Genomic DNA, 56,832 nt, shown 5'->3' on the forward strand with positions numbered 1-56,832 from the left:
CTGGTTCACTATCGGTCACTAGGGAGTATTTAGCCTTGGGAGATGGTCCTCCCGGATTCCGACGGAATTTCACGTGTTCCGCCGTACTCAGGATCCACTCAGGAGAGAACGAAGTTTTGACTACAGGGCTGTTACCTCCTATGGCGGGCCTTTCCAGGCCTCTTCATCTACCTCGTTCTTTTGTAACTCCGTACAGAGTGTCCTACAACCCCAAGAGGCAAGCCTCTTGGTTTGGGCTGTTCCCGTTTCGCTCGCCGCTACTCAGGGAATCGCATTTGCTTTCTCTTCCTCCGGGTACTTAGATGTTTCAGTTCCCCGGGTCTGCCTTCTCATATCCTATGAATTCAGATATGGATACTGCTCCATTACGAGCAGTGGGTTTCCCCATTCGGAAATCTCCGGATCAAAGCTTGCTTACAGCTCCCCGAAGCATATCGGTGTTCGTCCCGTCCTTCATCGGCTCCTAGTGCCAAGGCATCCACCGTGCGCCCTTTCTAACTTAACCGTTAAAAAGAATCACTACGTGATATCTTGCATTACGAATTGAATGTGATGTCTACTGTTATCTAGTTTTCAAAGAACACGCTTTGAAGGAATGATCCTTCAAAACTAAACAAGATCTAAACGCACCTGTCTATAAGACCGCAAGGTCTTATATTCCGTATAATATCCTTAGAAAGGAGGTGATCCAGCCGCACCTTCCGATACGGCTACCTTGTTACGACTTCACCCCAATCATCTGTCCCACCTTCGGCGGCTGGCTCCAAAAGGTTACCTCACCGACTTCGGGTGTTACAAACTCTCGTGGTGTGACGGGCGGTGTGTACAAGGCCCGGGAACGTATTCACCGCGGCATGCTGATCCGCGATTACTAGCGATTCCAGCTTCACGCAGTCGAGTTGCAGACTGCGATCTGAACTGAGAACAGATTTGTGGGATTGGCTTAGCCTCGCGGCTTCGCTGCCCTTTGTTCTGCCCATTGTAGCACGTGTGTAGCCCAGGTCATAAGGGGCATGATGATTTGACGTCATCCCCACCTTCCTCCGGTTTGTCACCGGCAGTCACCTTAGAGTGCCCAACTGAATGCTGGCAACTAAGATCAAGGGTTGCGCTCGTTGCGGGACTTAACCCAACATCTCACGACACGAGCTGACGACAACCATGCACCACCTGTCACTCTGCCCCCGAAGGGGAAGCCCTATCTCTAGGGTTGTCAGAGGATGTCAAGACCTGGTAAGGTTCTTCGCGTTGCTTCGAATTAAACCACATGCTCCACCGCTTGTGCGGGCCCCCGTCAATTCCTTTGAGTTTCAGTCTTGCGACCGTACTCCCCAGGCGGAGTGCTTAATGCGTTTGCTGCAGCACTAAAGGGCGGAAACCCTCTAACACTTAGCACTCATCGTTTACGGCGTGGACTACCAGGGTATCTAATCCTGTTCGCTCCCCACGCTTTCGCGCCTCAGCGTCAGTTACAGACCAGAGAGTCGCCTTCGCCACTGGTGTTCCTCCACATCTCTACGCATTTCACCGCTACACGTGGAATTCCACTCTCCTCTTCTGCACTCAAGTTCCCCAGTTTCCAATGACCCTCCCCGGTTGAGCCGGGGGCTTTCACATCAGACTTAAGAAACCGCCTGCGCGCGCTTTACGCCCAATAATTCCGGACAACGCTTGCCACCTACGTATTACCGCGGCTGCTGGCACGTAGTTAGCCGTGGCTTTCTGGTTAGGTACCGTCAAGGTACCGCCCTATTCGAACGGTACTTGTTCTTCCCTAACAACAGAGTTTTACGATCCGAAAACCTTCATCACTCACGCGGCGTTGCTCCGTCAGACTTTCGTCCATTGCGGAAGATTCCCTACTGCTGCCTCCCGTAGGAGTCTGGGCCGTGTCTCAGTCCCAGTGTGGCCGATCACCCTCTCAGGTCGGCTACGCATCGTCGCCTTGGTGAGCCGTTACCTCACCAACTAGCTAATGCGCCGCGGGTCCATCTGTAAGTGGTAGCTAAAAGCCACCTTTTATAATTGAACCATGCGGTTCAATTAAGCATCCGGTATTAGCCCCGGTTTCCCGGAGTTATCCCAGTCTTACAGGCAGGTTACCCACGTGTTACTCACCCGTCCGCCGCTAACATCAGGGAGCAAGCTCCCATCTGTCCGCTCGACTTGCATGTATTAGGCACGCCGCCAGCGTTCGTCCTGAGCCAGGATCAAACTCTCCATGAAGTTTGATAATGACTACGCACAAAATGTGCGATTTATTTAATGAATTAACAGGTACGTTTTGTCTTGTTTAGTTTTCAAAGATCATTTCCGCTCCTGTCCGAAGCGACTTTATTAGTATAACATTTTCAACAAGGAGTGTCAAATGTTTTTTTGTTTTTTCGTCGCTGCTGCTTTCAGTTCAAAAACCGTTCCGCTAACAGCGACGCTTAATAATATATCACCGTTATAAATTAGTGTCAACACTTTTTTTGATAAAATATCCTCGGTGAAAAATCTTTTGGCCCTTTGTCTCAATCGGCTTGACTCCGACTAAGTCCTTTTCAGCCAAGAACTCCAGTATGACTCCCAGGTCTGCCGTGAAATACTTGAGATCCGGATGCTTGAGAAGATCGGCAAATTGCCAAACCTCTTTTTCATCCATGACATTGAGAATATGTGCGGCCCCGATTTCGGCTTTTGAATGAATGAGAAAATCGCTTGCGAGGAATAATAACTCCAGCCGTTTTTGCAAGCTTTCATTGCTCTCAATTAATTCCTTATACAATTTATAAACCTGAGGCTCCATGTGGCGGACTTGGTTCCATACCGTAACTTCTGGGTGAAAACCTTTATCGATCACTTCGATTCTGGCCAAATGATGGAGGGCGTGTACGATGGAATTGTAGGCGTCCAAAAATTGACCGTCCTCAAAAAACGATTTCCCTTCTATATATCTTCTGATTAATTTCCCGTATTCAAGTCCGATTTTTAGTTTTCTTTCTGAAAACGGAAATGTATTAAGCTGCTCAATCAGCTTGGCGATAAATTCGTTTCGGTCGAAAAGCACCTTTCCATTGAGGACCCAGTCTATGATTCTTCTATTTGTTCCGAGCAAAATCCATTCCTGAAGCTGTTCAACAGAAATAATATGAAGAGAAGCCGTTTTTCCGTCGAACTCATAATGCTTCACGAATACAGGGTCTTCAGCCTTATTAACGATAATCAACAATGCCGCATCAAAATTATCTGTCGCAGATGAGGTTTGATTTCTCCTCTCAATCAGCATGACAGCGAGTGTGTCAGGGCGGCTTGCTCTTTCTTGGTAAATCGGACGGAGAAGATTTTCCATCACCATTCCTCCAATACGATGTAAATGCGTTGCTCTAAAAGCTTCTCTCTTGTTTCTACCTATTTCTACGAGCCAATAAAAACTCCTTTATTTTGAAAACACATTGAATTATTATAATCAATTTCCCCAAAACTCTCTATAGAAATTTTCCAATTGATTCGTTTTAATTAAAGAATAACACATCTTTTCTATGCTATATTAGAGACAGGGGGATGGATATGGCAAAATACTCTAGCAAAATCAACAAAATCAGAACGTTTGCGTTAAGCCTTGTATTTATAGGCTTCATTATTATGTATGTCGGGATCTTTTTTAGGTCCTCGATCCTCTTGATGTCGGTGTTTATGATCTTGGGGGTATTGTCTATCTTGTTGAGCACAGCGGTTTATTTTTGGATCGGCATGCTTTCAACGAAAGCGGTTCAAGTCGTCTGTCCAAACTGTGAAAAACCGACCAAGATTTTAGGCCGGGTCGATATGTGCATGCATTGCAGGGAGCCTCTGACACTGGATAAAAACCTCGAAGGAAAAGAGTTTAACGAATCGTATAATCGAAAGTCTCAGTAGATACTGCAATAAAAATAAGCTGACCGTTAAAAAAGCGGCCAGCTCTTTTTAATGGCTTTCTTTTTTGTCGCATTCCTGACATAAACCGTATATCTCCAGTCTATGGTGACTGACTTTGAATCCTGTCACATGTGAAGCCAGCTGCTCCACTTCGTCGAGGCCGGGATAATGAAAGTCGACGATTTTCCCGCAGCGTTCGCAAATTGCGTGATAATGCTCGGATGTCACGAAGTCAAACCGGCTGGAGGAATCTCCGTACGTTAATTCCTTAACGAGCCCTGATTCCTTAAAAACCCGCAAATTGTTGTAAACCGTTGCTACGCTCATGTTTGGAAATTTCCCTTCCAGAGCTTTATATATATCATCTGCAGTTGGATGAGACATAGAATTCACGAGAAATTCCAGAATGGCATGACGTTGAGGAGTAATTCGAACCCCGGTTTCCTTCAACGCTTCCAACGCTTCTTTCAGGTTATGTTCAGCCATCGTCATGCACCTCTCTTCTAAAAAAAATTCTTACATTATAACGTTTATAATTAGTGTAACTCCTGATCAGAATCTTTGTCAATTCCAATCCCTGTGAAAAAGCTATTTTTAAGGCGAAAAAGGCCGATATGATCAGCATGTCCGGTCAGACAGACGAATATGAGCGTAAAAAGAGACCAAACTAAAATACAGTCCGGCCTCCCGCAAGAGCTTTACGCTTCCGCGATTTCTTTTACTGCTTGAAGCGCTTCTGCGACATGGTCTTTTACCTTTACTTTCCGCCACTCTTTCACAAGGCGGCCTTCTTTATCAATCAGGAATGTCGACCGTTCAACACCCATGTATTCCTTGCCGAAATTCTTCTTCAGCTTCCATACGTCAAAGCTTTCAGCGAGCTTGTGTTCATCATCGACGAGCAGCAGAAACGGCAGATCGTGTTTCTGCTTGAATTTTTCATGTCTTGTCTGGTCGTCAGGGCTGACTCCGATGATGACGGCATCAAGTTCAGCAAAGCTTTCATGTCGGTCTCTGAAATCGCACGCTTCCGTTGTGCATCCCGGCGTCATATCTTTCGGGTAAAAATAGAGCACGACATACTTTCCTTCAAAATCCGACAGCTTTACTTTTTCTCCGTGATCGCCCAGCAGTTCAATATCAGGCACCTTTTGTCCAATTTCAACAGTCATTGTTTTGCCTCCTGTTATGTTTAATCGCTTGCTTTCCCCCATTATAAAAAACAGCGCCGTCTTGTTCAAATGTTCGGCGGCTTCTTTTTGCGCTCTGTCCGCCTCGTGTTACAATATAGAAATAGATAAAAGGTGCAGAAATGAGGAGGATATTATGCAGCATACTCAATCTGAAAAGCTTCATGAAGAAGCTCTTCAACATATAGTCGGAGGCGTCAACAGCCCCTCTAGGTCTTATAAAGCGGTCGGCGGAGGTTCTCCCGTCGCAATGGAGAGGGGAAGCGGCGCTTATTTTTGGGATGTGGACGGCAACAAATACATAGACTACCTTGCCGCCTACGGACCGATTATTACGGGTCACGCTCACCCGCATATCACAAAAGCGATTCAAACAGCTGCTGAGAACGGGGTGCTTTACGGCACGCCGACAAAGCATGAAGTGACATTTGCCAAGATGCTTAAAGAAGCGATTCCTGCCTTGGATAAAGTGAGATTCGTCAATTCAGGAACGGAAGCCGTGATGACGACGATTCGCGTCGCCCGGGCCTATACAGGCAGAACGAAAATCATCAAGTTCGCCGGCTGCTACCACGGCCATTCCGATCTTGTGCTGGTGGCGGCCGGTTCAGGTCCGTCAACGCTCGGCACGCCTGATTCCGCCGGGGTTCCAAAAAGCATCGCAAACGAGGTGATTACCGTTCCTTTCAATGATATCGACAGCTATAAGGAAGCGCTCGATAAATGGGGGGACGATATTGCGGCAGTTCTCGTTGAACCGATTGTCGGAAACTTCGGGATCGTTGAACCGAAGAGTGGATTCCTCGAACAGGTCAATGAACTGACGCATAATGCAGGAGCGCTTGTCATCTATGATGAAGTTATCACCGCCTTCCGCTTTATGTACGGCGGCGCCCAGGATCTTCTTGGCGTCAAACCTGATTTGACGGCGCTCGGCAAAATCATCGGCGGCGGCCTGCCGATCGGCGCATACGGAGGCAAAAAAGAGATTATGGAACAAGTCGCACCGCTCGGACCTGCTTATCAAGCGGGCACGATGGCGGGGAATCCGGCTTCGATCCTCTCAGGTATCGCCTGTCTTGAAGTGCTGAAAGAAAAAGGCACATACGAAAAACTTGACCGCCTCGGCGCTATGCTTGAAGAAGGTATCCTGGGACACGCCGAAACCCACGGCATCAACATCACTGTCAACCGTCTTAAAGGCGCGCTCACCGTATACTTTACGAACGAAAAAGTCGAAAACTATGAGCAAGCCGAAAATACGGACGGAGAAATGTTCGCTGCCTTTTTCAAACTGATGCTTGAGCGCGGTGTTAATCTTGCGCCTTCAAAATATGAAGCATGGTTTATCACCACCGCGCACACGGAAGAGGACATTAAAGCGACGCTTAAAGCCGTGGATGACTCATTTAAACAATTGAAACAACGCATATAAAAAGAGAGCGGGTCCGCTCTCTTTTTATCAAATGCGGAGCACTTTGTAAACGCGGTGAACAGGCACTTTTCACCGGCTTGTTTTTCTTTTTTGTCAATGATTTGTTTTTTCTTAAAAATGGGTTGAATATTTCGGAAGATCGCTGTATATTACTTTATTGTTTGGCAAATTAACAGAGAGGGAATGTTCAATACAATTCATTTTCTGTAAAGAACGAATTTTATTATAGAAAGGGATGCAAGTACAGCCTAATGAAACTTGGTGCCCGTATTTTCAAAACAGGCATTGCCATTACGCTTGCGCTTTACCTCGCGTCTTGGCTCGGCCTTCCGACTCCTGTCTTCGCGGGAATCGCGGCTATCTTCGCGATACAGCCTTCGATCTATCGTTCATTTTTGACGATTGTCGATCAAGTGCAGGCGAACATAATCGGAGCTGCCACAGCCATTATTTTTGGACTTATTTTTGAACCCAGTCCGATCATCATCGGATTGACGGCGGTAATCGTCATTACGATCAACCTGAAGCTGAAGATCGAGAATACAATTTCGATCGCTCTCGTCACCGTTATTGCCATATTGGAGAGCTCCGGCGACAACTTTTTATGGTTTGCCTTGGTGAGAACCGGAACGGTTATTTTGGGCGTATTGTCTGCGTTCCTGGTCAACCTGATTTTTCTGCCGCCTAAATATGAAACGAAGCTCGTCAGCCATGTTGTTGAAAATACAGATGAAGTCATTAAATGGATCAGATTGTTGACGCGGAAGACAACGGAACACTCCATGCTGAAAGAAGACATTGAAAAGCTGAAAGAAAAAATGATGAAGGTCGATCACCTTTACTTGCTTTACAAAGAAGAAAGAAGCTATTTAAAACGTTCCACATATGTAAAACAGCGAAAGCTCGTGCTGTTCAGACAGGCGATCATTGCATCAAACCGCGCGCTTGATGCTTTGAAAAAACTGCACCGGCTTGAAAACGAGTTTTGTCATATGCCTGAAGAATTTCAAGAAACGCTGGTCGAAGAGCTTGATTATCTTCTCCATTGGCACGAGCGAATTTTAATGAGATTCGTCGGCAGGATTAAAACGCAGGATCACGTCGACCTTCACGAAGAAGGAGACGTGTACAAACAGCACTTGACCGAATCATTCCTGAAAAACCAGGACAAATTGAAAGAAGAACTGTTGGACTACAATATGCTGACCATTATGGCGAGCACCGTAGAATACCGAGAACAGCTTGAACATTTGGAAACCTTGCTCACAAGCTTTCAGACGTACCACAAAAAAGACAGTGAGCTTGAAGTTGAGGAAGAGTAAACCGGTTAACGAATACGTTAACCGGTTTTTTTATTTTCCTTCCTTCATTTTCGGATCAAGGGTGTCGCGCAGGCCGTCTCCCATCAGATTAAAGCCGAGCACGGTCAGCATGATCGCAAATCCCGGAAAAAATAATGTCCACGGGGCCTGCGCCAAATAAGGCCGGGCATCTGCAAGCATTTTTCCCCACTCCGGGTTCGGCGCCTGCGCCCCCAACCCTAAAAATCCGAGCGCGGCCGCTTCTATAATCGCCGTTCCAATATTCAGTGTCGCTTGAACGATAACCGGGGCCATGCTGTTGGGAAGAATGTGTTTAAACATCATCCTCATATTGGACATCCCGACAGCACGCGCAGATAAGACATATTCCTCCTGCCTGATGCTGAGCACTTTTGAACGAACGAGCCTGCCAAACGTCGGAACGTTGATGATGGCGATGGCAATCAGGGCATTTTCAAGGGAAGGCCCGAGAATCGCCACAATGGCGATCGCCAGCAGAATGCTGGGAAACGCGAGCATGATATCAAACAGCCGCGAAATCAACGCATCAGCCCATCTGCCGTAAAAACCGGCGATCAGCCCTAACAGCGTCCCCGCCAAGGCCGATGCCAGACAGGAGAAAAAGCCGACCCATAAAGACAGCCTCGCGCCGTACAGCACCCTTGAAAAAATATCCCTGCCAAAATCGTCCGTTCCAAAAAGGTGTTCAGCAGACGGAGCGGCAAGCCTGTCTGACAGTGACTGGTCGTTTATTCCATAGGGTGCGATGAGCGGCGCGAAGATGGCCAGCAGGATAAACAGCGCGACTAAAATCGTGCCGGCGGCAGCCAGTTTATGCTCAAAGAACCGCCGAATATGTTCCGCCAAAGGCGAACGCACCTTCACGTCCTCCCTCTGCTGTTCATTTTGAAGCACAACCACATTTCCCGCCTCCTAATATTTAATTCTCGGATCGATGACAGCGTACAGCAGATCAACAATGAAGTTAATCATGACGAAGATGAAGGCGATCACGAGAATGCCCGATTGGATAACCGGGTAGTCGCGGTAGCTGATCGCATCATAAATGTACCGGCCGATGCCGGGCCAGGCAAAAATCGTCTCCGTTAAAATCGCGCCGCCCAGTAAAAGTCCGGTTTGCAGGCCGATGACGGTCAACACCGGAATGAACGCATTTTTTAAACCGTGCTTATAGATAACGAAAAACATATGCACGCCTTTTGCTTTTGCCGTGCGGATATAATCGGACTGCAGCACCTCTATCATGCTGGCCCTTGTAATTCTCGCAATGATCGCGGCGGGAATGGTGGCAAGAGCGGTTCCCGGCAGAATTAAATGGCGGATGGTTTCTGCAAACTGATCAAATCTTCCGTGCAAAAGGGTGTCCAGTGTATGAATGTAAGTAAAGGCTTCGACCGGATTTCTGACATTCTCCCTTCCCGTTGTCGGCAGCCAGCCAAGCTCGATCGAAAAGAACCACTGGCCCATCAGACCAAGCCAAAAAATCGGCATCGACACGCCAATTAAAGCAACCAGCATCGCGATATAGTCGAATACCGAATTCTTAAACCACGCGCTGATGATTCCGGCATTCACGCCGACAAACACTGCGATCAGCATCGCGAAAAAAGCAAGCTCGAGAGTGGCGAACAAATACGGCTTTATTTCTTGCGTAATCGCCGCTCCCGTGCGGATTGATGTCCCGAGATCCCCTTTCAGCAAATCCCCGATATATCTGGCGTATTGCACATACCACGGCTGATCAAGGCCGAGCTGGATGGTCAGCTGCTGCACCGCTTCCTTTGTCGCCCTCTGACCGAGAATAACCTGGGCGGGGTTGCCGGGAATAAAGCGGATGATCGAAAAAACGACCAGTGTCATGCCAATGAGAACGGGGATCAGCATCCCCGTCCGTTTTAAACAGTACGCAAGCAATGGCTGTCACCACCTATTTAAACTCTACGCCGGACAATACTTCACTCCCTGTCGGATGCGGAGCATATCCTTCGATATCTTTTGAACCGGCCAAAATCGGCGTGGAATGGACAAGCGGAATCCAAGGCGATTCTTCATGGAGGAGCTCCTGCGCATCTTGATACAGTTTATTTCTCTTCTTTTGGTCAGGGTCTGACTGTGCTTCGATTAAGATGTCATGAAGCTCGTCATTGCTGAAGTACGTATAGTTGTTACCGCCGATATTATCTTTATCAAGCAGGGTATAAATGAAGTTGTCCGGATCTCCATTGTCTCCGGTCCAGCCCATCAAAAACGCGTCAGCTTCCCCTTTGCTCACCTTATCCAAATACGTCGCCCAGTCGTAAGTGACGATTTCCGCTTTGACGCCGATTTTTTCGAAGCTTGATTGAATCACTTCGGCTATTTTCATACCGTCCGGCATATATGGCCGCGGGACAGGCATTGCCCAAAGCTTCATTTTAAACCCGTCCGGGAATCCGGCTTCTTTTAAGAGTTCTTTTGCCTTTTTTAAATCATACGGATATTCCTTTATCTGATCGTTGTATCCTTCAAGTGAAGGAGGGAGCGGGTTTTTGGCAGATTCGGCGAGGCCTCCGTAGAAGGAATCGATAATCGCCTGTTTATCAACAGCATGGTTCAGCGCCTGGCGGACCAGCTTATTGTCAAATGGCTTTCTTGTCGTCGTCATTCCGAGATACCCGACGTTCATTGAAGGCCTTTCAAATGTTTTCAGATTGGCGTCTGCTTTGATGCTTTCGATATCAGACGGATTGACGCCGTCCATTAGGTCGATTTCGCCCGTCTTCAACGCATTTAAGCGGGCTGAGTTTTCAGGAATGGCTCTGAAAATGATCTTCTGCAATTTCGGTTTACCTTGATCCCAATAGTCTTCATTTTTTTCAAGAACGATCCGGTCGTTCGGCTTCCATTCGACAAATTTGTAAGGGCCCGTGCCGACGGGGTGCTCCCTGAATTTTTCGCCGTATTTTTCGATGGCGGCAGGACTCGCAATCCCGAATGAAGTCATGGCAAGGTTCTTTAAAAACGGCGCTTGCGGGCGTTTTAAAATGAACTGAATCTTATGGTCGTCGAGCACTTTTATATCTTTGATGACATGCCCCTCATCTTTCTTATAGCCTCCGAACATGCCGTAGTAAGGAAATTTTTCTTCATCCCCGTTCATCCACCGCTCAAAATTGTATTTGACGGCTTCTGCATTAAAATCCGTTCCGTCATGGAATTTCACGCCTTGCCTCAGCTCCAGTGTGTAGGTCAAACCGTCATCTGAAGCGTCCCATTTGACCGCGAGGCCTTCCTTCAGCGTAGTGTCTTGTTCTCCGTAATTCAGCAAGGTCTCAAACATATTGATCGTCACTTTAAACGCTTCGCCTTCTGTCGTTGTGATCGGATCAAGCGATGTTGAATCACCGCCTCTGCCGATGATCAGCGTATCTTTTCCCCCGTTCGTCTCTCCGTCGTTTTTTCCGCTTTCGTTACCGGAGCATCCCATTAAAAAAGCGGAAACAGACAGAATCATTCCCAAACAGATCAGCCAGCTTTTCTTTTTCATCGTACTGCCTCCTTATTGGTAAAATGGCATGCGACATAATGCCCGTCCGCAGTCTCTTCAAGAGGCGGCTCCACTTCCAGACAAACCGCTGCCCGCTTCATGCATCTGCTGTAAAAAGGACAGCCCTTTTCACTCATGCGGGGCTCGGCAATATCCGGTGCCGTATGAACCGCTTCGCCTTTGCCGATGACCGGTACTGCCGCTAACAGCGTTTCTGTATACGGGTGTTTCGGCTCTCTAAATAACGATTCGGCGTCCGCCATCTCGACGATCTTTCCGAAATACATCACGGCCACCCTGTCGCTGATATAGCGAACGACTGCGAGATCATGAGAAATAAACAGAAACGTTAAATCGAATGCCTCCTGCAAATCATTCAGCAGATTTAAGATCTGCGCCTGAACGGATACATCAAGCGCGGAGACAGGTTCATCGGCAATGATTAGTTTTGGCTTAGTGATCAGCGCTTTTGCAATGCCGATCCTTTGCCTCTGACCGCCGCTGAATTGGTGTGCGTACCGGTCGCCGTATGAAGCATCAAGGCCGACAATTTCAAGCATCGAGCGCACGACCTCTCTCCTTTCCGCCTTCTTTCCGAGTTGATGAACGATCAGCGGTTCTTCCAAAATATCCTTTATTTTCATGCGCGGATTTAACGAAGCGTACGGGTCTTGAAAAATCATTTGTATATGCCTTCTCATGTTGCGAAGATCTTTTGCATTAAGGTCTGTCATCTCCTGCCCGAGAAAAGTCACCTTTCCCGAAGTCGGTTCGGTCAGCCGCAATATCGATTTTCCCAAGGTCGATTTTCCGCAGCCGGATTCCCCGACAACCCCTAAGATTTCGCCTTTTTCAACTGACAGTGTAACATCATCGACCGCTTTCACGATTTTCTTACGGGACACGCGGTAATACGTTTTCAGCTCTTGAACGCTCAGCAGTTCGCGATTCATTTGAAAACACCTTCCTCTTCATAGAGAAAGCAGCTTACAGCATGATCATCCTTCAGCTTGTTCAATCCGGGCGCTTCTTCAATGCAGCGTTCATGTTTATGGGGGCATCGCGGCGCAAACATACAGCCTTTTTTAATCGATCCCGGCTTCGGCACCTGCCCCTCAATCGAAGACAGCCGCTCGGATTTGTCTGTGAATGCCGGAATAGAGGCGAACAAGCCTTTTGTATAAGGGTGTTTCGGACTGTCAAAAACAGCGGTGACACCGCCCTCTTCAACGATCCGGCCGGCATACATGATCATCACGCGTTCACATGTATTGTGAACGACGCCAAGATCGTGGGTAATGAGGAGAATGGCTGTGTTAAATTCGGCATTGAGCTTTTTCAGCAGGGACAGAATCTGGGCCTGGATGGTGACGTCGAGAGCTGTTGTCGGTTCATCGGCGATCAGCAGCTTCGGTTCGCAAATTAATGCCATTGCGATCATGACCCGCTGCCTCATGCCTCCCGACAGTTCGTGGGGATACTGCTTCATCAGCTGGTCCGCCCTCGGCAGGCCGACGGTTTCCAGCATTTGAACGGCTTTTCTTCTTGCTTCTTTTTTATGAATATTGGTATGGCTGGAGAGTGCTTCTGTTAATTGATCGCCAATTGTGAAAAGGGGGTTGAGGGAGGTCATCGGCTCTTGAAAAACCATTGCGATGTCATTGCCGCGCATCTGTCTCCATTCTTTTTCAGACTGCATGAGAAGATCTTTGTTTTGAAACTTGATCCGGCCCGTCGTTCGGGTGTTTGCGTTCAGCCCCATTAAAGCCAAAGAGGTGACGCTCTTGCCGCAGCCGGACTCTCCGACGACTCCCATGATTTCTCCGGGATGGAGATCGAAAGAAATGCCTTGCACAATCGGGGTTTCAGACTTTTTCTGGTGAAACGAAATCGACAAATCCGATACTTCAAGCAATTTTTCTTTTGTCACTTATACACCTCCGGAGCTTGTATTTTTTAAATTGTATTTAGACGGGATAGGAAATATGTACGAAATTTGCATGGAAAGAAAAAGCCTGACAATCGTTCGGCTTCAAACGAAAGTCAGGCTTTTGGCGGTTTTAGTTTAATTTTTGAATGGTAAATAAATGCTTATAGTGGCCGTCGCGGCTCATTAATTCGTCATGTGTGCCGACTTCCGCGACACGTCCGTTTTCGATGACGACGATTTTGTCAGCGTGGGTAATCGTCGACAATCTGTGGGCAACGATAAAGGTCGTCCGGTCTTTCGCGAGCTTTTCCATCGCTTCCTGAATATAGTGCTCGCTTTCAAGGTCAAGCGCTGATGTCGCTTCATCCAAAATTAAGAGAGGCGGATTCTTCAGGAACACCCTGGCGATTGATATCCGCTGTTTTTGGCCTCCGGACAGCTTGACGCCCCTTTCTCCGACCTTTGTATCATAGCCTTGCGGCAGTTCCATAATAAAATCATGGGCATTCGCGGCTTTTGCCGCTTCAATGATGTCTTCCATCGAAGCTTCGGGATTTCCGATCGATATGTTTTCACGTACCGATTCGCTAAATAAAAATGTATCCTGAAGCACCATGCCGATTTGGTTTCTAAGGCTCTGCGCCTGGTAATCGCGCACATCGATGCCGTCGATCTCCAGGCTTCCGGCTGAGACATCGTAGAATCTCGGAATGAGGCTGACGAGCGTTGATTTTCCGCCTCCGCTCATCCCGACGAGTGCGACCGTTTCGCCCCGTTCCGCTTTCAAAGAAAGATTCTGCAGAATCATTTCTTCCGACTTTTCGTATTGGAAGGAAACATTTTTGAATTCAACAATTCCTTTTAACCGCTCTGCTTTTACAGCATTGGGTTTATCTTTTAATTCATACGGTTCATCAATAAATTCAAACAGCCTGTCCATCGATGCGATCGACTGCGTCAATGTTGTCGATGAATTGATCAGGCGGCGCAGCGGGTTGTAGAGGCGTTCAATATATCCGAAAAACGCCACCATCGTTCCTACAGTAAGGGACCCGTGAATCACATGGTAACCCGCAACCGTAATGATGATCAGCGGAGCGAGGTCTGTAACCGTATTGACGACGGCAAACGTTTTGGCATTCCAGGCCGTATGGCGGATTGCTTTGCCGAGAAAATTCGCGTTCTCGTGATCAAATTGCTTCTGTTCATAATCCTCGATCGCAAAACTCCTGATGACAGGCATCCCCTGAACCCTTTCATGAAGGTGGCCCTGCACCTCGGCCAGCGCCTGGGAACGTTCTCTCGTCAGCTTTCTGAGCCTGCCGTAGAAGAATTTAACAGACAGTCCGTAAAGCGGAAACAGCACGATCGAAATAAGCGTCAGCTTCACATCCATCGTCAGCATGATGGCGATGGCGATAAAAATCGTCATCACGTCAAGCCATACGTTCATCAACCCGATGATGACAAATTCCTTTGTCTGCTCGACATCGTTGATGACCCTTGAAATGATTTCTCCTGCGCGGGTGTTTGCATAATACCTGAGGCTCAGCTTTTGAATGTGTGCAAACAGCTTGTCCCTGATATCATAAAGCACCTTGCTTGCCGTCCACTGTGCGAAATATTGCCGATAGTATTCGACAGGCGGCCGAAGCACCAAAAAAATGGCGAACATAACCGCCATTACCATGAATAATGTGGATGTTTTTTCTTCAGTGGTTCCGCTCCCCTGGATGATGTCGTCAACGACGTATTTCAGCAGAAGCGGGATGACCAGCGGAATAGAAAATTTAATAATACCGATTAAAACCGTCAAAACGATTTTCCATTTATACGGCTTCACAAATTCCATGTACCTTCTGATTACCCCCACACGTCTTCCCCCCTCTATATCTTGATGTGTGAGTACACCGCAAAAAACCTGTTGGTCTCAACAGGTTTTTCAGGTTTATTTTGTATAATGCAAATACCGTTCATACCAAATATCAATAAATTCAGATGCAAACGGGCCTTTTCTTTGGTGTATCCAATGCAGCAACGTATTTAAGTGGTACCTTAAAATGCCGTCGATTTCCTTCGGATAATTCATCGCCTTTTTATGATCCGCGTACTCATCTTCATCAAGAATATGATACGTCATATCCGGAAAGACTTTCACGTCTAAATCATAGTCGATGTATTTGATGGCTTCATCGTCCAAAGCAAACGGCGAGCTGATGTTGCAATAGTAATAAATCCCGTCTTCGCGAAGCATGCCGATGACGTTAAACCACTGCTTTGCATGGAAATAACAAATTGCGGGCTCTCGCGTCACCCATGTCCGGCCGTCAGATTCTGTGACCATTGTCCGGTCATTGGCGCCGATGATGCACAATTCCGTTGCTTTTAAAATCGTTGTTTCATTCCAAATCCGATGAATCTGTCCATTGTGCTTATAGCTATGAATTTGAATGGTTTCTCCTTCCTTGGGAAAGCCCATGTTTTTCTCCCCTACTTTCTTTGCAAAAGCCTTACAAGTCAGTGTGTCACATCGCCTGTCCGACAGTTCTTTTATTTATTATAACGTTTGAAAATAAAAAATGAAAATAAAACAGCCACTCCCGAACAGGAATGGCTCTTTTCTAAAAACGATAAAGAGAGGCTCATGCTTCGATTCTTTGATAAGCCTGAATCACCTGCTCCGTCTGCTTTTGGAATAAATCCTGAATTTGAGCAAGATCTTTCCGCTTCTGGGATATATCTTCCCGGATCGATAAAAGCTGGGCTTTCTTTTCAAGGGCAGCCAATTCTTTTTCAATTTTCTGGCATCTTTCAATCTCCGCTTGCAGATACAGCAGCTTATCCATAATCTCCATCTGCCCCTGAACCAAGTTTTCAAATTCCGGCATTCGGGATCCTCCATTCTATGCTCTACTCCATTTATTGCCTAACTAACATTTCTCTATACATGCCGGATGTCCTTTGACTGATTGTGGCTAAGATTCGGATGTTTTGTCGGATCAAAAAAACGAAAAGAAAAAAGCACCTCATCCGATGGTGAAGTGCTTTTTCCTGTTTCAGTGATTAGCTGTTTTGCTGTTTTTTTTGCTCAGCTTGTTGGTTATTTTGTCTTACTTGCTGCGCGTCAGTTTCGCTGGCAAATTCAGTGCCGAACTGACCACCTTGTGCAGAAGCTTGGTTTTGTTGTCTTACTTTTTGTGCGTTTGTTTTGGATTGTTGGTTAGCCATTGTATATCACCTCCACGACCATTAGATTGTGCAGGAGGATGATATCCTATTCATTGAACGCGAAAAATTTACACGAGCAGTGAACGGCCGCCGTCAATAATGATCGTCTGTCCGCGGATCATATCCGCTTTCCCTGACGTTAAAAATTCCACCGCATCGACCATGTCGCTAATCTCAACCATGCGGCCGGCAGGCGTATTTTGCCGGGCATCTTCCAAAAGTTCTTCGCGGTTCGGGAAGTGCTTCAGGGCGTCTGTATCGATCGCGCCTCCGGAAACTGCATTGACGATGATGTTTTTCGCCGCAAGCTCAACAGCGAGATATCTTGTCAATGATTCAAGCGCAGCTTTTGAAACGCCGACTGTCGTATAGTTTTCCAAATAACGGATCGAACCGAGCGAACTGATGCTCACAATGTGGCCGCCTCCCGTTTTCTCCATCAGCTTTGCCGCTTCCTGCGCGCAGAATAGCAGAGCTTTCGCATTGATGTTCATCGTCCAGTCCCAATGGCTTTCCTCAAGCTCCATGACGGGGCGTAATACGCCGGATGCAGCATTGTTGACGAACACGTCCAGTCTGCCGAAGGCTTCCTCGATTTGCTGAAACATAACTTTTATTTTCGCCGGCTGCCCGACATTCGCCTTGACGACCAATGCTTTGACACCGAGCTTTTCGATTTCTTCAGCCGTCTCAAGGGCCGCTTTTTTGCTTCTTGCATAGTTGATGACGATATTGTAGCCGTTTTCGGCAAGCCTCAGGGCGGCTGCTTTGCCGACGCCGCGGCTGCTTCCTGTAATAAGGGCACATTTTCTTTGTTCCATTTGTCATTCATCTCCTAGTATAGTGATTAAAAATCTGATAAAAAATAGCTCATAACACGATCAAAAAGGAGGCATTCGCCTTATGTACGTAGGACGCGATATGAGCGAGCTCGACCACACGCCGAAAAACGAGTGGAAAGATGCGGAGCTTCTCTATTTTCACCGCGCCTTCCAGCAAATCATGCCATTCCTTAATGAAGAAGGGCATGCCGAATACCTGGAGGTTGTGAAAGAAATTCAAGCAAGAGGCGGACTGCGCCGCCAGGAAGCCGATTATACGCACGGTACCACCATCCAGTACGACTAACGGGCAGCATGCACAGTCAAGCTGCCTATTTCATATGCATATTCCATATTTTCTGATGCGAAACCGGGAAGGCATATTCAGCGAGCTCTTCTTTCGTGACCTTTTTAAAGTATGAAACATCCGGTTGATCGAGCGTTTTCCCGAAAAAGACAGAAATGTTCCAGACAAGGTGTGTAAACACGTGTTCTACGATTCCTTCAAGCGGACCGATTTCGGCCTCTACTCCAGCTGCTTCTTTCAAAAAAGCCGCAAGCTGCTCGCGCTCGTGCTTCAGCCCTTTCTGCGTTTCTGTGTTTGGGAATTCCCAAAGGTTTGCCAAAAGGCCTGATGCCGGTCTTTTATGGATATAGATGTATCCTTCTTCATCAGTCAGGACAACGGCTGCAAGAGTTTTTACCGAGGGTTTTTTCTTTTTGCTTTTAACCGGAAGCTCTTTTTCACAGCCTTCTGCAAAAGCGGAACAGTGTTCTCGGACGGGACAGAGAAGGCAGGATGGCGATTTCGGCGTACAGATGACAGCGCCAAGCTCCATCAGCCCCTGGTTAAATTCGGACGGTTTTTCTTCAGAAATAAACGCTTCGACAATTTTTTCAAACAGGGTTTTGGTTTTAGGCTTTGCGATATCATCCCATACGGAAAGAATCCGTGACATGACCCGCATGACATTTCCGTCCACCGCGGGTACCGGCTGATTGTAGGCGATGCTTAGCACCGCGCCTCTTGTATAAGGGCCGACACCTTTTAAGCTGCCGAATTCCTCTTTTGAAGGAGGAACCACTCCTCCGTATCGTTCGTGGACTTCCCTGACAGCGCTCTGCAAGTTCCGAACTCTTGAATAGTATCCCAGTCCTTCCCAGGCTTTAAGCACTTTTTCTTCGTCGGCTTCAGCGAGCGCTTCAACGGTCGGGAATTTTTCGATAAAGTTGTTGAAGTAAGGAATCACCGTGTCCACTCTCGTCTGCTGAAGCATCACTTCTGACACCCATACCTTATAAGGGTCGCTGTCTGAGCGCCATGGCAGATCCCGTTTTTCTTGCTCATACCAAGAAATTAAATCTTCTTGAAATTGTTTGATGTTTTTTTGCTCTAATTTCTTTTGCAGATCCATCATGAAACTTCTCCTTGCCTGTGCACGTCACATTTGCATACCGATCTTTTGTTACTTCGGCTTTTTGTTGTAAACTATATGCATATACGATAACATGTTACATTAAAAGTGAAGAAAGCAAAAGCGTTAAATATTTCAGGCAAGGTCCGTCGTTCGTTCTGTTTTTGGAAAATAAAATGATTTTCTAGCACCATTAGGGGAGGTCACCAATGGATACTGGCACACATGTTGTCATGGGCGTTGCACTCGGAGGCATTGCGACGCTTGATCCAGTTGTCGGAATGGACCCATCAATGGCTCAAGCCGTGATGATTGCGACAATCGCCGGATCTCAGGCTCCGGATATCGATACCGTTTTGAAATTGAAAAACAACGCTGTTTATATTAGGCACCACAGGGGATTCACCCATTCCATCCCCGCTGTTCTCGCCTGGTCGCTGATGATTCCGGGCATTCTCATGCTCTTTTATCCCGAAGCCAATCTGCTTCACCTGTGGCTTTGGACCTTTGCCGCGGTCGCGCTTCATGTGTTCGTGGATATTTTTAATGCATACGGAACACAGGCGATCAGACCTTTTTCAAGGAAATGGGTAGCGCTCGGCTTGATTAATACATTTGATCCGTTTATTTTCGTCAGCCATCTCATAGCCATCGCCTTTTGGCTGGCAGGCGCTCATCAGGGCTATACATTTTTGGCTCTTTACATCGTCTTGGCCGGTTATTATCTGGTGAGGTATTTCATGCAGAGGAACATCAAGCATGAGCTCCGTGAAAAAATCGAAGATATTGAAGAAATCATTATTTCGCCTACGATGAAATTCAGGCAGTGGCGAATTGCCGTCAAAGCAAAATCGGCTTTTTACGTCGGACGAAGCATGGACGGAAACGTCGTCATCGTCGACACCTTCAACAGGGTGCCTGTGCCGGATACGAACGTGATGAAAGCGGCGAAACAAGATAAGAACATTTCGGCGTTTCTTTCATTCTCACCGGTTTACAAATGGGAGATCGATACGTATAAAGATCACTACGAAGTCCGCTTTATCGACCTGCGATACCGCAGCAAAGGACACTACCCTTTCGTGGCGATCGCGCACATCGACAGAGACACGCTCGAATTAATCACCTCCTATACGGGATGGATTTTCAGCGAGGAAAAACTTCAGAAAAAATTAAAGCTTGGCTCTGTTTAAGAGCCAAGCTTTTTTCTCCTTCTGCCGTACCAGATTCCAATGATGAGGCTGATGACTGTCACGGCCAAGGCAGCTTTGAAGTACGGCGGGTAATAAACGAGCCGGATGTCGTTTTTCCCTTTTTCTATTGAAAATCCGATAAACGCGTAATTTGCCTTATGGACGGTTTGCGGTTTTCCGTTTACAGTGACTTCCCAGCCTTTTTCGTACGGAACCGGCAGGACCATGTAGCGGTCTCCATTTTGATTGTCAAAGCTGATGGACACTTGATTGTTCCGCCAGTCCAAGTCGGCGGCCGGCGCTTTTTGGGCGGCCGCTTTTTTCAGCAATTGATAGTCTTCCTGGTGCAGGCTCAAATGGTCCAATTGATATTTCCCTTTTGGCAGCCTGATTGAAATTTTATCTGTTTTCGGGATCCTGATCGTTAAATCGTAAACACCTGTTTTGTAAATCGACTCGTTCGATTTTCTTGATGTTACATAATCATTGACCCGCAAGTTAAAGAATTGGTCTTTTGCAAGGCTTTTCAAATAAAATCCGACATAATAGTCGCCTTCTTTCGGGAGCCCGCCTTCGGGAATGAGATCGATGCCGCCATTTTCGGCGGTGACGTCGAGGACGCCGTTATGATAGCTCGCCCCTTCGGTTTTCAGCTTCGTCTGCTTCATCAAATCAGGAACGTCCGGCGGCTGCACTTTTTCATCATCGCCATTCTCAAGCACGATTCCTTCAAGCATCGCATGCTCCCGCGCTAAAACAGGCGCATCCGCTAAATCTTTTTCCGTAAATACTGTCCGCGCGGTCCGGATAAACGGCATGGTGTATTTGTTTTTATAGACCGCGTAGTGCTCTGATTCATCCGTTTTGCTAAACCCGTACGGAACATTGGCGGCATTCTCTTTTTCCGTCATGTAATACTTGCCGTACAGCAAGCTGTACAAATTGGCCCGGTCGCCCATCGATGCGTAGCGGCTGACGCTTTCCCTTCCCATATCGATTTGCAGGTCTTCCCAATAAAACAGGAGAAGATCGCGATTGAGAATGCTTGAGTAGGCGCTGAAGCCGTTAAAATCCTGCATCAGCGGAGTATTGTTGCGCACGCCGTTCATCCAGTCGATTCTTGTATACGGGTCACCGTCATCGTCTTTTCGAATGTTGTTTAAGAGGCGGCGCTGTTCTTCGCCATTGTACTCATTGCTGGTCAAATAGCTTTTTGTGACGTCTTTAATGCCGCTTGACTCAGACAGAACATATTTCTGATACGTGTTCGCTACGAGAACGGACGATAATAAAATGCAGGCTTGCAAAAAAAGCTGCGATTTCTTATATTGAAACCCCGCCGCCGTAAAGATGGCGATTGTCAGGAACAGAAGCACAAGCATGCTCCAATTTTGCATCAGTGATAAATCCACGTCTTTTCGCCAAATGACCGCGATATAAACCAGAAGGGCGAGCAGGATGGACCATATCATCTCTTTCCGCCTGATGTTTTTCAGTTCTGTCATTCCTGCGGCCGCCGCTCCCCCGATCGTAAAAGCGAGCAGGTATTCAAAGCGGTTCTGCGGAGCGGAGAAACCGTTGAACGCGCTTGCCGCAAGCGGGCTGTAGTGCAAAAGCACAAGCAGCACACTGATTGAGGCAAACAGCCTGAACGTTTTATTTTTATAGAACGAAAACGCGAACAAGAACAGCATAAAGACAGCCGGCAGCAAGACAATGCGGCTGGAAAACAGAATGTTGTCCGTCAGATCGTATACAGCGACAGCCTGTTCATACGGCGGCCGTAAATTGTTTAAAAATCCGTAAACTGCAGGCACAAAGGAAACCGCGCTGATTCCGAAAGAAATCAGGCATGAAGCGGCGAACATCCCGAATTGTTTCCACCTCGGCGCTTCCTTTTCCGGGTCTAGCCGGATCAGCCAGCGGAAGATAATATAGATCGCAATGAAAATCAAGTTGATATAGGCAAAATAAAAGTTATTGATCAGCGTTAAAGAACAAGCCGTAATAAACAGTCCTGTCCGCTTTTCCCTGATAACTTTCTCGGCTCCGGCGACAAGCAGCGGCAGCCACAGCATGGCGTCACTGAAAAATTCCCAGAACACCGTGTGCCTGAAATAGATGACCGACGTACCGTACAAGACCGCACCTGTAAAGGCGGCAAGCTTGTTTTTCACCATGCCGTTTAACGCATACGCTGCCGCTAAAATGATCAGGCTTAGCTTAATGACACTGATGAATACAGAGGCCTGCGCCCAGAACAAAGGGTCCGCATCCCCGGCCAAATGCAAAAGCTGCATCAGAAAAATGGCTGCGGATGAAGCGATGAAGACAAAAGACGTCGTGAAATAATAGCCAAGCTGGCTGTAGATCCCGCCTCCGAGACCGAAAGAATACGAATAAAAGAAGTTCCCTTGTTTGTATTGTTCAAAAAGAAACGACTTAAAAATAATCATTTGTGCAAGTCCGTCGCCGTTCCCAGTCATGTAGCGGTCATGCGCCCATTCATACAGAAAAAAGGAATGGGCGGCCAAGGAAACTGCAACGCTTGCGATCACAAATAAAAAAACTGTTTTCTTCATACTCTTCCCCTGTCTTTTTTCAAAATCTTCCCTGTCACTAAAAATGTCAGAGGAACGGTTAAAAACATGGAGGCAAGCGGAGCTGCCTCACTGTTCATCTTGAAAAAATTCACAAACGTGTAGACGAACAAAGAAGATACCGTCAAATTAAACAGCTGTGTCAGCGGAAATTGCAAAAACTTTGCCAGCGTCGGCTTGATTTTAAATGTAAAATAGCAGTTCAAGAAAAAAGAAATCACAAGACTGACGAAAAAAGCGGCAATATGAGAAACCATATAATTCAACTGAAGCAAAACATGCAGCAGCAAATACACCGCATAGTAATTCAAAGTATTCACTGCACCGACGACGGCGAAGCGAATAAATTCAGGATTCACGATTTTCATGAGTTTCTCCATGAGCGATGTTTGCCTCCTGTATTAAGTAATGAGGCCGCTTTTTCGTCTCATAATAAATGCGCCCGATGTATTCGCCGATGATTCCGAGGCTGAGAAGCTGGATGCCGCCGAGAAACAGGACGGCGGAAATAATCGTAAAATAGCCGGGAACGATCACACCGTATTTTAAGATTCTGATGAATGTCGCAGCGATATAAATAAGCGATAGAAAAAGGATAAAAATACCGGCGTAAAAACAAATTCTCAGCGGTCTGTTGTTGAACGACACAACCCCGTCGATTCCATAGTTCAACAAGTGGCGGAACGACCACTTGGACTTTCCGTTTTTCCTTTCGACGTTCTCGTAATAAACAATCTTTTGGTCAAAACCGATCCAGCAAAACAGCCCTTTTGAGAACCTGTTGCCTTCGCTCAGCTTCAGCATCGCATTGACTGCTTTTCTGCTTAAAAGACGAAAATCGCCGACGCCGTCCCTTAAATCGACTTCCACGGCATTATTGATAAAGCGGTAATAAAGGGACGACAAGTAGGAGCGCACAGGGTTGTCTCCCTTTCTGTTGCGCTGGGCGACCACTTGATCATAGCCTTCCTCATACCCTTTAATAAAATCGTGCAGGAGGTATGTCGGGTGCTGCAAATCCGCATCCATCACCACAACGGCATCGCCGCGGGCATGCTGAAAACCGGCAAGGATGGCTGCCTCCTTGCCGAAATTCCGTGAAAACGAAATATATTTCACACGCTTGCTTTTTTCGGCTAGCTTTTTAATTTCCTCCAATGTTTGATCAGTGCTTCCATCATTTATGTAATAAATTTCATAATCATAATCAATGGATTGAAATTCGTTCCTCAACGATTCATAAATCAATTTAATATTGCTTGCTTCATTGTATGAAGGAATAATGATTGAAACGAATCCTCTCTTCACTTAAAGGCACCTCTTTTGGACATAATAAAATTGCATCCGGCATCCGTTTGGCAGGATACTTGCATCTAGCCGCTTCCCACACAACAAAAGGAAAACTGTGGGCACGCTGTACTATTTTCTACAAGATTATTTTGTCATTATATCAGACATCTATGAACAAGTGGTAAAAAAATGATATTGCTTTAGAATCAAACACGATAACCTAATGGTTTTCCCATTTTACGACATTTTTCGCATTGAATCATATTTTTCCAAATTAAACCCCTGCTCTTCACCAAAAGCCAAAGAAGCCGCAGGGAAAACCTCGTAAGGACCGCTTGTCAAACCGGAGGTCAAAGCCCGCCGCCGCAATCAAATCCTTCCCCTTAATATGCCCTTTGTCATCGGGTGAAAACCGGATTTGATTTCTCCGACTGTTCCATGATGGAAGACCGAACGCTGCAGACAGAGCTTTTTTCATGACTTCACGCCGTTATGCTGCAGTCGAAACCGTGACCCCGCTCCTCTTGCGGCTCCTCCCGACAACCCGGGAATCGGCGAATGACACAATGTAATGGTCATTGATCAGGCAAGCTTACACCAGTCTTCGCTTCAACGGACAGACGGCTCCCGCTCCGGCCTCGCCTTGCCTTCACGCCCTTCATGCGCCATCCGGGCTCCTTTTGATATGCGGCGCTGGCACCGGCAATCCGGAACCAATGACAATCGCTTTCACGCCAATCATTCTTTTCGAAAGAAATGCTTAATGAAGCAGACCGCGGCCTCCGGAGAACAGATCCTTGTAAGAAGGCTTATCATTTTGAAATAAATGCAACTTGCTGCCATAGTGCTCAATCCACTCTTTGACGACACGCTCTGTCAGCTCTTTTCCTCTGTACGGGTGGCCGGCCTTTGCAAATGTCGCCTCGAAATCCCCCCACAGCAGTTCAACCCATGTTCTGGCTTGTGCGTAACTCAGCATATGATTTTTTTCAAGAAGCGCATTTGTCAGCTTTTCAAAGTACTCTTCCACTTGGCTTTTCCCCCTTTCCCTAAGGAAAAAACTTTCTTTTTGAAAACGTCGTCCTTTTCATATACTAACCTTACGTCTTCCGAACCGAAGACGCAAACATTATGGACTTGATTGGAGGAGCCTAAAAGAGATGCGAAATAAATCAAGAGGCTTTCCGAACATGAACAACAATAAATTTGAAGGCGAGCCCCGGGCCAAAGATGATTTTGCTTCAAAGCGCCCTGACGGAAGCACAAATACTCATCCGCAAGAAAGAATGAGGGCTTCCGGCAAACGCTAAACTTTTCTGGGATGGAGTGATTTCTTTTGTGTGCAAATCGCAAACCGTATACAAACGATTTTAACCAGATGAAAACGCAAAACTATCCGCAGCCATGGGCAAACACAAAGCATGCGCGCGCGCAGGTAAACGGAGAAACGCAGCAGACCCAGGACCTCATCATTCTCCAGCGCAACACGCGCATCCGGACAAGATAACATTTGCGAAAAGGGTTTAAGCTTTTGGCTTAGCCCTTTTCTTTTAATAAAGAAATCGGCAGAGCCTCTTCATGATCAGGTGACGAAAGACGGTATCCCCAGGCGAACACGCCGTTTATATAGCGGATATGGAAATCGTCGCCCCCATCTTCGATTTCGTATACGTTGCCGGCTTTAAAATCGGCCGGATCAAGAAGGTAAGCTTTCGCCATCGCGATTTTTCGTTCGTGGACGGCCAGTTCATTCACAATCCCCATTTGTTCCGCTTTTCTTGCCTTTTCGGTCAGACCCGCGATTTCCTGGTGCAGTTCGTGTGCAGTCATTTCACTGTATCTTTTCTCCATATTCTCATCCCTTTTCATCTAAAAATTGATCAATCATGTCGATTGAAAAGCCTTTTCTGAACAGATGCTGTTTGACCTTCATTTTCGTTTCGTATGATCCGTCATAACCGCACCTCTTCATCGCTTTTTCCCCTTGCTTCTCAAGCGCTTCCCTTTCAGCGCTGTCGTCGTTTTCGTAATCCGTTTCCTGAAGCGCGGCCGAGATGACATCGAAGGAGAACCCCTTTCTGACAAGGTGCTGTTCGATGGCCTGTTTCGTCTCTTTGGAGGACAGCTTTTTTTCTTTTTTCAGCACTTTTTCCGCATGCTTGACCGCGGCCTCGACCTGATCGGAAAACGAAAACGAACTGAGCGCTTCCTGAATCAGTTCATCATCGATCCCTTTCAATTTAAGCTCTCTGAATAGGACATCGGGGCCTTTGCCGCTCGTTTTTCTGTGGGTGCTGACATATGCAGCCGCAAATTCGCGGTCGTCCAAATATTTATAACCTTTAAGCATATGCAGGATTTCTGTGATCGCGGAGTCTGCGACGTCTTTTTTCTTGAGATGGTCTTTAACTTCCTTTGTCGAGCGCATCCGGTATGACAAATAATCGAGCGCTCTTTTGAACCCTTTTTTAACGTCGTCTCCGTACTGAATCTCAATGATATCAAGCTCATCAAGCTCTTTGCCTTTTCGCAGGTCAAACTTGACGAGCACGTCCAGGTCGACGCTGAACGCATACTTTTCATCCAGAAAAATATTGACCCGTTCTTCATTGTTTTTCTGGGCAGAAATCTTTGTAATATATGGCATAAATAACTCCCTTCTTTTGTTTTCTTCTTTTACAATAAGGTTAATGATCATGAAAGGGAGGAATCATGATGAAGATTGCGATTTCCGGCGGGACGGGTTTTATCGGCAAGCATTTGACAAACGCCTTAACCGCCCAGGGACATCACGTCTATATTTTAACAAGAAAACCGGCTGAAACCGAACAAAAAAACACTTCTTACGTTCTCTGGCAAAAAAACGGCACCCGCCCTGAAACAGAGCTGACCGATATCGATGTTTGGATCAATTTAGCCGGAAAATCACTTTTCGGCCGTTGGAATGAAAAAACGAAGGCGGAAATCGCGGCAAGCCGCCTCCGCTCCGTGCAGGAGTCGGCCCGCATCATACAAAGTCTTCGGAAGAAGCCGAACACCTTCATTCAGGCGAGCGCAGTCGGCATTTACGGAACGAGTCTTGAACAGACATTCACAGAGGAATCCCCCGTCTCAGCTGAGGATTTTTTAAGCAGAACGACAGCTTCGTGGGAAAAAGCAGCCGAACCAATTGAAGCGCTTGGCATCCGCACCGTCTGGATGCGTTTTGGCATGGTGCTTGGAAAAGACGGAGGGGCGCTCCCAAAAATGGTGTTCCCCTATCAATTGTTTGCAGGCGGACGCGTCGGCTCAGGGCAGCAATGGGTGCCGTGGATTCATATCGAAGACGTCGTCGGCATGATATTATCAGCGATTGAGCAGCCTCAGCTGTCCGGCCCTGTCAATGTCACGGCACCGAATCCCGTTCAGATGGAAACCTTCGGACAAACCGTCGCGAAAGTAGGAAAGCGCCCCCACTGGCTCCCGGTTCCCGAATTTGTAATAAAAGGCATCCTCGGAGAAATGAGCATGCTCGTGCTGAAAGGGCAGCGCGTCCTCCCGAAAAAAGCGCTTCAGAACGGCTATCATTTCATATATCCCGAACTGGAAGATGCCCTGCAACACCTTTTGACATAAAAGCTGTTTTCCCAACAAAAGCCTTGTAGCTTTTCCTTTCCCAGCTGCGTAAAATGTAAGTATCTTTTTAGCAGCATACAATACAGGGAAGGCAAATGGTGCGCCACCAGGTCTCTGGTTTTAGTGGGTTCGATTCCCACCCCGAATTTTTTAATGGATGTGCAAGATACGCGGACAACTGTTTCCGCAAATTAAAAAATTCCGAGGGTGGATTTATGCGTCCCGTTCTGCTGTAAAAGCCGCCCTCAAACTAAGGAGGGGCTGCCATGCTGAAGAAACGGGAACTGACCGACTGCTATGCACTTTTTGAACTTATGATCCATCCGGATGTCTTCCCTTTTGTCAGAAATAAAGCGGAGACGATTGAAGAGTATATGTTTCATGTCAAAAACATGATCGAAGAAGAAGAACAGGGAAAGCTGATATCGCGAACGATACTTGATGAATGGGAAAACCCTGTCGGCTGCATCAGCTTGTATGAAATCGAAGATCAAAAAGGCTTCCTTGGCACATGGCTCGGCAAACCTTATCATGGAAAAGGCTTGAATCAACGGGCGAAAGACGCGTTTTTTTGCGAGCTTTTTTATGAAAAGCAAATCGAAGCCGTTTTTATGAAAATCAGAAAAACAAATATGCGCTCCCTCAAAGCGGCGGAAAAGCTCCCCTATGCCGTCAAGACTGATCTTGACTGGGCCGGCAGCGATACATTTCACCTGTATGAAATTCCGAAAGATATGTACACGCTGTACAGCATGAGAACATTCGAAGAGGAAAACCGCCGGTTAAAAGAAGCTTAAAACTTGTATAAATGCCGTTGAAACGGACAGCCTGTGAATAACTGAGGTTTTGAGGAGGCTTGAAAAGATGGCTGACAAGAAAAAACGAGAGCATTTTAAATCCTCTCTGAACAAGACGCAGGAAGTCAGATATTCGCGCGAATTTAAAAGGGCTGAGCGCGCCGCAAGGGAAAAATCGTAATGCATAGCGGGAGCCTGATCAGCGAACAATAAAGCTTGACCGGCCGATTATTGATGAGGAGTGATCATATGGGCAGAAATGCAATCCACAAAAACCGTGACAAAAACAAGCAAAAGCTCCCTCAAGTTCCTGATCAGTATAAGAGAGAAGCTGACGGAGTATACGAGGAATATTCTGCGGAACTCGCCGATCAGGATGACCGCGAAGCACAAGCCCGCATGCAGGCGGCTGATAAGCGCGCGGAAAAGCGGCAGTCAAAATAATAATCGAGGCCCGGGATTCCCGGGCCTCATTCTTTAAGTTAATTCGGTCAGTAGCTGTGCTGCCGGGGTCCTGTGCTTCGCTTCAGGAATTTCCGCAGGATATCCGATCTGCAAGAGAGCTGCTACCCGCTCATCGCGCTTCAGCCCCATTAACCTGTGCAATGTTTCATGAGAAAGAACTTCCCCGCTCTTCCATACCATGCCGATGCCTTTTTCCCAAGCGAGAAGCTGAAGATTCTGGATCAAACAGCTGACAGCTGCAAAATCATCTCTTCTGACCCGTTCGTTTTCGTCTTCTTTCATAATAACGAAGAGAAAAGCCGGAACGCTGAGAATATGCTCTCTGAACTTATTGATTTGTTCTTCCTGCATATTCGGCTTGAGCTCTTTAAACGCCGCTTTTAAATTGTCGGCATGCTTCTTTTTCCCGCTTTCCGTCCCGATATAAATGAACCGCCACGGTTCTGTCAGCTTGTGGTTCGGCGCATAAACCGCATCTTCCAAGAGTTCCAGCACCACTTCTTTCGGCACCGGATCCTGTTTAAACTTTCGAATCGTTCTTCTATTTCTGACACAATCGCGAATACTTTGAATTTCCAGCGTGTCGTTCATGTGGCCGCCCCCTCAAATGAAAATGATTATCATTGTTGATTATAATGTTTACCGCTGGCGTTTGCAATGATCATCACTCGTTAAAAAAAGGCGGTATCTGTTTTACACCTCGAAGCTCTGCTTTTCAGCAAATACAGCGGTTCCTGTCATCCGCACTTTCATGATGCCGTTTTGTTCCGCAACTTCGATTTTCACTTTTCCGTCTTTTCCCATTTCCTGACCCTGTTCGATTAGAAAATCAGTCCGGCCCTCTTCACAGAATTCCTTTCCGTACGTTTTCATATAAGCGCCCATCACTCCTGATGCTGTTCCTGTGACAGGATCTTCACTCGTTCCGGAATAAGGCGATGAAAAATGCCTGCCGTGAAGCTGGCAATCCCGATGAATCGTCTCCAGGCAAAACGGGTGGACTGATGCCCGCGGCATTTCGGTTAAAATGTTGGGGAATTCAGCTTGAACGGGCTTCATCCTGCGGATTGCGGCCAAATCTCTCACCGGCACAAGCAATGTCCATATCCCTGTGCTGCCGTAAACAACGGGCAATGCTTCATGAAAGTCCGCTTCGCTGATCCCCAGCGCTTCCGCCAGTTGGCTTCTGCTTCCTGTGAATGACTGAAAACTCGGTGGCGCCTGCTCCAACGTCACCAAAAACCGCTGATTGCCGTCAGAAGCGGTATACACGGAAAGAACACCCGCTTTTGTTTCGACCTTCAACTCCGCCCCGGCTTCGATCGCGCCTTTTTCCAGAAGCGCATAAAGTGAAGCAACAGTCGCATGTCCGCATAGATTCATTTCATGGCCCGGCGTAAAGTAGCGGATCCTTATGTCGGCCGACTCGCTCGGCAGCAGGAAAGACGTTTCGTTATAGCCTGCCTGTTCAGCGATCTTCTGCATTTCACGATCGGTCAATCCGTCTGCTTCAAGCACGATGCCCGCCGGGTTTCCCAGACCCGCCGTCTTTGAAAATGCATCATATCTTAATACTTCAATTTGCTTCATTTTGATCCCCCATTTGTCGAGTTCGATCCTTTCCTTCCAATCATTTGCAGTATACCGCCTTTCATTGCTTCTTACAATGGCAATCTAAAAAAGACCGTTTTAAAAAACGGCCTCACTTCGTTCTCCTTCCGATCAGCCTCGTCACAAGGATCATCGTCACCGGGAGAGATCGGTTTTTCCGGTAGGCTAAATATTTTCCCCGCCAAACCGGTTTATATTTTTCTTTAAAAGACCGCAGTCCGCTAAAACTGTACATGTAGCTGACATTGTTGAAAATCACAGCGGCTAATCGCTCCGTCCAGAATGACTGAAACGATGTCCCTACATTCGATAAAGGGGCCATTCCCATATTGAAGGCCGTGTAGCCCTGTTCTTTTCCCCATTGAAATAAATAGATGAACAGCGCATCCATGATTCCTTTCGGCGCTTTCTTCGAATAGCGCATCAGATCGATGGATATTTCCCCTTCGCGGTACATCGGCATGATATTCATAAACGCGACGATCTCGCCTTCTTCGCTTTTTAAAACGGCAATCGGCGCTTTCTGCAAATAATCTTCATGAAAAAACCCGAGCGAAAAGCCTTTTTCTTTTTTTCGGCCGAGCCATTCATCAGATACCTGCCTCAACTCGTTGAGGAATTCTGCCGAAAACGGCGGCTGTTCGACATGAAATGTATACCCTTCCCGTTCAAAGCGGTTGTGAATCGCCCTTAACCCGGCCCGCTTTTTTCCGGTGATTGTAAAGGTGTCAAGGTCGACAATCGCCTCTTCTCCAAGCTTGAAAAAACGGTATCCGAAATCATGATAGAGCCCCATGTCTTCTCGTTCGATCTGATAGAAAATGACAAGATACCCTTTTTGGTCAGCCGTATGAAGAAATTCTTTGATCACGAGCGGAAACGAGCCTTCCAGGCCGGACGGGTCGCCGAGCACAACGAGACGCTGGCCGACTTTGGCGAATTGAATCAGCGCATTCCCGTCGCTTGAATAAAAAAACCGCTTGTCACCTAAAAAACCCAAATGACTCAAAGCGTTTCCGCCTTTTTCTTTTAAGAATGCCTCCAGTTTCTCCGGGTCAGGAGCTTCACCGACCTCTTTCGTTTTCCTGTTAAACGTCCAGATGAAAACAACGAAATACAGCGGAACGAAAAATAATGCAAAAAACGTCGCGAAGTCGACATGGCGTTCACTGTGAATGAAATAATCTTTTACGAGAATATGGCCGAGCGCCTCCCAAATGTTTGAAGCGATAATATTGTAATTCAGCAAAGTAAAGAGAAAGATAAAAGCTCCCCATGCGATTTGCCCAAATGTGTAGACAGCCCGCTCCCTTGTAAACTGCCCCCTCAGCAGGACAAACAGGACAAATACCACAGGAATCATGAAGACCGCGCTAATATTAAAACCTTTAAAAAGCGTGAACAGAAAGGCAAGAACCAAAGCGGTCAGCGTCATATAATAAGATCTCTTTGTCCTCCGATAAAGCTCCAGCGGCAGGATCAGCAAAATCAAGCCGAAACTGAGGGACAAGCCGTTAAAAAACACCAGCATGTACTTCGGAATATTCGGTATCAATGTAATCCTGTCAATCGGCAGCGCCACGGATGCGATCACAATCGCTCCGCTGCAAAACGCGATGACTGAAAGCGAACCGTTCAGCAGTCTGAATAACAGCGCTCTGTGTAAAATCAACAGAATATTGGTCGTTTCTATTGCCGGGGCAATAATCGGCTTTTCTTCGAGCTTCTTCATTGTATTCCCAGTCAAATCGGCTGCTGCAAAAATAAGGCCGAATACAAAAGGGATAAACGAATAGGCAAGCCTGTAAAGCACAATCGCCGTCAGAGTGATTTCCTGATCAACCCCAAGCTTGCTCATCCCCACCAAAAAAAGCAGGTCGAACGAACCGAATCCGCCGGGAACGAGACTGATCATTCCGGCTACAGATGCAATTGTAAAAACGCCGAGAACGGTTTTCGCATCTAAATCGACCCCCATCGTTACAAGGGAATAATACATAACCGCTGCAGCGGCAAACCACTCGATCACAGATGCACCCAAATACGAAAAGAAGACCGAAAGCCGCATGCCTTTTTCGGCTCCTGCGCTTCTCCTCTTTTTGATCATTAAAATGATGGCCGCACCGGGAGCGATTATCGCCGTACCGGTAACAGCCAGCAGCACCCACGCTTTTTCTGTAAACAGATCTCCGGCAGGCAGAATCCCGGCAAGGACGAGAAGGCAGAGGACAGACAGCCCGAGAAGAATCGAAGACGCAAGCCATGCGATCCCCCTGATCAGCTTCTTCACATCATCAACATGCTCTTTGTAAAGGATCGTTCTCAATCCTGCACCGGACAATCCGCCGAACCCGAGAACATTGTTAAGCGAGTTAGCGATCCAGGACACCTTGATCGTCTTCCATTTCGAAACCTTCATTCCGAGGGAGCGAACCAGAACAAAATCGTATAATGTCATCGCCAAAATGGCGGCAAGTCCGAGAAAAACAAGGATAAACAGGTCAACCCGATTAATTTGATCGATAATCAAAAATGTTGCTTTAAAAGACAGCCCGGCCAGTTCTTTTTTCGCTTGAAAAAAGACAAACAAAAGAACAGCCGCCGGAATTACAATCCTTAAAATCGCCAGCGCATTTTTTTTCATGAAAAACCACTTCTCTCTAATCACAGGATAAATCCATCACGTTTTGAGTGATAACTCATATATCTTACCTTAATTTACCGGCTAGAAAAAGCAAAAACCAACGATTCTGCTGTTATGTTAGTGTTAACCATCCCCCCTGAAAACAAACGGTAAACAAAAAACGCGCAGCGGCGCGTTTTTTCAGTTCCAACCCATTCTTTTTCGAAGCTCTGTAATATGGGCAATATGGTGGTGTGAGTGCCACACATAGAGAGCGAGCGCTTGATACAGCTTCATTTCCTCTCCTGTGTCAGGATAAATGTACGCTTTTTCAAAATCCGCTTCTGTTAAAGATTCAAAAAAAGCGGTCCAGCGCAGATGCAGCGTGTTCAAAAGCGCCAGCGACAAAGCCGGATCGAGCGTTCTGGCATCGGTAAGTCCGGCCCAATTCTGTTCGTCAAACGTGCGGATCAAAGGCGCCTCCTCAGTCAGTGCCAATTTGCTTCGAATATAGCCGTTCATATGGCTGTCGGCAAGATGGTGAACGACTTGCCGGACAGTCCAGCCTCCGGTCCGGTACGGCGTATCAAGCTGTTCTTCATTTAGTCCCGCCACCGCGCTACTCAGGAGATGCGGCGCTTGCTTCAGATCCCCGATCCATTTTTTCCGTTCCCTTTCTTCCGCTTCAAGCGGTTTTGAAAAAGTGCCGATCGGATATTTCAACTGATCCATTGTCTGTTCCTCCCCTAGTCGCAATACACTGCATCATGCTTTCCAAAAAGGTATTCGATCTGTTCATACGTATTCCTTGCTTCAGATAATTCAGGCAGATTCTCCAATGGGAAAAAACCAAGGTTTTGCGTTTCCATCCCCGCTTCCGCCTTGCCTCCGACAATTTGACAGGCAATAAACAGCTTATAGATGTGGAAGGCGGAAGGAGGGTGGTTATGGCGCTTTTTATCAATGACCGCCAAAAGTTTGTGCGCCTTGACTTTCAAACCTGTCTCTTCAAGCGTTTCTTTAACCGCAATTTCTTTCGGCGTAAAGCCGATGTCTGCCCATCCGCCTGGCAGCGCCCATTTACCGTCTGCTTTTTCCTGGACAAGGAGGAGCTTATGATCTTTAAAAATCACGGCTCTCACATCGACTTTAGGTGTTTGATAGCCCGATTCTCCGGCAAAAAGCTCTTTCACTTTTGAGAAATCGGTTTCCGCATAATCGGCGATAATTTCACAGCTCAACTCGCGAAGCCGCTCAAAACGTTCACGATCAAAGTCATCTTTTGTATAGGCAAGCCCCGCCTGGGCGATGGCTTGAATTTCCTTCGCCCAATCCAGCCATTTCAGATCCTTTTTCATTCGCTGATCCCCCGATCTGCAGGAGCTATAGACCGGTAGACACGGTCAAGCCATTGCGTTCGTTTTCCGTCGGAGCTGTCTTTCACACCGGCAAACAGCAGTCGCCTTACCCGCCGTACGCCGCAAAACTTCAACATCACATCTTTAACCGTCACCCAGTCGGCATCCCGCCGCCAAAACCGCAAATACCATGATGGGGCGTCAGCCGTGTAGTAAACCGAAGCCGTAGGCGCCTTCAGCAGGCCTTTTGGCAGCTTTCCTTGATATGTATAAGCTTCTCCGGCTGCAAAAACGCGGTCAATAAATCCTTTCATGATCGCCGGCATCCCGCCCCACCAAAGCGGATAAATGAAAATCAGATGGTCGGCGTTTTTGACAATTCTTCGATATTCGGCGGTTTCCGGGTCGCGCTTCATATCAGAGCGCCTCTTCTTTTCATCAAATAAAAGAACGGGATCAAACCGGTCTTTGTACAAATCGATGACATCATAAGAATGCTTACCGTCCTCAAGCGCCTTTATGACTTGATTTAAAATGGCTCCGTTGAAACTGTTTGGATTTGGGTGTGCATATATAACGGCAGTCTGCATATCGCTTCCTCCTTTTCGTCCTTTGATGGAATTATATTGTTTATTTTGCAGAATTTAAAGAAAATGAACTTGGAGCAAATATGATGAAAAACCCTTTCCTTTTGAAAAAACGGAAAGGGTTTTTCTGTTTAGTTTGCCTTTTTCAGATCTTCATTCAGCTCTTTCATAATCGTTCCGCCGCCATGCTTCTCCCATTTTACGACTGCCTTGTCAAAGCTTTTTTCATTGATTTCCCCGAGAATAAATTTGAATGTGGCGTCATCGATGATTTTCTTCAATTCTGTTCCCCTGTCCATCTGTGCGGCGGAATACAGCGGTTCGGCCGGATTCTGGACTGCGATTGCCCGGTTGTCCTCCTCAAGCTTTTCATTTTTGGCGCGCAGTGGATCTTCAGCGCTTTTTAAAGCTTGTTTATTGATGCCGATCAGCTGGTTTAACGGCTGAATTTCCGCTTCCCACAGATGGTAGTATTCCTGTTTTCGAAAATAGCCGCTGTCGCCTTTCTTTTCATAGTGTACGCCTTCTATTCCATACAGCATTAAATTGTTGAGGTCTTCTTCAGCGATTCTGTCAAAAAATGCGAGAATTTTTTTGACCTCTTCTTCAGTCTTGACGCTTGATTTCGAAATGGCGAACATCCCGCCATGGCCGCCGAGCGCCCATGTGCGCTCCTTGCCGTCGGGGCCTTTGATCCGGTTTGCGATCTCAAGCTGAAATTCGGGATTCAAAGCGAGTCCCTGATCACGCAAGTTCATGGCATCGCTCATTGCGCCGATGTAGATTCCCGCTTTTCCCTGAATCACTAAATCCTGCTGCTGCGTTTTGCTTGTCACCGCGAAGTCCCGGTTCATCAGGCCTTCTTCATAAAACTTTTTCATATATGCCATTGTGTCTTTATAGGCCTCATGCTTAAAATAAGGAAACAGATTTTCGTCTTCGTCGGTCCCCCATTCATTCGGTGCGCCAAAGTACGAAGCCAAGGTTTTAAACGCTCCGAAGGTGAGATCATTGCGGTCGGCAAGACCGATCGTATCGTCTTTTCCGTTTTGATCGGGGTCCTGTTCTGTGAACGCTTTTGCTATTTTATAAAGGTCATCAACGGTTTCCGGCATTTCCAAGCCGAGATTGTCGAGCCAATCTTTCCGAATCACGACTCCCTGTCTGGCCATCGGCCTTTCTCTATAAATCCCGTAAACTTTGCCATCAACCGAGATATTTTTTAAAATGGTTTTATCAAGCGTTCTTAAATTCGGATAGTCTTTTAAATACGGACCGATTTCCCAGAACATTCCCGAACGCAGCGCGCTGACAACCGCTGAATCTTCAAGATCAGGCAATGTCATCACTTTAGGCATGCTTCCGCCAGCAAGCGTTGTATTGATCCGCTCTTCTTTTGTTGAATCCGGAACCCAAATGAGCTTCAGCTTTGTATTCGTTTTGTCTTCAATGATATCAAGCGCCTTCTCCTTCGGAGGCTGCGGCGTGTGGAGCGGTACGAGCCAATCGATTTCAAGCGCCCCGCCCTCTTCTGTTGACGCCTTTTGCTGCGTGCAGCCCGCTGAAAAAACCAAGATCAAGATCAGGCAACATAACTTTTTCATATGATCCCTCCCGCTTGATAAGAAAACGTTTTCAAGGAGGAATGCCCGACATGCTCCATCCTAAATATTTCATAGCCGAGCATTCTTTTTCGATTCAATATATGCAGAGAAAAGGATTTACCGAGATGAACGCGCCGCATGTTCATGAAGGCTATGAACTGTATTATCTGCTCAGCGGAGAACGCACGTATTTTATTAACCAAAGCGTCTATACCGCGGAAAAAGGCTCGATGATCATCATCAACCCCCACGACCTCCACCGAACGTCAAGCACGGAAGTTCAAGAGTTCGAACGCATCCTGATTAATTTCTCGCACAATTTCATTGAACCATTGCTTGAGTGCAGCCATTATCGGCTGCTTCCGTTTCCGGAACATCAAAATTTCATCGCATTTTCCCTCCGTGAACAGGCGGCAGTCGAACACCTGCTGATGGAGATGAAGAAGGAGTGCAAGCTGAAAAAAGAAGGACACGAAGATGTCGTGAGGGCGCTATTGTTTCAGCTGCTTTTTACCATTTACCGGAGCCTTGCGGGCGGCGGACGCAATCAAACACGGCCGCTTCACCCGATGGATGAAAAAATCTCGGAAATCGCTTCATATATCAATGGCAGCTTTCAAGAAACGATGACATTAAACGGGCTGGCCGGACAATTTTATATCAGCCCATCATATTTAAGCAGAGTGTTTAAAAAAGTGACCGGCTTTCATCTTCAGGAGTATATCCGGCATATCAGAATCCGCGAAGCGAAAAAACGGCTTCGTGATACAGACGAGAAAATATTGGACATCGCCGCGGATACCGGTTTTAAGCATATCAGCCACTTTAATAAAGTATTTAAAGAAATCGTCGGCATCCCGCCGCTTCAATACAGGAAAAAAAGCAGAGACATTTAATATGCGGTATAACGGAACCAGTCAAAATCAGCGGCGGCCTTTCTGCCGCTTCCGCCATTATTGGCGAATACCCCCACCATCGTTCCTGTATGTCCTTTTGCGTCACGCGACCCCTCATCGCTTAAGAAACGGGCATCATAAGTACCGCCTGCGTGATGCCAATGCTTCCCTTCATAACTGTAGTAAAAATCCCTCTTTTGCTTATTGATGACGGCTTTTAAATACAGCGGGCCGGCTTCGGCATGTTTTTCCCCAAGCGTTTTTTGGAAGCCGGAGCGATTTTCCATGACCTTGATCTTTAATCCTTCTTCATAGGTCAGACAGCATTTCAAATAATTATGCGTGCTGTAGTAGCAGACGATCCCCGCTTGCTCGCCGGACGCCGCAGGTGAAAAGTCGAGTTTCACGCCGGCGCTGTATTGGTGGTGCTTTTCCCTTCTGACGACCGTATTTTTTGCGCGGATGTCGTGTAAATCCCAATCACCTGTCCATAGCCTGAGATATCCCGGTCTTTCGGTCAAAGACCAGCCTGAATGGTCGGGATTTCTGACAAACTGCCAGTCAAGACCGAGCGTATCATCGTCAAAATCGTCGAAAGTCTTTTCATCCCATTTGACCGGAGGAAGGTTGGGAGCGCGCTGGATCAGACTCGGGCCGTTCAAGCCGTTGATGACAAACCAGCCGTCATCCTTCCATTCGACGGGATCCAAAGCGGTCTCTCTGCCAACCGTTGTATAGTTTCCCTCATTGGGCCGCCCGCATAGAAACACCGCCCACCATTCTCCATTCTGGGTTTCAACGAGCTTGCCGTGCCCCGCTCTTTGAATCGGAGCATCCGGGTCTGTCTGCGTTAATATCGGGTTATACGGGCAGGGCTCATAAGGACCGTACAAATGCGTCGAGCGGGCTGTCGTGATCGAGTGGGAATATCCGGTGCCTCCTTCCGCCAATATCGCGTAGTAATACCCGTCTTTTTTCAGCACATGCGGCCCTTCAGGCGCCCTTCTCCCGGTCCCTTCCCAAATCTGAACCGGCTCGCCGGAAACTTCTGTGCACTCGTCATTTAAAGGAAAGAGCGTGCAAGCAGGACTGAGCAGCATATAGTGTTTCCCGTCGTCATCAACAAAGTGAGACGGATCGATGCCGCTTCCTTCATCAATGAAAACGGGCTTTGAATAAGGGCCTTCAGGACGGCTGGACTTGATCATGATCTGTCTGCGGATCAGCTCTCGTCCATTGATGACGGTCGGTCCGTTCAGCCTGTGTGTCGCGAAAATGTAGAAGGTTCCGTCATGATACGAGATATCGGGCGCCCAAATGCCGTGTGAATCATTGATATCAGACAGATCCAATCCGTCATTCTCCGTAATTCCGTGGCCGATGATCTTCCAATGGACTAAATCTTTAGAGTGGGAAATAACGATTGCCGGGAAATACTGAAACGTTGAGTTCACCATGTAAAAATCTTCCCCGACTCTGATAATTGAAGGATCTGGGTGAAAACCGGTCAACACCGGGTTCGTATATGTGTGTTCACCATTCATGACATTCCCCTCCTGCCGGTTCGACCCTGAACCAATCGATATCGCACCAGCCGTCCTGTCCGTCTGCTCCTCCGGTATCCGTGCAATATACACCTGCCTTGGCACCCGTCCATCGCCCGGGAACAGCCTGAAACGAATCCCCAATCTGTGTGAAATGACGCTGATCCATGCTGTAGCTGAAACGGCACACCGCCTGTTCATCAACAGTCACGCGCAAATAGACCGTTTCCGCCTGTACACCGTGCTCTTCTGTTTTGACATCTTCCTGCTCACCTTCCATACGGCCTTTGTATACAGAAAGCCGATAGCCGTTTTCCGATTTCGAAAAGCCGAGATAGGCGTATTCCCTTCCCATTACAGCCAAGCCGGCCAGCATAGTGTCCGAGAAGGCGTTTAGCGACAATTTGACTGTTGCTGTAAAGCTTGGGCCCGAAAATTTCTGCATCAGAAGGTTCGGCAGACGGCTCAGTTTGAACGGATGCGGGATGCCGCGGCTGTACAAGCGAAGCCGGCCGGGAGTGGCGCTGAGAGAGTACCAGTCTTGCTTCGGATTCGCTTCCCATTGCCAATGAAGCGCAAGGCGATCTGAAGAAAAATCATCATTGGCATGGTCAAAGGGCTGTTTCACTTCTTTGGCGTTTGTCTTCGGCTTTTCCCATTGCAAAACAGGTTCGCCGATCCCGTCGCCGTCTATGTCTTCGCCCATCAACGGCCAGCCGTCGATCCAGCGGACAGGTTGAAGGTGTACTACTCTGCCGAATGCTCCGCGATCTTGAAAGTGGATAAACCATGATTCTTCGGAATCAAGCTCAATCCAGCCTCCCTGGTGCGGACCGTTAATCGCTGTATTTCCTTGGTGGAGGACAACCTTATCTTCATAGGGACCGTAAATCTGCTTGCTCCGCAAAACCGTCTGCCAGCCTGTCTTCACCCCTCCAGCCGGGGCAAAGATATAATAATAGCCGTCTTTTTTATACAGTTTCGGCCCTTCAATGGTAGGGTGGTTCAGCGTACCGTCAAAGACGATCTCGCCATCGTCTTCCAATGCCGTTCCGTCTTTTTTCATTCGGCAGAGATTCAGCTTGCTCTTGATTCCGATTCTGCTGTTGGCATAGGCGTGGATCAAATAGGCATTTCCGTCGTCATCCCAAAATGGACAAGGATCAATCCAGCCCTTTGTCTTTTTGACATGTATGAGAGGCTCCCATCCTTTAAACGGATCTGATGTTTTGCTCATAAAGATTCCCTCATCAGGCGTAGCGAAATACACCAGGAATTCCCCGTTATGGTACCGAATGCTCGGCGCCCATGCTCCTTTGCCGTGAGCAGGGGCCTCGTATTCGCCGAAGGGGAGCTCGTCAAACACATGGCTGATCAAAGACCAATTCACCAAATCTGTCGAGTGCAAAACGGGAATTCCGGGAAAACAGGAAAAACTCGAGGCCGCCATAAAAAAGTCGCTGCCTTTCCGAACGACATCGGGATCTGAGTAGTCCATGAAAAGAACGGGATTGCAAAACCGCCCGCCGTCAACATTCGGATTCCAGACAGGCGGATGTTTCGCCTTGCCAGTCAGGCTTTTTGCCATCAACCTTCACCCCTGTTTCATTTCCAATTTTTCAAATTCATGTTAGCACAGCTGCCGCCCCTGAATCTTTGTTATTAATGTCTGTTTATTCTCATTCTTTGCTATTGTTGTCCTTTGATTGAATGGCATAAAAAAAAGGCGAAACTAAAGTTTCGCCTTTTCAAGCAGTCAACCTGATATCAATGCCTGAAGCCGGGTCTTTAACAAACCATGCGTTTTCTTGATGCTCAACGGCATAACCTGAGCTTTTCAGTTTTTTCACGATGCAGTCCAATTCCGCCTGACTCGGGAGAAGAACCGTGTAATATGCCATGCCTGCCGCATTAAGTGGAGCAAATGGCGCATGTTGTCCGGCCCAGATGTTTAAGCCGATATGGTGATGGTAGCCTCCGGCAGAGACGAAAAGCGCTGACATGTGTTGATAATCTCCTGTAATATCAAATCCCAGCACAGAGTGGTAAAATTCTTTCGCCAGCTTTAAATCCTTGACATGAAAATGGACGTGTCCGATTTTTGTTTCAGGGGGAAGACCTTTCCATTCGTGACCATCGGCTTCTTCAAGAAGACCTTGGACATCAACCGGCTCCGTACCCATCACGTAGTTCCCCTGTTCATCACGCTTCCAGCCCTCGCACGGGCGGTCCCGGTAGATTTCAATTCCGTTTTGATCAGGATCTGACAAGTAAAGCGCCTCGCTGACAAGGTGATCTCCCTGGCCGAGTTCAATGCCGGAGCGGAGCAAATGCTTCACAGCCATGCCGAGCTGCTTGCGATTTGGAAGCAAAATGGCAAAATGATAAAGGCCTGCTGCCGATCTTTCAGGCAGCACAACAGCATTTGGAATTTCCTCAATAATCAGAAGCGGATTTTTCCCGTCAACTGTGAACTCCGCCGTTTTTCCGTCACGTTTTAATACTTGAAAACCGATCACATCCCTGTAAAAAGAAACCGATCTTTCAAGACGGCTCACCTTCAGCTTCACATATCCGAGCTCAGTGCCCGGGTGGATTTGCTGCGTCATCTGTTTTTCCTTCTTTCCTTGGTTTCTCCTGCCCTTTGGAACGGAATAAACCATCAAGAGACAGCATGCGGCTTCCGCTCAAGCCCAAGTATACAGACATTGCAAGAAGCGCTACATCAAATTCATAGCCTGCGCCTCCATCCGTTCCCATGAATCCGGCGGATAGCTTAACAGTGAAAATGGCCCCCAGCATGACAATCGCAAATAAAAGGCCAATCACACGCGTACCGAGCCCGAGAATCATTAAAGCCCCTCCGGCCAATTCGATAATCGCTACGATATAGGCGAGAAAGCCCGGAATTCCGACACTGCTGAAAAATCCTACAGTATTTTCAATCCCGCCTTGAAATTTTGAAAGACCGTGAAGCAAAAATGTAAGACCGGTAACCAAACGTAAAATAAATGCACCTAATTCGTATTTGTTGTTCATTATTTTCTCCTCTAGTTTATTTTTTATTTAAAAGACCAATGACGTACACCAACTTTATCCATCTATCAACATATCATCCGCGTAAGAAGTCTGCAGTGTCCTCCTTTTTTCGTTCGTTACTTACTTTGTGTAAGTTAGTATATATAAATAAGAAACTTACGTCAAGACATTTTATGAGCTTTGCTCATTCATTGATATACCGTTATAATAGACCTAGAGAGGTGAGAAATATGAGCCTATCATCTTTATGTCCGAAATTCGAAAAAGGAATGAAAATGATAAGTCAGCGCTGGAATGGATTCATCATTCACCAGCTTCTTAACGGCCCGCAGCGGTTTTGCCATATAGAATCTTCCCTTCCCATCAGCGGAAGGCTGTTATCCGAAAGATTAAAAGAACTCGAACACGAAGGCATCATCCACCGGCACGTGTATCCAGAAACTCCGGTGCGGATCGAATACTCCCTGACTGAAAAAGGACAGGCGCTCGAATCGGTCCTTAAAGGAATGGAAAAATGGTCGCAGGAATGGATCGATCCGGACGGCGCCAATGAACGGGAAAATCATTAAAAAAGGCGTGCATCTCAGGTGCATCGCCTTTTTGTTTTGCCGTTTTATTCCGCATATTTTTCAGATCCCCGCCTTTTTCATGCTTGCCTGAACATCAATTTTTAATCCTCATATATTAAATAGGGAAAGATTACTTCCTGAGAGGAGAAAGAAATGCGGAGATGCTTGAAAATATTAGTTCTGATTAAAACGTTTTGGAAGACCATGCCCAAACATGAAGTAAAGTATAAAATGATGAAATCTCTGGAGGAGTTTGCCGAAGTCATGTACTGGCATACAGACGGCTATCTTCCGGATATTTTGGACAAAATCCAATTTCGCCCTGATTTCATTTTCCACTACGACATTGCCTACGGCTTCTCATTATCCCCAAACATAAGGGGGCTCAAGGATACAAACATCCCCACCGGCGCGTTTGTGATCGATTCTCATTTTAATCAACAGATCAGAAGCAGCTATTTCGAAGAAAACCAAATTGATTTAATTTTTTCAGTGACAAAAGAGCATTTTTTAAATGAATATCCCCAGTATGAAGAAAAATTCAGATGGGTTCCATGGGCAGTTGATCCAGAAATATTCAAGGACTGGAAGTTGAAAAAAACGATAGACTATTTGCTCATGGGACTCGTGCATGAAGGAAACAAAAGATACCCCCCAAAAGGAAAATACCTTTTTAGGGAAGCTGTACTGCAGACCATGAAGCATGAAGAAGGGTTTGTTCACCACCCCCATCCCGGCAATGTCATAACTGATGAAGAAGAAATCAAGCAGGCTTTTTTGAATGAAAAGTATGCCCAGGAACTGAACAGGGCCAAGATATTTTTCACGTGCGGAAGCACCCTTCGCTACCCGTTGTTGAAATTTTTTGAAGCTCCTGCCTGCAGAACGTTGTTGCTGGCGGAACCAAATCAAGATATTTACGATCTTGGTTTTAAAGACGGCACCCATTTCATTGCTTGTGAAGTTGAAGACTTTTATGATAAAGCAAAATACTATCTTCAAAACGAAAAAGAAAGGCAGCGTATCACAGACAACGGCTACCGTCTCGTTCATTCGCGGCATACCTATCATGCGCGCGCACAAGAAATAGCAGACGCGATAATAGATTTTTTGGAGCAGCGGAAACGGTGATGAATGGATCCATTTTTCTTATCCGGCGGGATTGTTCCCGCACGCATTTTCTTTCCGGACATATATTTCTATTACTGATGATTTAAAAGATTTCGAGGTGAAAAACATGGGAACGGAAATGCCCGCTGAGTTTTATGATCAATTTATTGACCGACATCTGATTCCGCTTGAAAAAAGTCCTTGGAAAAAGGTGTATGAAGAAGCTGCACGTCTATTGCCGGAGTCCAAAGATGAAACGATTGTTGATATTGGCTGCGGCACAGGGAGATTCGCAAAGCTTTTATATGACAAAGGATACAGAAAATATTTAGGCATCGATTTTTCCAAAGGAATGCTTGAAGAAGCCAAAAGGTATAATCCCTCGTTTACTTTCATCGAAGGGAATGTATATGACGAGGCGATCGTCCGGATGCTGCAAAAATACAATGTTTTTATTTTGCTGGAAGTGTTAGAGCATATCGAGAAAGACAAGGCGTTTTTATCAAGTCTTCCTCAAGGGAGCGATATGGTGATTTCTGTGCCTAACTATGATTCTCGCGCCCATGTCCGCCACTTCAAACATATTGACGAAGTCATCGAAAGATACGACGGCATATTGGATTTTCAGGGCAGCGAAAAAGTCGTCATTAAAACATCTGAACAGCTGAAGAATGAAATTTACGTGCTGAACTGCAAAAAAAGATAATAAACGGGAATTGGCATGCAGCGAGCTAATGCGGATAACCTGTGAAGCGTTAGCTTGTCTCTGCATCAAAAGAGCATCCCCCAATCGTACATGCAAGTCTCCGCAACTTGCATTTGTCGTTTCAGGAGATGCTATTTTCCCCGGCACAATTATGATTGATCCAGCAGCTTCTCAACCCTTTCACGGACTTGCGGAACCGAAAGACCGATGATAATTTGCAAGGCTTTCCCGTTTCTGACGACACCGTGAACGCCAAAGGACTTAAACGTACTGTCCGGCTCCACTTTCGATTCATCATACACGCTGACTCTCAGTCTTGTCGCACAATTCGTCACTTCAGCTATGTTTTCTTTTCCGCCGAGCGCTTTGATGCAAAGAACCGCCTGATCGGTTTCATCCATTTCCTGCGCAGCAGAAACCTCTTTTTCGGACTCTTTTTTCGCCTTGTATTCTTTTTTCGAATAAAATTTGGTCTCCTGCTGCTGGTCTTTTTCACGCCCCGGTGTGGCGATATCCAATTTTACAATCAAGAACCTGAATACGAAGAAGTAAATGGCGGTGAAAGACAAGCCGATCAAAATTTGAAAAATATAAGTGCTGCCATGCTGATGAAACAGAGGGATCCAGTTGAGCGTTAAAATCTCGATTAAACCGCCGCCCATATTTCCGACAACCCCTGCAGCATACATCAAGGTTGCCATCGTCGCGGCCAAGAGACTGTGTACGAAAAACAGCAGCGGCGAAATGAACAAAAACGTAAATTCGATCGGCTCCGTGATCCCCGCAATCACCGCTGTCAGCGTGATCGGAATCAGCAGACCGGCAACGATTTTCTTCTTTTCTTTTTTGGCTGTTACATAGATCGCGAGCGCGATCCCCAGAATTCCGAAGATTTTAGAGTTTCCGTGGAGCGCGAATCCGCCTTGAGGAAAGAGCTCTTTCAACGGCTCAGAGCTTGCCGAGAACTCGCTGAGATGCTGCGCCCAATAGGTGACAATTCCGCCTTCAACTACGGCCGGGCCGAAAACAAATGGCGTGTAGATGAAGTGATGCAGGCCTGTAGGGATCAAAATTCTTTCCAAAAATGTGTAAACCCATACACCGAATGCTCCTGAGGCGACAAGGAAGCTTTGCAGCGACGCAATGCCGCCCTGCACCATCGGCCAAATCCACGCGGTCGCAAGCGCTACCGGAAGCATGATCGCAAATGAAATGATAACGACAAATGAAGAGCCTTGAAATATTCCTAAAAAATCGGGCAGCTTCTTATCAAAGTAGCGATTGTGGATATAAACGACAATCGATGAAATCAGAATCGCCCCGATAATGTTCGTATCAAGGGTTTTGATGCCGGCGATTTCCGCAAGTCCGCTTGTTCCTCCGGCTTCCTGTGTCATATCAACACCGAAAAAATCGCCCCATACTGTCAAAATGGCGCTGACAAAATAATTGAAGGTCAGATAGGTGGTAAGCGCTTCCAAACATGCCCTCGCCTGCGCTTTTTTCGCCAGTGCGATCGGAATTCCGACCGCAAACAGCAGCGGCATTTGCCTGAAGACAGTCCAGCCGCCTTCTTCAAGGATATACCAGAATTGATACCAAAAGGTGTCCTGACGGGCAAGCGCTCCCATCAGCTGCTCATTTTTAAATAATGTGCTGAGGCCCACGACGATCCCGGCAAAGGCAAATAGCAAAACCGGCACAAACATGGCGCTTCCGAATCGCTGTACTTTTTGCATCAATGCGAATCCCCCCTGTTATTCCTGATTTTTCTTTTCTTCAGCATAGTCGACATAGCTGCGAAACAGCGCTTCCCCAACGAGAAAAAAGGGCGCAAAAGCTGTCAGCTCCGTTTTTGGATAAACCGTCACCGTCTGGCTCGGCGCATAGAGATTGTAAGGCGTGAGCTGGGCGAGCAGATTATTTTTCAAATTAGTCAAAGAGATAAAAGGAATGCCTTTTGCCGACAGAGACTGTGCCTGCGGAATCAGCGACGGGGTTTCTCCTGACAGCGAAATGATGATGATCAGATCGGCCGGGCTAAAATCAGGAAACATGAGGTCGAAATCGATTTGATCTTTGATCACCGTCAAATAACGGTGCTGAGAAACAAACATTCGCTGCAGCTCATAAGCGCACGTGGTCTGAGCGGTACCTGAACCATAGACAAAAATGCGGTCTGCTTCGTCAATGAGCTGACACATCTTGCGCAAATCCGTATTTTTCAAATACTTCATGCTTGCTTCCATATCCCTCATGAGGCATTCAAAGGAACGGCAATCTTCCCGCTCTTCTTCCCGTTTCTCGGCCTCCCATTTCAGAAACACCCTGAACTCGCTGTACCCGCTGAAATCCAATTTTTGAGAAAGCCTTAAAATCGATGTGCGGGATACGTTGCATTTCTTTGCTAATTCGTTGATGCCCAGCTTGTAGCAAGTGTCTTGATGGTTCAAAATATATTTCAAAACATGAAAGTCGTTTTCGTTCAATTTTTTATAATGCTTGTTCATTAATTCTTCCAACTGCATCATTTTCACCCCATTTATTCTCTGTCTCTATTATATAAAATACGAGAATAAATGGGAGATATGCCTGGGCTGGCCGGTATGGCTCAGGAGCCCAGGCGCTTTTATCCTTAAAGCGACGGCTGAAGATGTTCCGCGGAGAGCTCCGGCCAATATGCTTTGTTCGCTTCAATCAGATCATCGAGAATCAGTTTGGCTGTTCTTGCATTCGGCACGGTGCGCGACAAAATTAGAGCCTGCCAAAGCTTTTGATACGATTTTTCAATCCAGGCTTCAACGACAAGCTTTTCAACAGACACCTGCTGTTCCATCAGCCCTTTTTGGAACTGCGGTATCTTGCCGATTGTGATCGGCTCCGGACCGTTTTTGCCGACAATGCAAGGCACCTCAACCATCGCCGATGAATCGAAGTTTTGGATCGCTCCGTTATTTTCAACAATTAACAGCATCCGTTCACCGGTATTAAAAGCAAGGGCGCGCGCAAGGTCGACAATATATGAAGCATGATCATCAATTTTGATTTTGCTGCCGGCGCTGGATTGGGCTTTTGCGATTTTTTCACACTCGCCGAAAATGAATTTTTCCCGCCCTTCCATTACTTCGTTCGCCCGCGTGAATTCAGGGTTTGATTTTTTCACCATGTCATCGGGATAAAAATAATATTGCAAATACGTATTTGGAAGCGTCTCAGGATCGAGTTCATATACTTCCCTCGCTTTTTTGAACGTGTCGTTCCAGCTGGCCTCAGCCTTTTCATGTTCGTGTTCAGGAATATAGCCGAACTTCCCGACGTGCTCCTTGATCGCCGGCATCAGATCATTGCCGTTTTTATCACAAATTGACGTCCACCAGCCAAAATGATTAAGACCGTAATAACGGACGACCATCTCTTTTCGTGATGACAGCCCGAGAATTTGAGCCATCCTGTCTTCGATACCGATCGGCATATCGCAAATGTTCAGCACTTTTGATGTCGGCCGCAGCCTTCTCGTCGCTTCGGCAACGATTGCAGCCGGGTTTGAATAGTTCAGCATCCACGCATCAGGTGAATAAGTTTCCATATAATCAATGAGCTCAAGGACGCCGCCAATCGACCTCATTCCGTACGCAATCCCTCCGGGTCCGCACGTCTCCTGGCCGACGACTCCGTATTTCAGAGGGATCTTTTCATCGAGCTCGCGCATCGCATATTTGCCCACTCTGATATGAGCCATGACAAAATCAACATCGGAAAACGCCTCTTCCGGATCGGTTGTCGCTAAAAATTGAATGTGCGGAGCCCTTTCTCGAACCAACACTTCACAGGCGCCGGCTATCTTGTCTTGCCGCTCCCCATCATTGTCATACAATTTCAGCTGTCGGATCGGGAAATCATCCAAATTGTCCAAGAGCATCAATACAATCCCCGGGGTAAATGTGCTTCCTCCGCCTGCAATGACAATCGAATACGTTTTATCCATTTTTAAAGCCCCCTTATAAGCGTTTACAATTTACTTATATCATGCTGAAGGAGCCGTTCCAACAGGTTCGGGAAAGACAGTTCCTATACTCGCGTTCTGTTTATTTTCCCGAAAAACGGGAACTTTCCCGGCCGTTTTATGTCGTGTAGAATAAAGGCAATTCACTGAATTGGAGTGTGTTGTTGATGCTGATCGCAATCGGTTTATTTTTGCTGGCGGGCTTGGCTGAAATCGGCGGGGGCTATCTCGTATGGCTGTGGCTGAGGGAAGCCAAACCGCTGTGGTACGGGGTAGCCGGAGGGCTGACTTTAATCATTTACGGCATAATCCCGGCTTTTCAGGCGTTTCCATCGTTCGGGCGCGTCTATGCCGCGTACGGGGGCGTATTTATTATTCTGGCTGTGCTTTGGGGTTGGCTGGTGGACAAAAAAACCCCCGACCTCTATGATTGGGCCGGGGCCGTGATCTGTTTAGCCGGTGTCAGCGTCATGCTTTGGGCGCCGAGAGGTTAAAGGTTATACTTTCGAAGCCGCTTGTAAAATGTGCTTCTTGGAATTCCGGCCTGCTTAGCCGCTTCGGACACATTTCCTTTCGTTTTTTGCAAAGCTTCCATCATCGTTTGTTTTTGAACACGTTCTCTGAATGTGAGCCGGTCTTCTTCAGAAGGTGCGCCGCTTTTCCAATGGAGTCCGTCCAGCACCGCGCTGTATTGGGACGGGGCGATCAGCCCGCCGTCCGGAAATAAAACCCTGAGCCTTTCAAACGTATTAAAGAGCTCACGGACGTTTCCCGGCCAGTGATATTCTTGAAGCCGATTGAAAAAAATCGGCGGAAAATCGGCCTTCCACCCGTGTTGCTGCTGATAGTGGCGGAACAAATCAGGTATGTCCTCTTTGCGCTCTCTGAGCGGCGGTACTTTTACCGGATAAACATGAAGGCGGTAATACAGATCTTCACGTATCTTTCCTTTTTGGAGAAGATCTTTCAGATCACGGTGTGTTGCTGTGATGATTCTGATGTCGAGGGGAACTTCACGGGTTCCGCCGATCGGGGTGACCTTCCGCTCTTCGATGATCCTTAAGAGCGCCACTTGCATCTGATAAGGGATCTCACCGATTTCATCGAGAAAAATCGTACCGCGGTGAGCCTGTTCAAACTTCCCTTTTGAACCGCGGCGCTTTGCTCCTGTAAATGCACCTTCGGCATAGCCGAACAATTCGCTCTCCATCAGGCTTTCAGGAATGGCGCCGCAGTTGACGGCGATAAAAGGCCCGTTTCTCCGGGCGCTTGCCTGATGAATGGCCCTTGCGGCAAGTTCCTTTCCGGAGCCTGTCTCCCCCCATATGTATACATTCGCATCCGTCTGAGCCGCAAGCCTCATGTCGTTAAGCGCCTGCTGAAACGCCCGGCTTGTTCCGGTTTCTCCTGGATAGATGAAACCGGATGCGAGTGATGGAGCTGTTTTTTTGCGGGAGACTTCAGCCAGTGCCATCGACTTTCCGAGGGGCCTCCCGTCTTTTGCGGAGAAAATCGTCTGCTTGTGCACGCCGGCAAACCCGCGCTCATACAGATCATTGACATCCATTCTCCTCCAGTCGGAAAAACGTTCCCGCACCGATCTGCTCGCAGCTACGATTTTGTCTTTTTCATTGCAGACGATAAACGGCTGATCCGAATCGATTTTTTCAAGACAATGGCTGATGAGCTCGGCTTCGTTTTTTTTCGTGTGTACGCTGACCTCGCGCTCGATGGCGTGTGCGGCAGTAGCAGCCATCCCAAGCATAAAGGGATGCCTTCTATCCGTGAGACAGGAAATATCAATCAAACCCATAACGGTGCCGTCTTCATCGCGAATCGGTGCAGCAGAACAGCTCCAATGATGGGATGCCACCGAAAAATGCTCGGTCCCGTGAATGGTGACAGCTTCGCCGATTTCAAGTGCGGTTCCGATGGCGTTCGTGCCGACTTCTGTTTCCGTCCAGCGCACACCCTCAACAAAATTGATTTTTTTCGCCTCTTCAAGCGTCCTCAGGCATCCGGCCAAACTCAATACGTACCCGTCGGCATCGATCAAGAGCGCCATCATTTCCGACTCTTTTAATTCACGGCTGATATTGTGTAAATAAGGCAGGGCGATATCGAGGAATAACGAATGTTTCTTTTTTTGAGCGTTGAATAAATCCTTTTTTAAAATTGACTGTCCTTTATCTAAATACGGATTTACATTTCGGCTTTTGCAGCGGTACCATGATTCCATGACTCTTTTGTTCAAGCGGGCCTGGTCAAGGAGCCCCTCCTGAACAAAACGTTTCCACGTATTTAAATAGCAGGGCGTCGGATTCATTCCATCCTCTCCTAATGCTTTTTCCTCATTATATTATAAAAGCGCTTTCAATATCGATAAAAAAAACTCCGCACTTACCTGCTGTGCGAAGTTTTCCATTATTCAGCAATGAACCGCCTGGCCTGCGACTTGCAGCAAAGCTTCGTGAATCGTTTCCGAAAGAGTCGGATGAGCCGCGATGAAGTGCTCCATTGCGTCTGCCGTCAGCTCAGCGTGCATCATCACGGCTGCCTGGCCGATCAGTTCGGTTGCTCCCGGACCCACGATCGAAACCCCGACAATTTCCTGATACTCCGGCTCTGTGATGATTTTGACCTTTCCGGCAGCCTCATTTAAAATAAGTGCTTTTCCGTTTGAAGAAAACGGAAACTCACCGATACGAACATCCCCGTAGCGCTCCCTCGCCTTTTTTTCATTTAAGCCGACGCTTGCGATCTCAGGCGAGGTATAGATGCAGCGCGGAATGATTTCACTGTTGACCTTCATGTCTTTGCCTGAGGCATGGGATGCGGCGACGATTCCTTCGTGAAAGGCGGCATGCGCCAGCTGAACTCCGCCTGTGATATCCCCGCACGCATAAATATGCGGAATGTTTGTCTGCATATGCTGGTTGACTTGAATCCCTTTCCTGTCATATCGCACTCCGATATGCTCAAGCTTCAAATCAGCAGTTCTCGGTTTTCGGCCGACGGCGACCAGACATCGATCCGCTTGAATATTAAAGCTGTCATCGCCATTTTTCAGAAAGACGCGCTGCCGGGCAGGATCAAGACGCTCCACTTGTACAGATGTGAAAACACGGACGCCGGATTCTTCGAGACTTGTGTGCAGAAAGGCGGCAATATCCGGATCTTCCTCAGGCAAAATCTGTTCCGCTTGCTCGGCTATCACTACGTTCGCTCCCAACCTGCTGTATATACTGGCAAATTCACAACCGATGATTCCTCCGCCGATAATAAAAATTGTTTCAGGAATGGACGGCAATGACATGGCATCTCCGCTGTCGATGATCCAGCTCCCGTCAAAAGACGCAAAAGGCAGTGCGGCAGGTTCCGCTCCTGCCGCTATAATCACATGCCCGGCATTGATGACCTCCTGTTTTCCGTCCTTTTCAACAATTATGTCGTGTTCCGACAAGAACGATGCTTTTCCTTGCAGCACCTTGATTTTGTTTTTATTCATCAAATATTTAATACCCCCGGCGAGCCGCTGAATAATCTCTCTCTTACGGCTCTGGACGGCCTCCCACTGAACCGTCGGGCTTTCGCCTGTCAGCCCGATGCCGAATGCACCGGCGGACTTTACTTTCTCGAACATATCGGCGCTCTCAAGAAGCGCTTTTGTCGGTATGCACCCTTCATTTAAACACGTCCCTCCGAGGGGGCCATCTTCAATCAGGATGACTTCTCTGCTATTCTTGGCGGCTGTTATTGCCGCTACGTAACCCGCAGGTCCCCCTCCTATAATCGCGAGTGTCACAGTCTATCCACCTTCTCTCTATAAAAGAATCGATGCAGGATCTTCCAAATATTTTTTTACATCTGAAAGGAATGCTGCAGCAGGCGCACCATCAAGCGCGCGGTGATCAAAAGTCAGACTGAGCGGCAGAATGGCGCCCTTTGTCAGTTCTCCGTCTTGATAGACGGGGGCCGAATACATTTGGCCGATTCCAAGTATCCCGGTTTCTGGCGGATTTAAGATCGGTGTAAAGTGCTCGACACCATATGCGCCGAGATTTGTAATCGTAAATGTCGATCCTTCTATTTCGTCGTGCAGAAGCCTACCTTCCCGCGCTTTTTTGGCATACCATTTGATTTTCTTGGCCAGTTCGATCAGCGGAAGCCGCTCGGCATGACGGATGACGGGAACGGCCAGGCCTTCGTCCAAAGCCGCCGCCACTCCTAAATGAACATGATCAAAGGTCGCAAGCCTTCCGTCTTGATAAACGCTGTTCATGGCCGAATGATCCAAAAGCGAAAAAACAGCTGCCCTGGCGGCAAAATCAGTGATCGTCAGCTTTGTATCATACCTGGATTGAGCTGTTTCATTAAGCTGTTTTTGCAGGGCTGTTAATTTCGTGATGTCCGCCTTCATCGTAATCGTCAGCTGGGCGCTGTTTTGCAGGCTTTCCGTCATTCTTGCGGCAATCGTTTTCCTCATCGGGCTTGCCGGCGGACGATCTTCAGCCTTATCCGCCTGCTTGTTCGGCCTGTCGGGAAGCGCCTGCAGCACATCCGCTTTCGTAATTCTCCCTCCGGGCCCCGTGCCTTTCAGCGTTTTGATGTCTATATTTGCGCTTTGCGCGATTTTGCGTGCAGCCGGAGAAATTTTAATCCGTTCTTTCGGGGAATCCGGCTGTTTTGTTTGACTTTCCGGCGTTTGTTCGTTTTCATTCCCGATCTGGCAGATGACCGTTCCCGGCGGCACTCCCTCTCCTTCGGACACTTTGATGTCCAACACGGTTCCGTTTGCCGGAGATTCGATTTCCATTTCGATTTTTTCGGAATTGATGCTGGCAATGCTTTCTCCTTTTTCAACGGCTTCACCGACTTTTTTATTCCAGACGGAAACCGTACCTTCTTTCATCGCCATTCCCAATTTCGGCATGACAACCTCGACAGCCATGTTCTCCTCTCCTTTCCAATCTTTATACCGTATGTGTTGAGATTTCTCCGAGCATCTCCAGCACGGTGTTCACCACTTTTTCCGGCGTCGGCAAATACAGGTCTTCAAGAGGCGGTGAAAATGGAACCGGCGTATGTGGAGCCGTTACCTTTTTAACCGGTGCATCAAGCGAATCAAATCCTTTATCTGCCGCCAAAGATGCGATATCCGCGGCGATGCTGCATCTCGGATTGGCTTCATCGACGATCACAAGTCTGTTTGTTTTTTCAACAGATGTAAGGACGGCCTCCTCATCAAGCGGTGAAAGACTCCTCGGATCAAGGACTTCGGCTTCGATTCCCCGCAGTGAGAGCTGTTCCGCCGCTTGAAGCGCCGTATGAACCTGTTTGCCGACTGCGACAATCGTTACATCAGCGCCTTCCCGCTTGATATCGGCTTTTCCGATCGGAAGCGTGTAATATTCTTCCGGCACATCGCCTGTCATGTTGTACAGCGTTTTGTCTTCAAAAAAGATAACCGGGTCCTGATCCTCAATCGCAGCGAGCAATAAGCCTTTCGCATCGTACGGGGTCGACGGCACAATCACTTTCAAGCCGGGAATGCTTGTAAATAGGGCATACAAGCTTTGCGAATGCTGGGCGGCTGCCCTAAAGCCGGCACCGTGGGTCGTCCGGATCGTAATCGGAACTTCCGCTTTTCCGCCAAACATGTAGCGGAACTTCGCTCCCTGGTTCAGCACCTGGTCCAGACACGTGCCGATAAAATCGTTAAACATCAATTCCGCGATCGGCCTTAAACCTGTTGAAGCCGCCGCCATGGCTGCGCCGATGTACCCCGCTTCACTAATCGGCGTATCAAGGACGCGCTCCCGTCCAAATTCCTGAACAATCCCTTTCGTGACGCCAAGCACACCGCCCCATGCTTCATCATCCTGCAGATGATCGACATTCGCTCCTCCTGCGACATCTTCCCCCATTAAAATGACGTGATCGTCCTTTCTCATCGCAAGTTTGATCGCTTCATTCAATGCGGCTGACATGCTGATTTCCCTCGTCATGTTTCCTTCCCCCTTCATGAATTAATAGGATACATATACATCTGTCAGCAGTTCGGTTTCTTCCGGATAAGCGCTTTTTTCGCTGAATGCGACCGCTTGCTCGACCGCTTCTTCAACTTCTTTTTCAATCCGTGACTGCTCTTCTTCACTCATCAGCCCTTTTGCCAGCAATTCGCTTTTGAACACGGCAATGGCATCTTTTTCTTCCTGATGCACCGCTTTTTCGTCATTTGTTTTGTAGCGCTGGGCATCTCCTTCAAAATGGCCGTAGTTCCGGTATGTCATACACTCAATAAGCGTCGGTCCTTCACCGTTTTTGGCACGCTCTATCGCCCGGCCCGCAGCCTGGAAAACCGCGGCTGCATCTTTTCCATCCACGCGAATGCCCGGAATCCCGTAGGCGGCCGCACGATCTGCGATCGACTCGCAGCTTGACGCATAGGAAAACGGCGTCGCTTCGCCATACCCGTTGTTTTCGGCGACAAATATGACAGGGAGCTTCCAGATGGCGGCAAGGTTGATCCCTTCGTGAAACGTCCCCTGGTTGTTGGCGCCGTCGCCAAAAAAGCAAACGCTTACATTTTTAGTCTTTTTATACTTTGCAGTGAGGGCAGCTCCGCAGGCCAAGGGAAATCCCCCGCCGACGATTCCGTTTGCGCCTAGCATCCCTTTGTCAAAGTCTGCGATATGCATCGATCCGCCTTTTCCTTTGCAAAGTCCTGCAGATTTCCCGTATATCTCGGCCATCATCCCTTTCAAGTCGCACCCTTTTGCAATGCAGTGCCCATGGCCGCGATGTGTGCTCGTGATGGTGTCTTCATCATTCAGATGGGCGCAGACGCCCGCAGCGACCGCTTCTTCCCCGGCGTAAAGATGGACAAAACCCGGCAGTATCCCTTTAGCAAACAGCTGATGAACCCGATCTTCGAAATAGCGGATTTCCAGCATTTTTTGATACATCCATACCGCCTTTTCCTTTGTCAGTGCCTCTTCCATATGCAAAAACCTCCTGTCTTTTTTTACTCACACGTTATGATGCAAAAATCGTGCCAGCTCTCCGACGCGAACATGAAGCTCTTTTCAGACGGACATCCTTCCAAAACAAGAGACAAAACGAGACGGGTGTCTCAATTTGTCTACTTCATCAGTTGCGGAAATGTCTTTGCCGCAGTTAGAATGAACGGTAGAGACGAAGGAGGTTTTTTTCATGAAGAAAGCGTATGTTTTTTTAATCGGCGGATTTGAAGAAATCGAAGCGATAGCAACGATTGATATTTTACGGAGGGCTGAAGTCGAGACCGTCACCGTCTCGCTTGATCCATCGCGCAGCGTGAAAGGCGGGCATGACATTGTCGTCGAGGCAGACGTCATGTTTGAGGATGCTGATTTTCAAAAAGCGGATATGCTGATTCTTCCGGGCGGAAATGTAGGCAGCAAAAAAATGCTGGAACACCAAGCTTTGCACAAGACGCTGACAGAAGCGGCGGATGCAGGAAAATATGTCGCCGCTATCTGCGCCGCAACGATGACGCTCGGAAAAACGGGGCTTGTCAGCGGAAAAAAAGCGACCTGCTATCCCGGGGTTGAAGAACATTTAACAGGAGCGGATGTCACTGCAAATGAAAAAGTTGTCGTAGATGGAAACATCATTACTTCCAGAGGCCCGGCGACCACGATTCCATTTGCCCTCAAGCTTGCCGAATTGCTGAACGGCAAAGAAAAAGCCGATGCAGTTGCCAAGGGAATGCTCGTCTGCTAAGACGGCATTCCTCTTTTTTATCCATAAAAGAACGGTATTGACATCATAAATCTTAAAAGATATGATATTTAAAAAGTAATTCCGTAAAATCAATAATTGTAATCTCATGCAAAAGAGCTTTAGCATTCGGCTATAATCCCTATGGTCGCGTGAAAAAGCACCCTTTACCATGTATGACATTAACATTTTGATAGGACGGTATATTTCATTTTCCCTATACTCATGTATAAGGAAAAGAAATATACCGTTTTTCAGGAGGATATAACATTGAAAAAACAGAAAGTGACAAAGGGGTCTCTGGAGGCGGAGATCAGCAAAACCTTAACCCAATGGGAAAAAGACTATTTGGGCCGCGGCTCCGTGTCTGTTAAAACAGACATTCTCAGAAATATGGTCATCATTTCCCTGAACGGTATTTTGACACCCGCCGAATACGAACTTTGCAGTACAAAAGAAGGCCTGCTGTCAATTAAAAGAACCCGCTCCGGTTTGGTGGAATCGGGTATAGAACAACTGAGCCGCATAATGAAGGAGCTGACCGGTGAAGAGACGATCAGCTTTCACACGGATATCAGCACCCGCACTGGCGAGCGGATCATGGTATTTAAATTGGCAAACGACCTGCAAAAAAAATTGGCATAGAAAAACGGAAGATCTTTAAAGCATG

At 47.3% G+C, this 56,832-nt stretch carries 56 protein-coding genes, 2 rRNA genes and 1 pseudogene (1 of these 59 cut by a window edge); 18 read left to right on the top strand and 41 right to left on the bottom strand.

Going from position 1 to position 56,832, the window contains the following annotated elements; translation table 11 throughout:
- The 3 genes from M1E03_RS16870 to M1E03_RS16880 all read right to left on the bottom strand — a co-directional run.
- Nucleotides 1-505: ribosomal RNA gene (locus M1E03_RS16870) — 23S ribosomal RNA — on the bottom strand (it extends 2,425 nt beyond the left edge of the window).
- A 171-nt stretch (nt 506-676) separates the two neighbouring features.
- Nucleotides 677-2,226, bottom strand: a 16S ribosomal RNA gene (locus M1E03_RS16875).
- Together the 16S and 23S rRNA genes form the textbook arrangement of a ribosomal RNA operon.
- A gap of 223 nt (nt 2,227-2,449) precedes the next feature.
- Entirely contained in the window at nt 2,450-3,334 is an 885-nt protein-coding gene (locus tag M1E03_RS16880; protein ID WP_020450641.1) for a nucleotidyltransferase-like protein, read from the bottom strand.
- A gap of 218 nt (nt 3,335-3,552) precedes the next feature.
- On the opposite strand from M1E03_RS16880, the gene M1E03_RS16885 reads away from it, so the two are divergent.
- Nucleotides 3,553-3,900, top strand: coding sequence for a YgzB family protein (locus M1E03_RS16885; protein ID WP_020450640.1), 348 nt, complete (start codon nt 3,553-3,555; stop codon nt 3,898-3,900).
- A 48-nt stretch (nt 3,901-3,948) separates the two neighbouring features.
- On the opposite strand, the gene perR is transcribed toward M1E03_RS16885, so the two are convergent.
- Complete coding sequence (perR, locus tag M1E03_RS16890; RefSeq protein WP_003179961.1) at nt 3,949-4,386, bottom strand: peroxide-responsive transcriptional repressor PerR; 438 nt, start codon at nt 4,384-4,386, stop codon at nt 3,949-3,951.
- A 212-nt stretch (nt 4,387-4,598) separates the two neighbouring features.
- Nucleotides 4,599-5,072 carry a thioredoxin-dependent thiol peroxidase gene (gene bcp / locus M1E03_RS16895; RefSeq protein WP_023855987.1) on the bottom strand — a complete coding sequence of 158 codons (474 nt, stop codon included), beginning with the start codon at nt 5,070-5,072 and terminating at the stop codon, nt 4,599-4,601.
- Between the two features lie 154 nt (nt 5,073-5,226).
- Between bcp and M1E03_RS16900 the strand changes: the two genes are divergently transcribed.
- Nucleotides 5,227-6,525 carry a glutamate-1-semialdehyde 2,1-aminomutase gene (locus M1E03_RS16900; protein WP_026580616.1) on the top strand — a complete coding sequence of 433 codons (1,299 nt, stop codon included), beginning with the start codon at nt 5,227-5,229 and terminating at the stop codon, nt 6,523-6,525.
- Between the two features lie 251 nt (nt 6,526-6,776).
- Entirely contained in the window at nt 6,777-7,847 is a 1,071-nt protein-coding gene (locus M1E03_RS16905) for an FUSC family protein (protein WP_020450637.1), read from the top strand.
- A gap of 30 nt (nt 7,848-7,877) precedes the next feature.
- Here M1E03_RS16905 and M1E03_RS16910 read toward each other — a convergent pair whose 3' ends face one another.
- The 10 genes and pseudogenes from M1E03_RS16910 to fabL all read right to left on the bottom strand — a co-directional run bounded on the left by M1E03_RS16910 (nt 7,878) and on the right by fabL (nt 17,373).
- On the bottom strand, nt 7,878-8,768 hold the full coding sequence (locus M1E03_RS16910; protein WP_020450635.1) for an ABC transporter permease: 891 nt from the start codon (nt 8,766-8,768) through the stop codon (nt 7,878-7,880).
- 12 nt (nt 8,769-8,780) lie between these two features.
- Complete coding sequence (locus tag M1E03_RS16915) at nt 8,781-9,782, bottom strand: ABC transporter permease (RefSeq protein WP_020450634.1); 1,002 nt, start codon at nt 9,780-9,782, stop codon at nt 8,781-8,783.
- 13 nt (nt 9,783-9,795) lie between these two features.
- Nucleotides 9,796-11,394 (bottom strand): ABC transporter substrate-binding protein, encoded by a 1,599-nt coding sequence (locus tag M1E03_RS16920; protein WP_026580617.1) that lies wholly within the window; start codon nt 11,392-11,394, stop codon nt 9,796-9,798.
- A complete protein-coding gene (locus M1E03_RS16925) occupies nt 11,391-12,347 on the bottom strand; it encodes an ABC transporter ATP-binding protein (protein ID WP_145654150.1) in 957 nt (318 codons plus the stop codon). Before M1E03_RS16925 ends, M1E03_RS16920 begins: the two co-directional genes overlap by 4 nt.
- Nucleotides 12,344-13,324, bottom strand: coding sequence for an ABC transporter ATP-binding protein (locus M1E03_RS16930; protein ID WP_144497578.1), 981 nt, complete (start codon nt 13,322-13,324; stop codon nt 12,344-12,346). Before M1E03_RS16930 ends, M1E03_RS16925 begins: the two co-directional genes overlap by 4 nt.
- Nucleotides 13,325-13,454: 130 nt before the next feature.
- Nucleotides 13,455-15,197 (bottom strand): ABC transporter ATP-binding protein, encoded by a 1,743-nt coding sequence (locus tag M1E03_RS16935; protein ID WP_020450630.1) that lies wholly within the window; start codon nt 15,195-15,197, stop codon nt 13,455-13,457.
- A gap of 75 nt (nt 15,198-15,272) precedes the next feature.
- Nucleotides 15,273-15,803 carry a nucleoside tri-diphosphate phosphatase gene (ntdP, locus tag M1E03_RS16940; RefSeq protein ID WP_003179942.1) on the bottom strand — a complete coding sequence of 177 codons (531 nt, stop codon included), beginning with the start codon at nt 15,801-15,803 and terminating at the stop codon, nt 15,273-15,275.
- Nucleotides 15,804-15,966: 163 nt separating this feature from the next.
- Complete coding sequence (locus M1E03_RS16945; RefSeq protein ID WP_003179940.1) at nt 15,967-16,212, bottom strand: YgaB family protein; 246 nt, start codon at nt 16,210-16,212, stop codon at nt 15,967-15,969.
- A gap of 175 nt (nt 16,213-16,387) precedes the next feature.
- Nucleotides 16,388-16,537, bottom strand: a pseudogene (locus tag M1E03_RS16950) (gamma-type small acid-soluble spore protein); the annotation flags it as partial.
- 83 nt (nt 16,538-16,620) lie between these two features.
- A complete protein-coding gene (gene fabL, locus M1E03_RS16955; protein ID WP_145654148.1) occupies nt 16,621-17,373 on the bottom strand; it encodes an enoyl-[acyl-carrier-protein] reductase FabL in 753 nt (250 codons plus the stop codon).
- 82 nt (nt 17,374-17,455) lie between these two features.
- On the opposite strand from fabL, the gene M1E03_RS16960 reads away from it, so the two are divergent.
- Complete coding sequence (locus M1E03_RS16960; RefSeq protein ID WP_020450628.1) at nt 17,456-17,680, top strand: hypothetical protein; 225 nt, start codon at nt 17,456-17,458, stop codon at nt 17,678-17,680.
- 25 nt (nt 17,681-17,705) lie between these two features.
- On the opposite strand, the gene mutY is transcribed toward M1E03_RS16960, so the two are convergent.
- Entirely contained in the window at nt 17,706-18,791 is a 1,086-nt protein-coding gene (gene mutY, locus M1E03_RS16965; RefSeq protein ID WP_458110531.1) for an A/G-specific adenine glycosylase, read from the bottom strand.
- 206 nt (nt 18,792-18,997) lie between these two features.
- Here mutY and M1E03_RS16970 point away from each other — a divergent pair, with 206 nt between their 5' ends.
- The gene (locus M1E03_RS16970) at nt 18,998-19,981 is read left to right on the top strand and encodes a metal-dependent hydrolase (protein WP_023855996.1); all 984 of its coding nucleotides are present in this window, start codon (nt 18,998-19,000) and stop codon (nt 19,979-19,981) included.
- Here the strand turns inward: M1E03_RS16970 and M1E03_RS16975 are convergent.
- The 4 genes from M1E03_RS16975 to M1E03_RS16990 all read right to left on the bottom strand — a co-directional run bounded on the left by M1E03_RS16975 (nt 19,978) and on the right by M1E03_RS16990 (nt 24,901).
- Nucleotides 19,978-22,563, bottom strand: a complete 2,586-nt coding sequence (locus tag M1E03_RS16975) for a YfhO family protein (RefSeq protein ID WP_458110532.1) — start codon at nt 22,561-22,563, stop codon at nt 19,978-19,980. The genes M1E03_RS16970 and M1E03_RS16975 overlap by 4 nt on opposite strands.
- The gene (locus tag M1E03_RS16980; protein ID WP_020450624.1) at nt 22,560-22,961 is read right to left on the bottom strand and encodes a GtrA family protein; all 402 of its coding nucleotides are present in this window, start codon (nt 22,959-22,961) and stop codon (nt 22,560-22,562) included. Before M1E03_RS16980 ends, M1E03_RS16975 begins: the two co-directional genes overlap by 4 nt.
- Nucleotides 22,930-23,889, bottom strand: coding sequence for a glycosyltransferase family 2 protein (locus tag M1E03_RS16985; protein ID WP_048350614.1), 960 nt, complete (start codon nt 23,887-23,889; stop codon nt 22,930-22,932). The genes M1E03_RS16980 and M1E03_RS16985 overlap by 32 nt, the downstream gene beginning before the upstream one ends.
- A 742-nt stretch (nt 23,890-24,631) precedes the next feature.
- Nucleotides 24,632-24,901: a YfhJ family protein gene (locus M1E03_RS16990; RefSeq protein WP_020450622.1), complete on the bottom strand. Its 270-nt coding sequence runs from the start codon at nt 24,899-24,901 to the stop codon at nt 24,632-24,634.
- A 130-nt stretch (nt 24,902-25,031) separates the two neighbouring features.
- Between M1E03_RS16990 and M1E03_RS16995 the strand changes: the two genes are divergently transcribed.
- Both M1E03_RS16995 and M1E03_RS17000 read left to right on the top strand, forming a co-directional pair.
- The gene (locus M1E03_RS16995; RefSeq protein ID WP_003179924.1) at nt 25,032-25,181 is read left to right on the top strand and encodes a small, acid-soluble spore protein K; all 150 of its coding nucleotides are present in this window, start codon (nt 25,032-25,034) and stop codon (nt 25,179-25,181) included.
- Nucleotides 25,182-25,249: 68 nt separating this feature from the next.
- Nucleotides 25,250-25,378, top strand: coding sequence for a YpzG family protein (locus tag M1E03_RS17000; protein WP_369878957.1), 129 nt, complete (start codon nt 25,250-25,252; stop codon nt 25,376-25,378).
- Nucleotides 25,379-25,407: 29 nt separating this feature from the next.
- On the opposite strand, the gene M1E03_RS17005 is transcribed toward M1E03_RS17000, so the two are convergent.
- Together M1E03_RS17005 and recX are read right to left on the bottom strand one after the other, a co-directional pair.
- The gene (locus tag M1E03_RS17005; protein ID WP_025810180.1) at nt 25,408-25,722 is read right to left on the bottom strand and encodes a YfhH family protein; all 315 of its coding nucleotides are present in this window, start codon (nt 25,720-25,722) and stop codon (nt 25,408-25,410) included.
- A gap of 4 nt (nt 25,723-25,726) precedes the next feature.
- Nucleotides 25,727-26,518, bottom strand: a complete 792-nt coding sequence (gene recX / locus M1E03_RS17010; RefSeq protein ID WP_048350619.1) for a recombination regulator RecX — start codon at nt 26,516-26,518, stop codon at nt 25,727-25,729.
- A gap of 68 nt (nt 26,519-26,586) precedes the next feature.
- Between recX and M1E03_RS17015 the strand changes: the two genes are divergently transcribed.
- The 4 genes from M1E03_RS17015 to M1E03_RS17030 all read left to right on the top strand — a co-directional run bounded on the left by M1E03_RS17015 (nt 26,587) and on the right by M1E03_RS17030 (nt 28,727).
- Nucleotides 26,587-27,486 carry a TIGR01777 family oxidoreductase gene (locus M1E03_RS17015; protein ID WP_048350615.1) on the top strand — a complete coding sequence of 300 codons (900 nt, stop codon included), beginning with the start codon at nt 26,587-26,589 and terminating at the stop codon, nt 27,484-27,486.
- 266 nt (nt 27,487-27,752) lie between these two features.
- Complete coding sequence (locus tag M1E03_RS17020) at nt 27,753-28,283, top strand: GNAT family N-acetyltransferase (RefSeq protein WP_020450619.1); 531 nt, start codon at nt 27,753-27,755, stop codon at nt 28,281-28,283.
- Between the two features lie 67 nt (nt 28,284-28,350).
- Nucleotides 28,351-28,464: a YfhE family protein gene (locus M1E03_RS17025; RefSeq protein ID WP_023856002.1), complete on the top strand. Its 114-nt coding sequence runs from the start codon at nt 28,351-28,353 to the stop codon at nt 28,462-28,464.
- A gap of 68 nt (nt 28,465-28,532) precedes the next feature.
- Nucleotides 28,533-28,727, top strand: coding sequence for a YfhD family protein (locus M1E03_RS17030; protein WP_020450618.1), 195 nt, complete (start codon nt 28,533-28,535; stop codon nt 28,725-28,727).
- 33 nt (nt 28,728-28,760) lie between these two features.
- On the opposite strand, the gene M1E03_RS17035 is transcribed toward M1E03_RS17030, so the two are convergent.
- The 7 genes from M1E03_RS17035 to M1E03_RS17065 all read right to left on the bottom strand — a co-directional run bounded on the left by M1E03_RS17035 (nt 28,761) and on the right by M1E03_RS17065 (nt 36,531).
- Nucleotides 28,761-29,339: a nitroreductase family protein gene (locus M1E03_RS17035; RefSeq protein ID WP_020450617.1), complete on the bottom strand. Its 579-nt coding sequence runs from the start codon at nt 29,337-29,339 to the stop codon at nt 28,761-28,763.
- A 102-nt stretch (nt 29,340-29,441) separates the two neighbouring features.
- Nucleotides 29,442-30,338, bottom strand: a complete 897-nt coding sequence (locus tag M1E03_RS17040; RefSeq protein ID WP_020450616.1) for a PhzF family phenazine biosynthesis isomerase — start codon at nt 30,336-30,338, stop codon at nt 29,442-29,444.
- A 112-nt stretch (nt 30,339-30,450) separates the two neighbouring features.
- Complete coding sequence (mprF, locus tag M1E03_RS17045) at nt 30,451-33,003, bottom strand: bifunctional lysylphosphatidylglycerol flippase/synthetase MprF (RefSeq protein ID WP_025810187.1); 2,553 nt, start codon at nt 33,001-33,003, stop codon at nt 30,451-30,453.
- A gap of 180 nt (nt 33,004-33,183) precedes the next feature.
- Nucleotides 33,184-33,714: a YfiT family bacillithiol transferase gene (locus M1E03_RS17050; RefSeq protein WP_020450614.1), complete on the bottom strand. Its 531-nt coding sequence runs from the start codon at nt 33,712-33,714 to the stop codon at nt 33,184-33,186.
- 14 nt (nt 33,715-33,728) lie between these two features.
- Nucleotides 33,729-34,340, bottom strand: coding sequence for an NUDIX hydrolase (locus tag M1E03_RS17055; RefSeq protein WP_020450613.1), 612 nt, complete (start codon nt 34,338-34,340; stop codon nt 33,729-33,731).
- Complete coding sequence (locus tag M1E03_RS17060; protein WP_020450612.1) at nt 34,337-34,930, bottom strand: NAD(P)H-dependent oxidoreductase; 594 nt, start codon at nt 34,928-34,930, stop codon at nt 34,337-34,339. Before M1E03_RS17060 ends, M1E03_RS17055 begins: the two co-directional genes overlap by 4 nt.
- Nucleotides 34,931-35,058: 128 nt before the next feature.
- Nucleotides 35,059-36,531 carry an extracellular solute-binding protein gene (locus M1E03_RS17065; protein WP_020450611.1) on the bottom strand — a complete coding sequence of 491 codons (1,473 nt, stop codon included), beginning with the start codon at nt 36,529-36,531 and terminating at the stop codon, nt 35,059-35,061.
- Between the two features lie 50 nt (nt 36,532-36,581).
- Here M1E03_RS17065 and M1E03_RS17070 point away from each other — a divergent pair, with 50 nt between their 5' ends.
- Complete coding sequence (locus M1E03_RS17070) at nt 36,582-37,427, top strand: helix-turn-helix transcriptional regulator (RefSeq protein WP_020450610.1); 846 nt, start codon at nt 36,582-36,584, stop codon at nt 37,425-37,427.
- Here M1E03_RS17070 and M1E03_RS17075 read toward each other — a convergent pair.
- From M1E03_RS17075 to M1E03_RS17090, 4 genes are all read right to left on the bottom strand, one after another.
- Nucleotides 37,424-38,971 carry a glycoside hydrolase family 43 protein gene (locus M1E03_RS17075; RefSeq protein WP_458110533.1) on the bottom strand — a complete coding sequence of 516 codons (1,548 nt, stop codon included), beginning with the start codon at nt 38,969-38,971 and terminating at the stop codon, nt 37,424-37,426. The genes M1E03_RS17070 and M1E03_RS17075 overlap by 4 nt on opposite strands.
- Entirely contained in the window at nt 38,961-40,559 is a 1,599-nt protein-coding gene (locus M1E03_RS17080) for a glycoside hydrolase family 43 protein (protein ID WP_020450608.1), read from the bottom strand. Before M1E03_RS17080 ends, M1E03_RS17075 begins: the two co-directional genes overlap by 11 nt.
- Before the next feature lie 160 nt (nt 40,560-40,719).
- Complete coding sequence (locus tag M1E03_RS17085) at nt 40,720-41,580, bottom strand: VOC family protein (RefSeq protein WP_020450607.1); 861 nt, start codon at nt 41,578-41,580, stop codon at nt 40,720-40,722.
- Complete coding sequence (locus M1E03_RS17090; RefSeq protein ID WP_020450606.1) at nt 41,552-42,010, bottom strand: DoxX family protein; 459 nt, start codon at nt 42,008-42,010, stop codon at nt 41,552-41,554. Before M1E03_RS17090 ends, M1E03_RS17085 begins: the two co-directional genes overlap by 29 nt.
- A 230-nt stretch (nt 42,011-42,240) precedes the next feature.
- Here M1E03_RS17090 and M1E03_RS17095 point away from each other — a divergent pair, with 230 nt between their 5' ends.
- The 3 genes from M1E03_RS17095 (at nt 42,241) to M1E03_RS17105 (ending at nt 44,395) form a co-directional block, all read left to right on the top strand.
- Nucleotides 42,241-42,579, top strand: coding sequence for a winged helix-turn-helix transcriptional regulator (locus M1E03_RS17095; protein WP_020450605.1), 339 nt, complete (start codon nt 42,241-42,243; stop codon nt 42,577-42,579).
- Nucleotides 42,580-42,732: 153 nt separating this feature from the next.
- The gene (locus M1E03_RS17100; RefSeq protein WP_023855896.1) at nt 42,733-43,710 is read left to right on the top strand and encodes a glycosyltransferase family protein; all 978 of its coding nucleotides are present in this window, start codon (nt 42,733-42,735) and stop codon (nt 43,708-43,710) included.
- 106 nt (nt 43,711-43,816) lie between these two features.
- On the top strand, nt 43,817-44,395 hold the full coding sequence (locus M1E03_RS17105) for a class I SAM-dependent methyltransferase (RefSeq protein ID WP_020450603.1): 579 nt from the start codon (nt 43,817-43,819) through the stop codon (nt 44,393-44,395).
- Nucleotides 44,396-44,544: 149 nt separating this feature from the next.
- On the opposite strand, the gene M1E03_RS17110 is transcribed toward M1E03_RS17105, so the two are convergent.
- The 3 genes from M1E03_RS17110 to glvA form a co-directional block, all read right to left on the bottom strand.
- The gene (locus M1E03_RS17110; protein ID WP_025810194.1) at nt 44,545-46,137 is read right to left on the bottom strand and encodes an alpha-glucoside-specific PTS transporter subunit IIBC; all 1,593 of its coding nucleotides are present in this window, start codon (nt 46,135-46,137) and stop codon (nt 44,545-44,547) included.
- Nucleotides 46,138-46,152: 15 nt separating this feature from the next.
- Nucleotides 46,153-46,923, bottom strand: a complete 771-nt coding sequence (locus tag M1E03_RS17115) for a MurR/RpiR family transcriptional regulator (protein WP_020450601.1) — start codon at nt 46,921-46,923, stop codon at nt 46,153-46,155.
- A 107-nt stretch (nt 46,924-47,030) separates the two neighbouring features.
- Nucleotides 47,031-48,380: a maltose-6'-phosphate glucosidase gene (glvA, locus tag M1E03_RS17120; protein WP_020450600.1), complete on the bottom strand. Its 1,350-nt coding sequence runs from the start codon at nt 48,378-48,380 to the stop codon at nt 47,031-47,033.
- A 182-nt stretch (nt 48,381-48,562) separates the two neighbouring features.
- On the opposite strand from glvA, the gene M1E03_RS17125 reads away from it, so the two are divergent.
- Nucleotides 48,563-48,892 (top strand): YnfA family protein, encoded by a 330-nt coding sequence (locus M1E03_RS17125; protein WP_161513128.1) that lies wholly within the window; start codon nt 48,563-48,565, stop codon nt 48,890-48,892.
- On the opposite strand, the gene M1E03_RS17130 is transcribed toward M1E03_RS17125, so the two are convergent.
- The 5 genes from M1E03_RS17130 to M1E03_RS17150 all read right to left on the bottom strand — a co-directional run bounded on the left by M1E03_RS17130 (nt 48,889) and on the right by M1E03_RS17150 (nt 55,402).
- Nucleotides 48,889-50,724, bottom strand: coding sequence for a sigma-54-dependent Fis family transcriptional regulator (locus M1E03_RS17130; RefSeq protein ID WP_020450598.1), 1,836 nt, complete (start codon nt 50,722-50,724; stop codon nt 48,889-48,891). The genes M1E03_RS17125 and M1E03_RS17130 overlap by 4 nt on opposite strands.
- A gap of 102 nt (nt 50,725-50,826) precedes the next feature.
- Complete coding sequence (lpdA, locus tag M1E03_RS17135; RefSeq protein ID WP_026580636.1) at nt 50,827-52,203, bottom strand: dihydrolipoyl dehydrogenase; 1,377 nt, start codon at nt 52,201-52,203, stop codon at nt 50,827-50,829.
- 18 nt (nt 52,204-52,221) lie between these two features.
- Entirely contained in the window at nt 52,222-53,349 is a 1,128-nt protein-coding gene (locus tag M1E03_RS17140; protein ID WP_059231984.1) for a dihydrolipoamide acetyltransferase family protein, read from the bottom strand.
- A 22-nt stretch (nt 53,350-53,371) separates the two neighbouring features.
- On the bottom strand, nt 53,372-54,406 hold the full coding sequence (locus tag M1E03_RS17145; protein ID WP_023855891.1) for an alpha-ketoacid dehydrogenase subunit beta: 1,035 nt from the start codon (nt 54,404-54,406) through the stop codon (nt 53,372-53,374).
- Between the two features lie 21 nt (nt 54,407-54,427).
- The gene (locus M1E03_RS17150; protein WP_016886251.1) at nt 54,428-55,402 is read right to left on the bottom strand and encodes a thiamine pyrophosphate-dependent dehydrogenase E1 component subunit alpha; all 975 of its coding nucleotides are present in this window, start codon (nt 55,400-55,402) and stop codon (nt 54,428-54,430) included.
- Nucleotides 55,403-55,613: 211 nt separating this feature from the next.
- Here M1E03_RS17150 and M1E03_RS17155 point away from each other — a divergent pair, with 211 nt between their 5' ends.
- Nucleotides 55,614-56,165, top strand: coding sequence for a DJ-1 family glyoxalase III (locus M1E03_RS17155; protein ID WP_043054186.1), 552 nt, complete (start codon nt 55,614-55,616; stop codon nt 56,163-56,165).
- A gap of 267 nt (nt 56,166-56,432) precedes the next feature.
- Nucleotides 56,433-56,807 carry a Na-translocating system protein MpsC family protein gene (locus M1E03_RS17160; RefSeq protein WP_016886253.1) on the top strand — a complete coding sequence of 125 codons (375 nt, stop codon included), beginning with the start codon at nt 56,433-56,435 and terminating at the stop codon, nt 56,805-56,807.
- Nucleotides 56,808-56,832 lie beyond the last annotated feature (25 nt).

The organism is Bacillus sp. PK6-013 (assembly GCF_054161445.1).

What these genes read in the sequence shown, in the direction of transcription:
- M1E03_RS16880 (WP_020450641.1), bottom strand. Translation starts at nt 3,334, where the DNA reads ATGGAAAATCTTCTCCGTCCGATTTACCAAGAAAGAGCAAGCCGCCCT.
- M1E03_RS16885 (WP_020450640.1), top strand. Translation starts at nt 3,553, where the DNA reads ATGGCAAAATACTCTAGCAAAATCAACAAAATCAGAACGTTTGCGTTA.
- perR (WP_003179961.1), bottom strand. Translation starts at nt 4,386, where the DNA reads ATGGCTGAACATAACCTGAAAGAAGCGTTGGAAGCGTTGAAGGAAACC.
- bcp (WP_023855987.1), bottom strand. Translation starts at nt 5,072, where the DNA reads ATGACTGTTGAAATTGGACAAAAGGTGCCTGATATTGAACTGCTGGGC.
- M1E03_RS16900 (WP_026580616.1), top strand. Translation starts at nt 5,227, where the DNA reads ATGCAGCATACTCAATCTGAAAAGCTTCATGAAGAAGCTCTTCAACAT.
- M1E03_RS16905 (WP_020450637.1), top strand. Translation starts at nt 6,777, where the DNA reads ATGAAACTTGGTGCCCGTATTTTCAAAACAGGCATTGCCATTACGCTT.
- M1E03_RS16920 (WP_026580617.1), bottom strand. Translation starts at nt 11,394, where the DNA reads ATGAAAAAGAAAAGCTGGCTGATCTGTTTGGGAATGATTCTGTCTGTT.
- M1E03_RS16925 (WP_145654150.1), bottom strand. Translation starts at nt 12,347, where the DNA reads ATGAATCGCGAACTGCTGAGCGTTCAAGAGCTGAAAACGTATTACCGC.
- ntdP (WP_003179942.1), bottom strand. Translation starts at nt 15,803, where the DNA reads ATGGGCTTTCCCAAGGAAGGAGAAACCATTCAAATTCATAGCTATAAG.
- M1E03_RS16945 (WP_003179940.1), bottom strand. Translation starts at nt 16,212, where the DNA reads ATGCCGGAATTTGAAAACTTGGTTCAGGGGCAGATGGAGATTATGGAT.
- fabL (WP_145654148.1), bottom strand. Translation starts at nt 17,373, where the DNA reads ATGGAACAAAGAAAATGTGCCCTTATTACAGGAAGCAGCCGCGGCGTC.
- M1E03_RS16960 (WP_020450628.1), top strand. Translation starts at nt 17,456, where the DNA reads ATGTACGTAGGACGCGATATGAGCGAGCTCGACCACACGCCGAAAAAC.
- mutY (WP_458110531.1), bottom strand. Translation starts at nt 18,791, where the DNA reads ATGATGGATCTGCAAAAGAAATTAGAGCAAAAAAACATCAAACAATTT.
- M1E03_RS16970 (WP_023855996.1), top strand. Translation starts at nt 18,998, where the DNA reads ATGGATACTGGCACACATGTTGTCATGGGCGTTGCACTCGGAGGCATT.
- M1E03_RS16975 (WP_458110532.1), bottom strand. Translation starts at nt 22,563, where the DNA reads ATGAAGAAAACAGTTTTTTTATTTGTGATCGCAAGCGTTGCAGTTTCC.
- M1E03_RS16980 (WP_020450624.1), bottom strand. Translation starts at nt 22,961, where the DNA reads ATGGAGAAACTCATGAAAATCGTGAATCCTGAATTTATTCGCTTCGCC.
- M1E03_RS16995 (WP_003179924.1), top strand. Translation starts at nt 25,032, where the DNA reads ATGCGAAATAAATCAAGAGGCTTTCCGAACATGAACAACAATAAATTT.
- M1E03_RS17000 (WP_369878957.1), top strand. Translation starts at nt 25,250, where the DNA reads ATGAAAACGCAAAACTATCCGCAGCCATGGGCAAACACAAAGCATGCG.
- M1E03_RS17005 (WP_025810180.1), bottom strand. Translation starts at nt 25,722, where the DNA reads ATGGAGAAAAGATACAGTGAAATGACTGCACACGAACTGCACCAGGAA.
- recX (WP_048350619.1), bottom strand. Translation starts at nt 26,518, where the DNA reads ATGCCATATATTACAAAGATTTCTGCCCAGAAAAACAATGAAGAACGG.
- M1E03_RS17015 (WP_048350615.1), top strand. Translation starts at nt 26,587, where the DNA reads ATGAAGATTGCGATTTCCGGCGGGACGGGTTTTATCGGCAAGCATTTG.
- M1E03_RS17020 (WP_020450619.1), top strand. Translation starts at nt 27,753, where the DNA reads ATGCTGAAGAAACGGGAACTGACCGACTGCTATGCACTTTTTGAACTT.
- M1E03_RS17025 (WP_023856002.1), top strand. Translation starts at nt 28,351, where the DNA reads ATGGCTGACAAGAAAAAACGAGAGCATTTTAAATCCTCTCTGAACAAG.
- M1E03_RS17030 (WP_020450618.1), top strand. Translation starts at nt 28,533, where the DNA reads ATGGGCAGAAATGCAATCCACAAAAACCGTGACAAAAACAAGCAAAAG.
- M1E03_RS17035 (WP_020450617.1), bottom strand. Translation starts at nt 29,339, where the DNA reads ATGAACGACACGCTGGAAATTCAAAGTATTCGCGATTGTGTCAGAAAT.
- M1E03_RS17040 (WP_020450616.1), bottom strand. Translation starts at nt 30,338, where the DNA reads ATGAAGCAAATTGAAGTATTAAGATATGATGCATTTTCAAAGACGGCG.
- mprF (WP_025810187.1), bottom strand. Translation starts at nt 33,003, where the DNA reads ATGAAAAAAAATGCGCTGGCGATTTTAAGGATTGTAATTCCGGCGGCT.
- M1E03_RS17050 (WP_020450614.1), bottom strand. Translation starts at nt 33,714, where the DNA reads ATGGATCAGTTGAAATATCCGATCGGCACTTTTTCAAAACCGCTTGAA.
- M1E03_RS17055 (WP_020450613.1), bottom strand. Translation starts at nt 34,340, where the DNA reads ATGAAAAAGGATCTGAAATGGCTGGATTGGGCGAAGGAAATTCAAGCC.
- M1E03_RS17060 (WP_020450612.1), bottom strand. Translation starts at nt 34,930, where the DNA reads ATGCAGACTGCCGTTATATATGCACACCCAAATCCAAACAGTTTCAAC.
- M1E03_RS17065 (WP_020450611.1), bottom strand. Translation starts at nt 36,531, where the DNA reads ATGAAAAAGTTATGTTGCCTGATCTTGATCTTGGTTTTTTCAGCGGGC.
- M1E03_RS17070 (WP_020450610.1), top strand. Translation starts at nt 36,582, where the DNA reads ATGCTCCATCCTAAATATTTCATAGCCGAGCATTCTTTTTCGATTCAA.
- M1E03_RS17075 (WP_458110533.1), bottom strand. Translation starts at nt 38,971, where the DNA reads ATGAATGGTGAACACACATATACGAACCCGGTGTTGACCGGTTTTCAC.
- M1E03_RS17080 (WP_020450608.1), bottom strand. Translation starts at nt 40,559, where the DNA reads ATGGCAAAAAGCCTGACTGGCAAGGCGAAACATCCGCCTGTCTGGAAT.
- M1E03_RS17085 (WP_020450607.1), bottom strand. Translation starts at nt 41,580, where the DNA reads ATGACGCAGCAAATCCACCCGGGCACTGAGCTCGGATATGTGAAGCTG.
- M1E03_RS17090 (WP_020450606.1), bottom strand. Translation starts at nt 42,010, where the DNA reads ATGAACAACAAATACGAATTAGGTGCATTTATTTTACGTTTGGTTACC.
- M1E03_RS17095 (WP_020450605.1), top strand. Translation starts at nt 42,241, where the DNA reads ATGAGCCTATCATCTTTATGTCCGAAATTCGAAAAAGGAATGAAAATG.
- M1E03_RS17100 (WP_023855896.1), top strand. Translation starts at nt 42,733, where the DNA reads ATGCGGAGATGCTTGAAAATATTAGTTCTGATTAAAACGTTTTGGAAG.
- M1E03_RS17105 (WP_020450603.1), top strand. Translation starts at nt 43,817, where the DNA reads ATGGGAACGGAAATGCCCGCTGAGTTTTATGATCAATTTATTGACCGA.
- M1E03_RS17115 (WP_020450601.1), bottom strand. Translation starts at nt 46,923, where the DNA reads ATGCAGTTGGAAGAATTAATGAACAAGCATTATAAAAAATTGAACGAA.
- glvA (WP_020450600.1), bottom strand. Translation starts at nt 48,380, where the DNA reads ATGGATAAAACGTATTCGATTGTCATTGCAGGCGGAGGAAGCACATTT.
- M1E03_RS17130 (WP_020450598.1), bottom strand. Translation starts at nt 50,724, where the DNA reads ATGAATCCGACGCCCTGCTATTTAAATACGTGGAAACGTTTTGTTCAG.
- M1E03_RS17140 (WP_059231984.1), bottom strand. Translation starts at nt 53,349, where the DNA reads ATGGCTGTCGAGGTTGTCATGCCGAAATTGGGAATGGCGATGAAAGAA.
- M1E03_RS17145 (WP_023855891.1), bottom strand. Translation starts at nt 54,406, where the DNA reads ATGACGAGGGAAATCAGCATGTCAGCCGCATTGAATGAAGCGATCAAA.
- M1E03_RS17150 (WP_016886251.1), bottom strand. Translation starts at nt 55,402, where the DNA reads ATGGAAGAGGCACTGACAAAGGAAAAGGCGGTATGGATGTATCAAAAA.
- M1E03_RS17155 (WP_043054186.1), top strand. Translation starts at nt 55,614, where the DNA reads ATGAAGAAAGCGTATGTTTTTTTAATCGGCGGATTTGAAGAAATCGAA.